Source organism: Kitasatospora sp. NPDC024654, assembly GCF_055559155.1.
Genome location: NZ_JBVHLF010000025.1, coordinates 57,672 through 100,107 on the forward strand (window position 1 = coordinate 57,672; position 42,436 = coordinate 100,107).

A 42,436-nucleotide genomic window follows, 5' to 3' on the forward strand; every position below is an offset into this window, starting at 1 on the left:
GCCGTTGCCGTTGCCGTTGACGCCGCCGCCGTTGCCGTTGCCGTTGACGCCGCCGCCGGCGCCGCCGCCGTTGACGCCGCCGCCGGCGCCGCCGCCGTTGACGCCGCCGCCGGCGACGCCGTTGCCGTTGACGCCGTTGCCGTTGACGCCGTTGCCGTTGACGCCGCCGCCGTTGACGCCGCCGCCGGTGTAGCCCTTGCCGTCGTCGTTGCCGTTGCCAACGCCGTTGGGGTTCTTGCCGTCGCCGTTGCCGCTGTCGCGGACCGTCAAGGCGCCGGCGGCCTGGCCCTTGCCGCCGTCGAGGAGCGAGATCCGGCCGCCCGGGGCGAGCGAGTCGGGTTGGACGACGACCAGGCCGGCCGCCGTTGCGGGGCCGGCCGCACCGAGGGCTGCGGCCACGGTGAGGATGCCCCCGGCGACGAAGTGACGAGCGCGCATGCTGGTCCTCCCGGGACCCGGTCACGGGGTATCCCCGTGGACGAACCGCGTCCTGCTGCTCCAGGGGTACGCGGTGGGCGGCCGGGCCGCATGCCGAGCGGGCGCCGGACGGGCCGGGAAACCCTGGTCCACCTGGGGTGATGGCCTGCCGCTCGGAGTGACGCCGATCGGGTTAATCGCCCGGTGTGCGCGGGCGCGGGGAGTCCAGGCCCTAGTGGCCGGCGAGGAACTTCGACCAGCCGACCGCCGGGGCCTCGCCGGGGCCCAGGCTCTGCAGCTTGCGCAGCACCGCCGGGTCCTGCGCCTCCAGCCAGGCGATCAGCTGGCGGAACGAGACCAGGCGGACGTCCGGCTTGCCGGCGATGGTCTTGAGCACCTCCTCCACGGCGTTCATGTAGATCCCGCCGTTCCACTCCTCGAAGTGGTTGCCGATGTACATCGGCGCCCGGTTGCTCCGGTAGGCGCGCTCGAAGCCGGCCAGGTAGGAATCCCGGGCCTGGAGCTGGAAGGCCGCGTACTTGGCGGGATCGGCCTTGGTGTTCTCGCCGGACTGGTTGAACATGATGTTGTAGTCCATCGAGAGCACCTGGAAGGTGTGCCCGGGGAACGGGATGGACTGCAGCGGGAAGTCCCAGAGGGCGCCGCCCTGGATCTTCTGCGGCCAGACCTGGACCCCGCCCGAGCCGCTGGCGTCGTACTTCCAGCCGCGCGCCACCGCGGTGGGCAGCAGGTTGCGCTGGCCCTCCAGGCACGGGGTGCGGCCGCCGATCAGCTCCTTGGCGTAGTCGAACGGCAGTGCGGGCTGGTCGGTGAAGCCGCCGTTGCTCTTCCAGTGCGTGACGAAGCTGATGGCCTGTTCGATCTCGCTGTCCCACTCCTCGGGCGACCACTGGCCGACCCCGGTGGGGCCGCAGAAGTGGCCGTTGAAGTGGGTGCCGATCTCGTGGCCGTCCAGCCAGGCGGCGCGGACCTGGGTGAGGGTGTCCAGGATGTGCTGGTCGCTCAGGTAGCCGATCTCGGAGGCGCCGACCGGGTGCTGCGGCGGGTGGTAGAGGTCCTTCTTCGACTCGGGCAGCACGTAGAGCCCGCTGAGGAAGAAGGTCATCCCGGCGTTGTGGTCCTTGGCGAGCTTGCGGAACCGGGAGAACAGCCTGTTGTCCAGCTCGCCCGCGCCGTCCCAGGAGAAGACGACGAACTGGGGCGGCTGTTGGCCCGGTTCGAGTGGCTCGGGGACCGGTTGGTTGGGTTGCGGGCCGGTGTCGGAGGTCGAGCCGTCGCCGATCAGGGTGGTCTCGGGCTTGACGGGGACGGCGCCGGGTGGCGCGCCCGAGGCGCCGCCGTGGCCGTGGTGCGGAACCGAGGCCGGGTCGATGGCGTCGGACCTGGCGGGGGTGCCGGGGCGCGCGCACCCGGTGGCGACCGTGGCGGCGCCGGCGGCACCGGCCGCCAGCAGAGTCCGGCGGGAGAGAGCATCCATGATCCCTCGACCTTCCTGATATTCCTGTTGACCGATTGTCTGCTGATTATCCGTTATGACTGATTTGTCCCACAGCATGGCACGAGAGCCAACAAGTGAGGGGGAGGGATCGGCCGGATCAACCGTCCGGCGCAGGCTGCTCGCGCGTCGGGTCGCGCACCCTGGTGAGCAGGCGTCAGATGGAGCGATGGCCGTGGCCCGGGGCCGTGGCGGGAGGGGACGGGACCGATGGCGGAGTCGCTGCGGGTCAGCTTCCAGGACCGGATCGTGGCCTCGGGGCGGGAACCGCTCCTCCTCCTGCTGCTCGGCCTGATCGCGTCCTTCCTCTTCATCCGGTTCAGCGTGCGGATGATCCGGCGCGGGACCCCGTGGTGGCCGGGCAACGTGACGCCCGGCGGCCTGCACATCCACCACGTCGTCTTCGGGCAGGCGCTGATGCTGGTCGCCGGCGTCGGCGCGTTCACCGTGCGCAGCGAGGCCGGGGTGCCGCGCGACGTGCTGGCGGTCGCCTTCGGGGTCGGCTGCGGCCTGGTGCTGGACGAGTTCGCGCTGGTGCTGCACCTGGAGGACGTCTACTGGAGTGAGCAGGGCCGCAAGTCGGTGGACGCGGTGATCCTCGCGGTGGCGATGATCGGACTGCTGCTGGTCGGGGCGCCGCCGCTGGGCGGGCTGACCGGACGGCCATCGGCCGGTCAGCTGGTCGGCGCGGCACTGCTGCTGATCCTGGTGACGATCAGTCTGCTCAAGGGCAAGCTGTGGACCGGCCTGCTCGGCGTGATGGTGGCGCCGCTTGCGGTGGTCGGGGCGATCCGGCTGGCCCGGCCGCAGAGCCCGTGGGCGCGCTGGCGCTACCGCAGCCGTCCCAAGCGGCTGGCCCGGGCCGAACGGCGGGAGGCCCGGGTGCACCAGCGGCTGATGGTGGCCAAGGCCGCCGCCTACAACCTGCTGGCCGGGGCGCCGGACGTGGTCGTGCCGGCGGAGACCGGGCCGGTGGCGGTGCCGGCCGGGGCGCGGGTCGAGGAGCGGGCCCCGGAGCCTGTCGCGGCGCCGGCCGAGGTGCGGGAGCGCGCCCGTTCGCTGCCGGGCTGGCGGCTGCGCTGTGCGACCGCGGCCGAGTGGTACCTGCGGATCGCCGCGCTGGTCAACCTGGTTGCCGGGCTGGTCGCGCCGTTCCGGCAGCGGGTGGACCAGATCAACAGCGGGCAGTTCTTCACCCCGGTGCTGGTCACCGCCGGGTTCACCGCGGCGCTCTTCGCCGCGCTGCTGGCGGTGATGCTGCGCCGGCGCAAGCGGGCGGCCTGGATCGTGGCCACCCTGGTGGTCGCGGCCTACGCGGCGCTCTTCCTGCTCGCCCTGGCCACCCTGCCGGCGGACCGGCGGCACCCGTTCAACTGGGTCTCCGCCGTCCTCACCGCGCTGGTGCTGGCCTTCCTGCTGGCGAGCCGCCCGGCCTTCCACGCCCGCGGTGAGCGCGGCAACATCCTGCTGGGGATCGCCGTGCTGCTGCTCGGCGGGGCCCTGGTCGCCTCGATCGGCGCGCTGCTGATCCACGTCACCGCCACCGCGCCGCAGGTCGGTTGGGGCGAGTGCTTCCGGTACGCGCTGCTGCGGCTGTTCACCGTCTCCGGCTTCGGCGAGGAGGTGCCGCAGGTCACCGTGGACCGCTGGGCCGACCTGAGCATCAACGTGCTGGGGGCGGCGCTCTTCCTGCTCGTGCTGCGGGTCTTCTTCCGCTCGCCGCGCGGCCGGGTGCACCTCGGGCCGGCGGACGAGCAGCGGCTGCGGGCGCTGCTGGAACGGCACGGCGGGCGCGACTCGCTCGGCTACTTCGCGCTGCGCCGCGACAAGTCGGTCTGCTGGTCGCCCTCCGGCAAGGCGGCGGTGCTCTACCGGGTGGTCAACGGTGTCGCGCTCGCCTCCGGCGACCCGATCGGCGACCCGGAGGCCTGGCCGCAGGCGATCGAGGCCTGGCGGGCCACCGCGCGGGCCAACGCCTGGATCCCGGCCGTCACCGGCGCCGGCGAGCAGGCCGGCACCGCGTACCAGCGCACCGGGCTGAAGGCGCTGGAGTTCGGCGACGAGGCCGTCGTGGAGACCGAGGGGTTCAGCCTGCACGGCCGCAGCATGCGGACCCTGCGGCAGACCCGTGGACGGGTCGGCCGGGCCGGCTACCACGTCCTGATCCGCCGGCACCGGGACGTGCCGGCGGAGGAGCTGGCCCGGCTGCGCCACCTCGCCGACGCCTGGCGGCACGGGCGGACCGAGCGCGGCTTCAGCATGGCGCTGGGCCGGCTCGGCGACCCGGCGGACGGCGACTGCCTGCTGGTCGAGTGCCGTGACGAGCACGAGCGCACCTGCGCGCTGCTCAGCTTCGTCCCGTGGGGCGCGCACGGCCTCTCGCTCGACCTGATGCGGCGGGACCGCGAGTCGGACAACGGGCTCGTCGAGTTCATGATCACCGAGCTGCTGCTGGCGGCGGCTGCCGGGAGGATCCAGGTGACCCGGATCTCGCTCAACTTCGCGATGTTCCGGTACGTCTTCGAGGCCGGCGCCAAGCTGGGGGCCGGGCCGGTGCTGCGGCTGTCACGGACCGTGCTGCGGTTCCTCTCCCGGTGGTGGCAGCTGGAGTCGCTGTACCGGGCCAACGCCAAGTACCAGCCGGAGTGGCAGCCGCGGTTCCTGCTCTACGACAAGTCGTCCGAGCTGCTGAGCGTCGCGGTCGCCAACGGGCTCGCGGAGGGGTTCCTGACCAGGCCGCGGCTGCCCGGTACGCGGCCTCACCCGTCCGGCGGCGCAGCCGGTGCGGCCGGCGCGGGGGAGGGTTTGGCTGGTCAGCGGGGCTGATGGGGGTCGGGCCGAACCGATGGGAGTGCGCGTGAGCGGACAGAGCGGTCGCCGGCTGGGCACACCGGCGCTGGCCGCGGCGCTGGTGCTGGGCGCCTGGCTGGTGCACGACGGCAGCACGGGCGGCCTGCCGCCCACCCCGTCCGTCGCCGAGGCCCTGGGTGCCGGGCCGTCCCGGCACGCGCTGACCGGCATCCCGATGAAGGCCTCCGCCCCGACCCGGATCCGGATCCCGGCACTCGACGTGGACGCCCCGGTGACCGGCGTCGGTCTGGACACCGGGGGGCACCTGGCCACCCCGCCGGACGACCAGCGCAACCTGGCCGGCTGGTACCGGGACGGCGTGACACCCGGGCAGACCGGTACCGCGCTGCTGGTCGGGCACGTGGACATCGCGAGCGGACCGGCCGTCTTCTACGGGTTGGGCGCCCTGCACCGCGGCGACCGGATCGACGTGGCCCGGCGGGACGGCAGCACCGCGTACTTCCTCGCCGACGCCATCGAGGTGTACCCCAAGACCGCCTTCCCCGACCGGCAGGTCTTCGGGCAGGCCCGCGACCCCGAGCTGCGCCTGATCACCTGCGGCGGCGGCTACACCGAGGGCGAGGGCTACCGGGGCAACGTGGTGGTCTACGCCCACCTGACCGGCAGCCGACGGTCGTAGCGGGAGCGCATCCGCGCTCGCCCCCCCGGCCCGAGGAGTCCTCAGCGCAGCAGTTCCGCGAGGGCGCGGTCGGGGTCGAGGTGCTGGTGCTCCCGGCCCTCGGGGACGGCCAGGTGGCTGCGCCACAGGAAGCGCCGCAGTTCCAGCGCGCCGAACCGGAGCAGCGCCACCCCCTCGGGGGCGTGCAACTCGATCAGGACGTGCCGCCCGTGCGAGGGCCGGAGCCGTACGTCGCCGAGCCCGGACGGCAGCTCCAGCCCGGCCGCCAGCAGCTGCCGGGCGAAGACCCACTCGACGCCTTCCGGCCCGTCCGCCCCGACCGGTCCGGTCGGCTCGTCCAGCGAGTACTCGGCGGGGAAGAGCAGCCGGACCGCCAGCGGATCCGCCGCCCGGTAGCGCAGCGTCACCCGCAGCTCGGCCGAGGCGCGGGTGGAGAGGATCAGACTGGCGGGCACGACCTGCTCGACGACGGCGCTGGGCACGGGGCCTCCTCGGCTGGGAACGGCGGTGGGGCTTTCGGGGGAGGAGAGCGCGCGGGGGGCGGACTCTTACGCCGGTCGCGCGTGGCGCGGGAGTGATCCCGGTCACGTCGTCCCGAAGCGGCCGGGCGGCCCGTGTCGGGCCTCGGGGGAGAGGGCGGCCCGGTAGGCTAGGCGGGTTGTCCGACCGCCGTCCGCCTGCCGGGTGGGTCGATGTTACGGCCCTGACCTGCGACGATCCCTCTGGGAGACCGTGAGTACTGCCGCCTCTTCCGCCATGTCGCCGCTCTTCTCGGATGCCGCCGAGCCGCAGGCGCCGGTGCGCGCCACCGCCGGCCCGGCCGGCTCCCACCACCTCTCCCCGGCCTTCCCCGGCCGTGCCCCGTGGGGAACCGCGGGCAAGCTGCGGGCCTGGCAGCAGGGGGCGCTGGACAAGTACATCGAGAAGCAGCCGCGGGACTTCCTGGCCGTCGCGACCCCCGGCGCCGGGAAGACCACCTTCGCCCTCACCCTGGCCTCGTACCTGCTGCACAACCACCTGGTGCAGCAGGTCACCGTGGTCGCGCCGACCGAGCACCTGAAGAAGCAGTGGGCCGAGGCCGCGGCCCGGATAGGCATCCGGCTGGACCCGGCCTACTCGTCGGGTCCGCTGTCCCGGGACTACCACGGCATCGTGGTGACCTACGCGGGCGTCGGGGTCAACCCGATGCTGCACCGCAACCGCACCGAGGCCCGCAAGACCCTGGTGATCATGGACGAGATCCACCACGCCGGTGACTCGAAGTCCTGGGGCGAGGCCTGCTTCGAGGCGTTCGAGCCGGCCACCCGGCGGCTCGCGCTGACCGGGACGCCGTTCCGCTCGGACACCAACCCGATCCCGTTCGTCCAGTACGCCGAGGACACCGACGGGCTGCGGAAGTCGGTCGCCGACTACACCTACGGCTACGGCCACGCGCTCGCCGACCACGTCGTCCGCCCGGTGATCTTCCTCTCCTACAGCGGCAACATGCGCTGGCGCACCAAGTCCGGCGACGAGCTGGAGGCACGGCTCGGCGAGCCGATGACCAAGGACCTGATCGCCCAGGCCTGGCGCACCGCGCTGGCCCCGCAGGGCGAGTGGATCCCGAACGTGCTGCGCGCCGCCGACAAGCGGCTCACCGAGGTCCGCAAGGCGATCCCGGACGCCGGCGGCCTGGTGATCGCCAGCGACCAGACCGCCGCCCGGGCCTACGCCAAGCAGATCCGCGAGATCACCGGGCACAAGGCGACCCTGGTGCTCTCCGACGAGACCGAGGCGTCCCAGCGGATCTCCGACTTCTCGGCCGGTGACGACCGCTGGATGGTCGCGGTCCGGATGGTGTCCGAGGGCGTCGACGTCCCGCGCCTGGCCGTCGGCGTCTACGCCACCTCGATCTCCACCCCGCTCTTCTTCGCGCAGGCGGTCGGCCGCTTCGTGCGGGCCCGCAAGCGCGGTGAGACGGCGTCGGTCTTCCTGCCCTCGGTGCCGATGCTGCTCGGCTTCGCCAACGAGATGGAGCTGCAGCGCGACCACGTGCTGGACCGCCCGAAGAAGGAGGGCGAGGAGGGCCTCTTCGACGAGGAGGACCGGCTGCTCGCCGAGGCCGAGCAGGCCAACGACGGCCCGGACGGCGCCGGCGGCGAGGAGTTCAGCTACGAGGCGCTGGGCTCGGACGCGGTCTTCGACCGGGTGCTCTACAACGCCATGGAATTCGGCATGCAGGCGCACCCGGGCAGCGAGGAGGAGGAGGACTACCTCGGCATCCCGGGCCTGCTGGAGCCGGACCAGGTGCACATGCTGCTGCAGAAGCGCCAGCACCGGCAGATCCAGCGCTCCAAGACCAGGCCGGCCGAGGAGGCCGACCTGCTCGAACTCCCCGCCGACCAGCGCCCGGTGGTGACCCACCAGGAGCTGCGCGAGCTGCGCAAGGAGCTGAACACGCTGGTCGCGGCCTGGCACCACCGCACCAACCAGCCGCACGGGACCATCCACAACGAGCTGCGCCGGGAGTGTGGCGGCCCGCTGACCGCGCAGGCCACCGCCAACCAGTTGAAGGCCCGGATCGCCCGGGTCAAGGAGTGGGCCGCCCGTTGAGCCGTGGCGCCCGGCGGCGGTTGTCCGAACTCCGGACGGCCGCCGCCGCCGCGGCCGTCCGGCCGCCGTGGGAATAGTGGCTATTGCCGGAATTCGTCCGAATCGGAGATACCGATCATGACCGAATTTTGGACAACCACTTCCGCCCGGGCGAATCAGTTACTACTTTTCCCCCACGCGCTCTCGAAGGCACGACCTCCGAACGGAGTGCTGAGGGGCCGCGTGTGCCAATGACGACGCAGCCGGTCCTCCCGCGTCCATCACCCCTGCGCGCGACACTCCGCCAAGGCCCCGGCAGCCCGCCGGCGCCGATGGTCGCCGCGGAAAGGAATGCGTGTCGTGACCGCCGAGACCTCCCAGACCCTTGACCGCGGCGTGCGGGTGCTCAAGCTGCTCGCCGACTCCGAGCGCGGCCTGACGGTGACCGAGCTGGCCGCCCGGCTCGCCGTCAACCGCACCGTCGTCTACCGGCTGCTGGCCACCCTGGAACAGCACGGCCTGGTCCGGCGCGACACAGGCGGCCGGGCCCGGGTGGGCCTCGGCGTGCTGCGGCTCGCGCACCGGGTGCACCCGCTGCTCCGGGAGGCCGCGCTGCCCGCGCTGCGCAGCCTGGCCGAGGACCTCGGCGCGACCGCGCACCTGACCCTGGTGGACGGCAGCGAGGCGCTGGCGGTCGCGGTGGTCGAGCCGAGCTGGACCGACTTCCACGTCGCGTACCGGACCGGGCTGCGCCACCCGCTGGACGAGAGCGCGGCCGGCCGGGCCATCCTGGAGGCCCGCAACTTCCCCAACCAGCGCCGCCCCGAACAGGGGTTCGTGATCACTCGGGCGGAGGAGCAGTCCGGCGCCAGCGGGGCCGCCGCCGCGCTGCTCGGGCTGAGCGGGATCGAGGGCAGCGTCGGCGTGGTGATGCTCAACGGGTTGGTGCCCGAGCGGGTCGGACCGCGGGTGGTGGAGGCGGCCACCGAGGTGGCGGACGCCCTGCGCTGATCCGGTCCGCGCTGGTCCGCGCTGGTCCGCGCGCGGCGCGGGTGTGTGCCGGTGTGTTTGGATGCCCTTGTGTCTGTCGCCTCGAAGCCCGAAGCCGCCGCCGAGCCGCCGGCCGCCCGGAAGCCGTCCGTGTTCACCCCCAGGCGCCGGGCGTTGGCGCTGTGCGCCGTCGTGCTGGCCGGGTTCCTCGCGGTGTCGACGGCCGTCGCGCTGCCCTACACCCGCACCTGGCCGGGCGACACCGCCAACGCGCTCGGCAGCTACGAGGGCGCCCGGGTGCTCAGCATCACCGGGGCGCCGGTGCGGCAGACCACCGGGGCGCTGCGGGTGGTGACGATCAGGGCGGACGGGCCGACGGTGTCGATCAGCCTGGAGCAGGCGCTGGCCGCCTGGCTGAACCCGAAGGTGGCCGTGCTGCCGCGGGAGGCGGTCTACCCGCAGACCAACGCGACCCAGGCGAACCAGGTCAGCGCCCAGCAGATGACCCAGGCACAGGACAGCGCGATCACGGCGGCGCTGAACTACCTGCACCTCTCGCCGGACCAGGTCAAGGTCTCGGTGGACCTGGGCGACATCGGCGGGCCCAGTGGCGGTCAGATGATGAGCCTGGCGATCATCGACAAGCTGGTCGGCGACGGCAGGGGCGGGGACCTGACCGGCGGCCGCAACATCGCGGGCACCGGCACCATCGACGACAACGGTTCCATCGGCGCGGTCGGCGGGGTCGCGCTGAAGACCTGGGCGGCGGCCCGGGACGGCGCCACGGTGTTCCTGGTGCCGCGTGCCGAGTGCTCGGACGCCAAGGTGAACACCCCGCCCGGGCTGCGGCTGGTCCCGGTGAACACGTTGGGCGACTCGCTGAGCGCGCTCGGGGAGCTGGAGCACGGCGGGACCGTCCCGAGCTGCTGAGGCCGGTCAGGGCTCGGCCGTCGCCGCGCCCTCGGCGGCCGCCTGGGCGACCAGCGGCAGCACCCGGTACGGCACCGGGTTCTCCAGCGCGATCGCGGTGGACGCCCGGACGATCCCGTCGAAGCCGACCACCCGGTCGATCACCCGTTGCAGGTCGGCGTTGGACCGGGCGACGATCCGGCAGAGCATGTCGCCCTGGCCGGTGATGGTGTGCAGCTCCAGCACCTCGGGGACGCCCGCCAGGTGCGTGCGGACGTCCGCGCCCTGCCCCTGCGAGATCTCCAGGGTGGCGAACGCGGTGACCGGGTAGCCCAGCGCGGCCGGCTCCACCTCGGGCCCGAAGCCGCCGATCACCCCGCGGGCCTGCAGCCGGTCCAGCCGGGCCTGCACGGTGCCGCGGGCCACCTGGAGCCGGCGCGAGCACTCCAGCACGCCGATCCTCGGCTCCTCGGCCAGCAGCGCGATCAGCCGGCCGTCCAGCGGGTCGATGGGGGAGCGTGTCGGGGTGGTCATCCTGGCCTCGCTCTCACTGGGCAACGCGCGCGGGTCCGCGCACTGGGCGATGCACCGGGCGGATCGCTGGGCAATGTGTACAGCACGCCCCGGTATTGTCCGGCCGGACGGCACAGCTTGACCAGAGCAATCCGGAACAGTTGCGCAACGAGGTGATCGGGCCGACGCTCTCCCCACAGCAACCCCGTGGGCCGGGCCCCACACCGAGCCGCGGGGTCAACGCCCCACACCCGGGGGCGCGTCGAGGTCCCACGCCCTACAGGGAGGCCGTCATGACCGATACCGCCGCTCAGTCCGTCCCCGCGCACGCGGGCAAGGCCGATCCCTTCCCGGTGAAGGGGATGGACGCGGTCGAGTTCGCCGTGGGCAACGCCAAGCAGGCCGCGCACTACTACTCCACCGCCTTCGGGATGCGCTGCGTCGCGTACGCCGGCCCGGAGACCGGCTCCCGCGAGCTGGCCTCGTACGTCCTGGAGTCGGGCGGCGCCCGGTTCGTCTTCACCTCCGTGGTCAAGGCGAGCAGCGAGCGCGGCCGGTTCCTGGACCAGCACGTCGCCGAGCACGGTGACGGTGTGGTCGACCTCGCCATCGAAGTGCCGGACGTCTACGCCGCGTACGAGTACGCGGTCGCCCACGGTGCGACCGGCCTGGCCGCGCCGCACGAGGTGAAGGACGAGCACGGCACCGTGGTGCTGGCCGCGATCGCCACCTACGGGCAGACCCGGCACACCCTGGTGGACCGCTCCGGCTACGCTGGCCCCTACCTGCCCGGCTACGTGGCCCGCGAGCCGATCGTCGAGCCGGTGAAGAAGCGCAACTTCCAGGCCATCGACCACTGCGTGGGCAACGTCGAGCTCGGCAGGATGAACGAGTGGGTCGAGTTCTACAACCGGGTCATGGGCTTCACCAACATGAAGGAGTTCGTCGGCGACGACATCGCCACCGAGTACTCCGCACTGATGTCCAAGGTGGTCGCCGACGGCACCCGCAAGGTGAAGTTCCCGCTCAACGAGCCGGCCATCGCCAAGAAGAAGTCGCAGATCGACGAGTACCTGGAGTTCTACGGCGGCCCGGGCGTCCAGCACATCGCGCTGGCCACCAACGACATCGTGCACACGGTGCGGCAGATGCGGGCGGCGGGCGTGGAGTTCCTGGACACCCCGGACAGCTACTACGACACGCTCGGCGAGTGGGTCGGCGACACCCGGGTGCCGATCGAGGAGCTGCGCGAGCTGAAGATCCTGGCCGACCGCGACGAGGACGGCTACCTGCTGCAGATCTTCACCAAGCCGGTGCAGGACCGGCCGACCGTCTTCTTCGAGATGATCGAGCGGCACGGCTCGATGGGCTTCGGCAAGGGCAACTTCAAGGCGCTCTTCGAGGCGATCGAGCGCGAGCAGGAGAGGCGCGGCAACCTGTAACGGCTGCCCGCCACGCCGCGGCCCCGGGTCCCGTCCGACCCGGGGCCGCGTGCGGTCCGGGGCCTCGGGGCCTGTCTGGGGGATCCTTCCGGGCCGCGAGGAGAGCCGCCGGACAGGCCCTAACGGACCACGGTCTGCACGGCCGGCGGGTGGCCGTTCCAGGTCACGTAGACCGAGTCGGCGTCGTCGCCACGGGAGAAGTCGATCCGGAGCCACTCGTCGCCGTGCCAGACCTGCATCTGCCAGCCGCCGTCGGGCGCGGCCGAGACCAGGTCGGCGGAGTCCGTGCCCATGTCCAGGGCCACCCGGCCGCCGGGCACCAGGTAGCTGTGCACCGCGGTCGGGTCGGGCGACTGACCGTCCGGGATGCCCGGGTCGTCCGGATCCCCGGGATCGCCGGGGAAGAACGGATCGTCGGGGCCGTCGGGATCGTCCGGGGTGGCGGTGCCGGTGGCACCGGGGACCGGGGACTGACTGACGGTCGGGCTCGGGGACTCCGTCGGGCCCGGCGGCCGGCCGCCGGTGGCGGACGGGCCGGGCGCCGGCGGGCTCGGGGCGGCGGGGTGGCCGACACCGTCGGCCGGCCGCCCCGGCTCCGGGCCGGCACCGCGCCGGGCGGGCGGGGAGGACGGCTTGGCCGGAGTCGGCCCACCGGCCGTCGCCGACACCGCGACGCCCAGGCTCTGCACCGCCACGGAGGGCAGCGGTAGCGTCCGGGCCGGCCCGAACGCGGAGTCGGAGAGCACGCTGCTGACGCCCAGCCAGGACAGCAGCACCGCGGCGCCGGTGGCCGCGGCCCAGGCGCCCGTCTGAACCAGTCCGCTTCGCATCGTCCACCCATCCTGCCGCATCGTCGAAGCGTCAGGACGGGCACCCCGGGGGGCCGGGACGGGCTTCCTGGGAAAATCCTGGATGCCGTAGCGTGCAGGGCCATGGCAACTGTGCTCGTCGTCGAGGACGACCCGCTCGTACGCTCCGCCCTGATCCGGCACCTGGCCGAGTCCGGTCACGCGGTCCGCAGCGTCGGCACGGCGCTGGAGGCGCTGCGCGAGGTCGCCCAGGTCGGCTGCGACCTGGTGATCCTCGACCTCGGACTGCCCGACCTGGACGGCGGCGAGGCGCTGAAGATGATCCGCGGGGTCACCAACGTCCCGGTGATCGTCTCCACCGCGCGGGACGACGAGGCCGAGATCGTCCGGCTGCTCAACGACGGCGCGGACGACTACCTGGTCAAGCCGTTCTCCGGGGAGCACCTGACGGCCCGGATGGCCGCGGTGCTGCGCCGGCTCGGCGCCGCCGGCCCGGTCGCTCCCACGCCACTGCTGCGGGTCGGCGGGCTGGCGATCGACGTCCAACGGCGGGAGGCCGAACTGGACGGAAAGCCGCTCGACCTGACCCGCCGCGAGTTCGACCTGCTGGCCTTCCTGGCCGCCCGGCCCGGCGTGGTGGTGCCGCGCCGGGAGATCCTGGCCGAGGTCTGGCGGCAGACCTACGGCGGTGACCAGACCATCGACGTGCACCTCTCCTGGCTGCGCCGCAAGCTCGGCGAGACCGCCTCCAACCCGCGCTACCTCTACACCGTGCGCGGCGTCGGCGTCCGGCTGGAGCCGCCGGCCCCGGCCGGCCTGGAGCCGCGGCCGTGAGAGCGGCCGGTGAGCCGGCCCGGGGCGGCGAGTCGCTGCGCTGGGCGCTGGTCAAGGCGGCGGTGGCCGGCACCACCATGGTGGCGCTGGCCTTCCTCATCCCGCTCGGGCTGATGGTGCAGAAGACCGCCCGCGAGCGGTCCTTCATGCAGGCCGACCGGCAGGCCGCCGCGCTCGGCCCGGCGCTGGCGATCACCACCGACCAGGGTGCGCTGGCCCGGGCGGTGGCCAGCACGGACGCGGGTGCCCGGGGGCGGATCGCGGTCCACCTGCCGGCGCCGAAGGCCGCCGGGCCGCTGGTGGCGAGTACGGCGGGCGGCCCGGGCACCCCGGCCCCGGCCGCCGGGCCGGCCGCGCCCGGACCGGTGATCGGCCAGGCCCGGGCGGCCGGCCCGGAGGTCGCCCGGGCGAGCGGCGAGGGGCGTTCGCTGACCGTCCGGGTGCCGGGCGGCTACGCCCTGCTGCAGCCGGTGGCGGTGGACACCACCCGGACCGCCGTGGTCGAGGTGTACGTCGCCGACGGCGACCTGACCCGCGGCGTGCGGACCGCCTGGCTGGTGCTCTCGCTGGTCGCGCTCGGCCTGGTGGCGATCGCGGTGCTGGTGGCCGACCGGATGGGCGCCCGGCTGGTCGCCTCGGCCCGCCGGCTGGCCGCCGCCGCCCGCTCGCTGGGCGCCGGCGACCTGGCCGTCCGGCTCCCGGTGGACGGGCCGCGGGCCGAGGGCAGCCCGGCCGAGCTGCGGGAGGCCGCGGCGGCGTTCAACGCGATGGCCGACCGGGTGGTGCACCTGCTGGCCGCCGAGCGTGAGCTGGCCGCCGACCTGTCGCACCGGCTGCGCACCCCGCTCACCGTGCTGCGGCTGAACGCCGCCTCGCTCGGCGAGGGCGACGCCGCCGAGGCGACCCGGCACGCGGTCTCCCAGCTGGAGCGCGAGGTGGACCAGATCATCCGCTCGGCCCGCCGGGCGCCGGCCGTGGGCCCCGCGGTCGCGGTGCGCTGCGACGCCGCCGAGGTGATCCGGGACCGGGTCGCCTTCTGGTCCGCGTTGGCCGAGGACGAGGACCGGGCCTGGCAGCTCTCCGGGGCCCGGGCACCGACTCCGGTCCCGGTCCCGCGAGCCGACCTGGCCGCCGCGCTGGACGCGCTGCTCGGCAACGTCTTCCGGCACACCGCGATGGGCACCGCGTTCTCGGTGGACGTGCTCGCCACCGAGAACGCGGTGACCGTGCTGGTCGGCGACGCCGGACCGGGATTCGCCGACCCGGCGGCGGCGCTGCGGCGCGGCGGCGGCGAGGGCGGCCCGGGCTCGACCGGGCTCGGCCTGGACATCGCCCGCAAGCTCGCCGAGGCCACCGGCGGTGACCTGGCGCTCGGCCGCTCGGAGGGGCTCGGCGGAGCGGAGATCCGACTGCGGCTGGGCACCGGAGGCGGCGCCCCGCCGGCCCCGGCCCGCCGGCTGGGCCGCGGCCGTGGGCGGAACGTGACGGGCGGTAGGGGACGGTGATCGGTCCTGCGCGGCGGGGGCCGGTTGAGGAGCACTCCGGTATGGTCGATTGCTGGTCGACCGACCGGCGGACGGAGCAGGCAGTGACAACGGTGCAACAGGACCGGCGGACGGCGCAGGCCGAACCGGCCCGCGTTCCCCCGACGGAGCCGGCCTGGCGCCGACCCGTGACGGACGCGGTCCGCGCGGTCCGCGAGGCCCCCCGCCGGCAGCTGCGGATCGCCTGCCTGGTGGCGGGCGTCTCGCTGCTGCTCTACGCGGTGGTGCGGCACTTCATCGGCACCTCGATGGTCGACATGATGGTCTACCGGGCCGAGGGCGCCGCGGTGGCCAACGGCCACGACCTCTACGCCCTGCGGGTCACCCAGTGGAACCTGCCGGCCACCTACCCGCCGTTCGCGGCGATGCTCTTCCTGCCCTCCAGCTGGTTCCCGGTGGGCTTCCTGCGGGTGGCGATCACCGCCGGCAACGTGCTGCTGCTCGGGCTGACCGCGCTGCTGTCGTTCCGGCTGGTCGACTGGCCGCGCCGGGAGGTCCGGCCGGTGGGCGTGGTGCTGGTGGCCGGGCTGGGCGTCTGGCTGGAGCCGGTCTTCACCACGCTGCGCTACGGCCAGATCAACCTCGCGCTGCTCTGCCTGGTGCTCTGGGACCTCACCCGGCAGGACGGCCACCGGTGGAAGGGCGTCGGGATCGGGATCGCCGCCGGGATCAAGCTCACGCCCGGCCTGTTCGCGGTCTACCTGCTGCTCACCGGACGGGTCCGGGCGGCCCTGGTGGCCGGCTTCACCTTCCTGGCCACCTTCGCCCTGGGCGCGGTCGCGCTGCCCAGCGCGACCTGGGGCTTCTGGACCAAGTACCTCTACGACTCCTCGCGGGTCGGCAAGACCGAGATCGTCGACAACCAGTCGCTGCGCGGCGTCGCCGCCCGGTTCCTGCACCACGCCAACCCGGGCCTGCCGGCCGTCGTCGCCGCCGCGCTGGTCGCGGTGGCGGGGCTGGCGGTGGCGGCCTGGGCCCACCGCAGCGGGCGCTGGCTGCCGCGCGCGGAGGCCTGGGGGGTCTGCTGCGCCGCGGTCACCGCGCTGCTGATCTCGCCGATCAGCTGGACCCACCACTGGGTGTGGTGCGTGCCGATCCTGGTGCTGCTGGCGGCGGAGGCCTCGTACGAGCGTTCGCGGCCGGCGATGTCCCGGCGGCGGCGCTGGCGGGTGATCCTGGGCCTGACGCTGGTCGGCTTCTGCTCCTTCTCGATGTGGCTGGTGCCGCACAAGGGCATCACCAACCTGCAGATGAACCTGCTGAAGCAGATCCCGGCCGGGATGTACCCGTGGATCGGGCTCTGCTTCCTCGCCGTCGCCGCGCTGCGGATCCGGGCCCGCCGGCGGGCCGCGGGCGAGCCGCTGGTGCGGCTGCCCGGGCAGCGGCTGCCGGTCGAGGACGGGCGGCCCGTCCCCGTCCCGCGCTGACGGCCCGCCGCCGCTCTCACGCCAGCAGCTCGGCGAGCGAGCCGTCGAGGTCCAGCACGCCCAGCTCGCCGCCGGGCGGCACCAGCCGGTGGGTCTGCTCCAGCCAGCCGGCCACGGCCGGCAGCGGCGCCTCCAGCAGCGCGTCGCCGGCCGGCGAGGCGAGCGCCAGGCAGAGCACGCCGCGCCGGCCGGCCCTGGTCGGCCAGATCCGCACGTCGCCCTGCCCGCACGGCCGGAACGTTCCCTCGACCAGCAGCTCGCGGGAGAACACCCAGGTCACCGGGGTGCCGGTGTCCAGGTGGAAGGTGATGTGCACGGCGTAGGGATCGTGCGTCCCGTACGAGAGCCGGGCCGGGACCGGCACGCTGTGCTCGGGGGAGACCACCAGGTTGAGGTCGAGTTCGTGCTCGACCACGCTTGGCCGACGGTCCATGATCGGTTCCTCTCTGCTCTGCTCGGCTGCCTTTCACCCGTGGAGAGACCGTTGCCGGGCGGCTCTTACACACCTTTTCGGGGCCGGGCGGGAGCCGGACGGGAATCGGTGTGCACGGGCGGCGGCGGGGCGTGCGGGCGGCGTCGCGCGCGCTCGGGGTGCGCGCCGGTGGACGCGGGCCGGGCGGCGGGGGCGGGCGGCCGGACGTGGGCAGCCGTCGACGGACAGCCAACCGGCCCGGGGTGCCGGCTGTCCCGGGAATCGGCAAGTGCCGCCCGGGCGGGCGCGAAGGTACTACCCTTTGTGACTGCCTGGCGACGTGGCGTGTGGCCCGCCGGAGGCCCACAGGAGAGTTGATCTGAATGTCGGACCAGCCGTCGGCCGGCAGCGTGGAGACCGCCGTCGTTCCCGCGCCCGGCTACTACCCGGACCCGTCGGTGCCGGGCTTCGTCCGCTACTGGAACGGCGCCGGCTGGGTGCCCGGGACCAGCCGGCCCGCCCCGGCTGACGGGCAGGTGCTGGAGCCGCCGCGGTTCGCCACCCGGCCGGGCCCGCGCCCGAACGCGCGGTACATCCCGCCGCCCGTGGTGCCGGTGGCCGAGGCGGAACCGGAGACGGGCGAGACCGGACCGGTGTTCCTGGACCAGACCGTGGCGGGCGCGGTCTTCACCCGCGGGCCGGAGACCGAGGGCGGCGGGTCGTCGGCCTGGCAGGCGGACCCGCGCGAGCAGCGGGGGCTGCTGGAGACCGGGAACGCGCCGCGCTGGGTCTCCTGGGGGTCCCTGCCCGCGGCGCCGCGCGAGGAGGAGCCGGCGCCCGCACCTGCCGCTGCCCTCACACCTGCTCCCACTCCCACTCCCGTACCTGCTCCCACTCCCACTCCCGTACCTGCTCCCACTCCCACTCCCGTACCTGCTCCCGCACCCGTACCTGCTCCCGCACCCGCACCTGGTCCCGCACCGGCGCCCGTCCTGGCCGCGCCACCGGCCCCGACCGCGCCCCGGAAGTCGCCCCCGCCGACTTCCCCCGTCCCGGTGGTCCGGCGGCGGACGCCCGTGCCCGCCGCCCCGCCGGTGGCCGGCCTCGGTCGACGGCTGGCGGCCCGGGCGCTGGACGGCGCGGTCTTCGCCGCCGTGGCCGCCGGCGTGGCGCTGCCGCTGCTGCCGGCCGTGGTCGCGGACGTCCAGGCCAAGCTGGACCAGGCCCGCACGGTGAGCCGGCTGACCGGCCGTGAGGTGCAGGTCTGGGTGCTCGACGGCGCGGTGCTCGGCCGGCTCGGGCTGCTGCTCGGGGTGCTGCTGGTGACGGGCTTCCTCTACGAGGTGCTGCCGACCGCGCGGACCGGTCGCACCCTCGGCAAGCGGCTGACCGGTCTGCGGGTGGTCGGCCCGGACGGCCGGCGCGCTCCGGCACTGGGCCGGGCGCTGGCCCGCGGGCTGGTCGGTGTGCTGACCGTGCTGACCCTGGTGGGTCTGCTCGCACCGCTCTTCGACCGCCGGCTCCGGCGCGGCTGGCCGGACCGGGCGGCCCGGACGAAGGTGGTCGCGGGCTGAGGGTTTCGTGCCATCGGCAGAACGGCCCAAATATCGGCACATCACATCAGATCGGGTGATCTACTCACAGCATGACCAGTCATGACCCGTCAAGCCCCGAGCCGGAGGAGGGCGGCCAGCCCTTGTTCGACAAGCAGCAGCCGCCGGAGGGGCCTCCGCCGTCGGAGGCCGCGCCGCCCCGGCCGGAACCGTACGGCGGTGGCGGGCCGTACGGCACGGGCGCGCCGCCGCCGTACGACGTGTGCCCGGGTAGCCCGTACGACTCGACGCGGCAGCAGCCGGGCCACGGTGCGCCGGCCGGCGCACCACCGGCCGGGATGCCGCCGCTCGGCAGCTGGCCGAACCGGATCCTGGCCCGGGTGATCGACTACGTGATCATCCAGGTCATCGCCTTCGTGGTGGTCCTGCCGTTCACCGGTTTCCGCAACTCCGACGGCTACACCGACGGCGTCTGGGTCTTCTACGGGCTCTACCTGGTCTACGAGGGCCTGATGCTCTCCCGGGACGGCCAGACGCTGGGCAAGAAGGCGATGAAGGTCCGGGTCGCGATGCTCGCCGACGGCAGCAGCCCCGGCAACACGGCCGGTTGGACCCGGGCCGCCGTCTACACCCTGCCCGCGGTGATCTGCTGCGGGCTCTGGTGGCTGGTGAACGGGCTGTTCGGGGTCTTCGACAAGCCGTACCGGCAGTGCGTGCACGACAAGGCCGCCAGGACCGTGGTGGTCTCAGTGACCTGACCGCGCGTAGTCCCCCCGGGGGACGCCCGGCCGCGGCTCGGGGGTGAGTGGCCGGCGGCGGCCGGGCAGGGCGGCGACCAGCGTGCCGGCGACCACCGCGAGCAGGGTCAGCAGCGCTACCTCCGGGAACCCGGTGGCGCCGGAGAGCGCGAGCAGCACCAGGGCGGTGACCACCACGGTGCAGGTGCCCGCGCAGACCCGGGCGGCGAGTGAGTGCGGCATGGCGGTCCGTCCTTCGCGCGTCGGGGGGCTGTCGCGATCGGGGGTGCGTGGGATCAGCGCGCTGGTTCCGCTCTGCTCCTACCCCGGAGAACCGTTCGGTAAGTGCAGCCTAAGCGGGCATATGCCGGGGCACGGAGGGGCGCACGGGCTCATGCCCCGCGCAGTCCGCCCCGGGGCTACCGTGGCCTGCGACAGCCGTACCGTCCGCCGTGAGTCCGCCCTGGGGGAGCCGTGCCCGACCGACGTCCGTGGATCAGCCCTGTCGACCTGGCCGGTTGGCCGCGCACCGAGCGGGAGGCCGTCGCCGAACAGCAGCGGCTGCGGGCCCTGGTCGAGCCGACCGGCCCGGGCCCGGCCGGTGCGGCGCTGGTCGCGGGGGTGGACGTGGCGTACGACGACGAACGGGACGTGGTGGCCGCGGCCGCCGTGCTGCTCGACCTGGCCACCCTGGAGGTGGTCGAGGAGTCCACCGCGGTCGGCCGGATCGCCTTCCCCTACCTGCCCGGGCTGCTGGCCTTCCGGGAACTCCCGGCGGTGGTCGACGCCTTGGCCGGCCTGGGCCGCCGCCCGGACCTGGTGGTCTGCGACGGCTACGGGCTGGCCCACCCGCGCCGGCTCGGCCTGGCCAGCCACCTCGGGGTGCTCACCGGTCTGCGCACGCTGGGCGTCGCCAAGACCCCCTTCAGCTTCGACCACCGGCCGCCGGCCCCCGAGCGGGGCGCCTGGACCCCGCTGCTGGACCGGGAGGACGGGACCGAGGTGGGCCGCGCGCTGCGTACCCGGACCGGGGTGAAGCCGGTCTTCGTCTCGGTCGGCCACCGGATCGGCCTGGCCGAGGCGGTCGACTGCGTGCTCGCGCTGACCCCCGCCTACCGGCTGCCGGAGACCACCCGCCGGGCCGACTCGCTCTGCCGCCGCGCCCTGGTCACGGCGTCGGCGACCGCGGGATCGGCCGAGCCGACGTCCGCGGTCGCCGGACACCCGGACAGCGGGGCTCGTGGTCGCTAGAGTCGCGATCATGAGCATAGGAGACGACTTCTTCGCGGGCCTCCACCACGTCCAACTCGCCATCCCACCCGGGGCCGAGCCGCAGTGCCGGGAGTTCTGGGGCGAGGTGCTGGGCATGACCGAACTGCCCAAGCCGCCCGTGCTGGCCGCCCGCGGCGGCTGCTGGTTCCGCGGCGGCGGCCTCGAGGTGCACCTCGGGGTGGAGGCGGACTTCGTCCCGGCCCGCAAGGCGCACCCGGGAATCCTGGTGCGCGGGCTGCGCGAGCTGGCCGCACGGTTGGAGGGGCACGGGCACCCGGTGCAGTGGGACGACGAGTTCCCCGGCCACGACCGGTTCTACGCGTTCGACAAGCTCGGCAACCGGCTGGAGTTCCTGGAACCCAGGACTGACGGGTAGTCAGCTGGCCAGCGGTGCGCCGGTCAGTTCGCGTGCCTCCAGGTAGGTCTGGGCGGCGGCCATCCCGTACACCGGCTGGATCAGCTGCTGGCCCTTGAAGAACGGTCTGGCGGGCGCGAATCCGGCGGCCACCACCAGCTCCCGGATCTCCGCTATCTCCGCCTCGCTGCGGGCGGTGAAGCGGACCTCCCACCCCTTCTTGTACGTCGAGCCCCGCTCGCCGGCGCGGCGGGCGGGGTCCGGTCGCCGGACGTAGCCCGGCAGGCGGCCCAGGCGCAACTGCGCCGCGCTCAGACCTAATGTCTCGTCATATGGCATGACTCGATGGTAGGCAATCGGTGCGGCGCGAAAGACCCGGAGGCAGTGTTAGGGAGGCGTGGCCCGGGTCACACCGCGGTGCCGGCCTTGGCCAGCGCACGCAGCGCGGTCCGCTGGGTGAGGGCCAGCAGGCCGACGGTGATCGCCCCCATCGCGACCGCGAAGGCCAGGTGCCCCACGGTGGAGGTGACGTTGAGGCCGACCGCGGCGAGCGCGAAGTGGCTGCCGAGGCGCAGCACCACCAGGCCGATGGCGACCTTGCGGGTCTCCTTGCCGCGCCACATCGCCCGGGCCAGCCGGATCCGCTTGCGCAGCAGGGTGAGCGAGAGCGTGATGTTGACCGCGACCAGGAGCAGCAGCACCGGCCAGACCGCCGGGAAGGCCTTGAGCAGGTCGTAGGCGGAGGCGAAGACGGCCTCGAAGCCGAAGAACCAGGCCGGCAGCTTCATCTCGTCCAGGTTGATCGGCGCGGCGGCCGGCTGCTCGAGCTCGGTGGCCCGGTCGCTCCCGACGGTGTCGGACGTGCTGCTCATGGTGGTTCCCCCCGTGGCGTCTCCCCGGTCGCGGGCCCAGTGCCCCGCCGGTGAGCACGAGTCTGCCAGGGGGCCGGGCACGGCCGGCAGGGCGGGCGGTCATCGGTCCCGGATGACGGATGTCACGGGTTCCCCGCTGAATCGACTGAGCATTTCCGCAAGTGCTTTGCTCCTCATTACTCCGTTCGGGTGAGGGTATGGCGACTTTAGTGCGGAGCTGTCCCGGTTTGACGACGGTTGTGTAACGGTGCGTCAGGTTGCGCGTGCGGCAAGCGGGTGATTGGGGAGGGTTGTCGCATGAGCTACCAGATCCCCTCGGCCACCCCCTCGCTGGAGGAGCTGGCCCGCCGTCAGCAGAACGTGGTGACCGCAAGCCAGTTGCGCGCCCGGGGAGTTCCGCCCCGGGTGGTCAGTGGACACTGTCGCAGCGGAGGCCCCTGGCAGCGCCTGCTGCCCCGGGTCTACCTGCTCCAGGAGGGTCTGCCCACGCCCGAGCAGCGGATGTGGGCGGCGCTGCTCTACGCGGAACAGAACGGCCGCGAGGCGGACCGCCGGGAGGGCGCGGTGATCACCGGCGCCGCCGCGCTGGCGCTGTACGGCTTCTCGGCGGTGCCCCGGCTGCCGGCGGTCACCGGGGTGGAGGTGCTGGTCCCCCGGCAGCGCCGGCTGCGCGACGTCGGCGAGGTCCGGATCCGGCGCACCGCGAGGGAGCTGGAGGCCCGCGAGGTGCACGGGCTGGCCTGCGCGCCGATCGCCCGGGCGGTGGCCGACGCGCTGCGCGACTGGACGGAGTCCGGTGTGCTGGAGTCCGGGCTGCTCGGCCCGCGACTGCTGCGCTCGGTGCTCGGTGAGGCGGTCACCGCGCCCGCCGGCGCCGAGCGGCCGGTCTGCACGGTGGGCGAGCTGATCACCGAGCTGCGCGAGGCGGGCCTGGTCGGGATGCCCAGGATCCGTGCCGCGCTGGACGAACTACTCGCCGCCGAACGGGAGTCGGTGCTCTCCCGGCTTGGCGAGCTGGTGGACGAGTGGCTGCTGCCGGTCCCGCTGGCCGCCCCGGAGCTGCGGATGCGCGGCGGCACCTTCGTCGCCGTCCCGGACCTCTACTGGCCGCAGGTCGGCGTCGCGGTGGAGGTCGACTCCGCGCTGCGCTGCGTGAGCGAGGGCGAGGCCGCCTGGGTGCGCACCGGCCAGCACCGGATGGAGTACCTCGGGGTCCGGGTGGTCTACGTGACCGGCGCCCGGGTGGCCGCCGAGCCGGACGCGGTCGGCGAGGAGCTGCGGCAGGCCTTCCTGGCCGGCGGGACGGACGTGGTCCAGCTGCTGGTGACCGAGGGCTGAGGCGCTAGCTGCCGAGCACCGGGCTCCCGGTCAGCTCCACGCCGGCCGCCCTCAGCTCCGCCAGCGCGTCCCGGGTGGTCTCGGGCATGACCCCCGCGGTGAGGTCGAGCAGCACCCGGGTGCTGAAGCCCTCCCGCACGGCGTCCAGCGCGGTGGCCCGCACGCAGTGGTCGGTGGCGATCCCGACCAGGTCGACGGCGTCGACCGAGCGGGCCCGCAGCCAGCCGGCGAGCGTGTTCCCGTTCTCGTCGAAACCCTCGAAGCCGCTGTAGGCGCCGGAGTGGGCGCCCTTGTCGAAGACCGCCTCGATCGCGCCGGAGATCACGGCGGGGGCGAAGTTGGGGTGGAAGCCCACGCCCTCGGTGCCGGCCACGCAGTGCGGCGGCCAGGAGGTCCGGAAGTCGGGCTCGGCGGAGAAGTGCGGGCCCGGGTCGACGTGGTGGTCGCGGGTGGCCACGATGTGCGCGTACTCGTCCGCCGCGGTCGCGACCAGCTCGGTGATCGCGGCCGCCACCTCGGCCCCGCCGGCGACGGGGAGGCTGCCGCCCTCGCAGAAGTCGTTCTGCACATCGATGACGATCAGGGCCCGGTGCATGGCTTGCTTCCTCGCTGGCGGTCGGTTCGGAGTCACGGCAGTCATAGGGAGTGGAGAGTGGCCACTCTAGGGAGTGCGGGGGAGGGACGAAAGGGGAGGGACGGCCCGGGCCCGTGGCGGTCCGGGCCGTCCGGGCGGGTTCAGCCCAGCACCAGCTCGGTGGGGATCACCGGCTCGCCCTTGGAGAGCTGGGTGGCCGAGAGCGGCAGGGTGGCCCGGGCGCGCAGGTGGCGTTCCCGCGCGGCGGCCAGCGGCTCGCGCCCGACCACCTCGCCGCCGCTCACCAGCGGCACGTGCAGGGCGTGCGCCGCCAGCTCGGCCGGCACCGGCCCGGTGCCGACCACCTCGGCCTCGGCCACCCCGTCCCGGTCCGGGCGCCGGGCGGCCCACTTGCGTCCGCCCAGGCTGCTCTTGGCCCCCGCCGAGCGCTTGGCCACCGGAACCAGCGGCGCGTCCGGGTCGGCCGAGCCGGCCCGGGCGACCAGCTTGTAGACCATCGCGCAGGTCGGGTGGCCGCTGCCGGTGACCAGGCTGGTGCCGACCCCGTAGCCGTCCACCGGCGCGGCGGCCAGCGCGGCGATCGCGTACTCGTCGAGGTCGGAGGTGACGATGATCCGGGTCTTGTGGGCGTCCAGCTCGTCCAGCTGGCGGCGTACCCGGTGGGCCAGCAGGGTCAGGTCGCCGGAGTCGATCCGGACCGCGCCCAGCTCGGGGCCGGCCACCTCGACGGCGGTGCGCACCGCCTCGGCCAGGTCGTAGGTGTCCACCAGCAGGGTGGTGCCGGTGCCCATCGAGGCCAGCTGGGCGGTGAAGGCGTCGCGCTCGCTGTCGTGCAGCAGGGTGAAGGCGTGCGCGGCGGTACCGGTGGTCGGGATGCCGTGGGTGAAACCGGCGGCGAGGTCCGAGGTGGCGGCGAAGCCGGCCAGGTAGGCGGCCCGGGCGGCGGCCACCGCGGCGCCCTCGTGCGCCCGCCGGGCGCCCATCTCGATGCACGGACGGTCACCGGCGGCGGCGGTCATCCGGGAGGCGGCGGCGGCGATCGCGGAGTCGAAGTTGAGGATGGAGAGGATCACCGTCTCCAGGATCACCGCCTCGGCGAAGCTGCCCTCGACGGTCAGCAGCGGGGAGCCTGGGAAGTAGACCTCGCCCTCGGGGTAGCCGTGGATGTCACCGGTGAAGCGGTAGTCGGCCAGCCAGCGCAGGGTTTCGTCGTCCACCACCTTCTGGTCGGCGAGCCAGTCCAGCCGGGTGGTGTCGAAGCGGAAGTTCTCCACCGCGTCCAGCACCCGCCCGGTGCCCGCCAGCACGCCGTACCGGCGGCCGTCCGGCAGCCGCCGGGTGAAGACCTCGAAGACCGAGCGGCGGTGGGCGGCTCCACTGCGCAGGGCGGCCTGCAGCATGGTCAGCTCGTAACGGTCGGTGAGCAGCGCGGTCGAACCGGCTGCCGGCGCAGTGGGGATGGCCGACTGCGCCGCGGGTGACGTGGCGTCCATGAGGATGATGTTACTACCACTTAACGTCAGTCTGACGATTTCTGGCCGGGAAGTCGGGCCGGAATCGCTCCCCGCTCCCCCGGATGGCAGCATGGGAGGTCAGAGGAGCCTTACCGTCCCCGACGCATGCCCCAGCGAGGAGAGACAGCCGTGAGTGTCGCGCCGGCCGAGATCGAACGCCCCGAGGCTGAGAGCCTCCCGGTCGTGGACCCGGACACTCCGTGGGTGACGATCGTCCACAACGATCCGGTGAACCTGATGAGCTATGTCCTCTACGTCTTCCAGGCCTACTTCGGCTACCCGAAGGAGAAGGCCCGCAAGCTGATGATGGACGTTCACACCCGCGGCCGGGCGGTGGTCTCCAGCGGCTCCCGCGAGGAGATGGAACGCGATGTCCAGGCGATGCACGGCTACGGCCTCTGGGCCACCCTGCAGCACGACTGACCGACCCCACCGCACCACGCACCGCACGAGACCGCTTACCGAAACGGGTTACTGACTGATGGCTGGGTTGTTCGAGGGGACCGGCGACGGCGGCGCGGCGATCGCGCTGGAGGAGGTGGAGGCCGCGATCCTCCGCTCGCTGGAAGTGCAGATGCTGGAACTGATCGGGCCCGGCCCGGGCGGTGCGGGGGACGACCCGCTGGCCGCGCTCTTCGCGGAGGGCCCCACCGAGGCCCCCGCCGACCCGGCGCTGGCCCGGCTCTTCCCCGACGCCTACGGCGAGCCAGGCGCCCCCGCGGATCCGACGACCAAGGCCGCGGCCGGCGAGTTCCGCCGCTACACCGAGCCCGACCTGCGCACCCGCAAGCGGGAGGACGCCCTGCTGGTGGTCCGGGCGCTGGACGGTCTGGGTGGCGAGGGCGGGGTGATCCGTCCGGCCGCCGCCGACTGCCCGCGCTGGCTCGGCGCGCTCAACGACCTGCGGCTCACCCTGGGCGCCCGGCTGGAGATCACCGAGGAGGACGAGCAGCGCCTCTACGACCTGCCGGACAGCGACCCCCGCAAGCCGCTGGTGATGGCCTACCTCTGGCTCGGCGCGATGCAGGAGTCGCTGCTGGAGGCGATGACCGGCTGAACCCCTCGGTCGTCGCCGGGGCGGTCGACGGCACGTCCGCTGAGCGGTCCAATCTGCACCGCTCCCCGGGTGACGCCGTGGTACGACTGCCTGACCTGCATCCCGGCGACGCGAGGACGGTGGCCGATGGCCCAGCCGACCGGCTACGACGAAGTGACGGACCCCCAGCCGGACGAGGAGGGGTACGAGCGCGGGCTGGGCAGCCGGCAGATCCAGATGATCGCGATCGGCGGCGCCATCGGCACCGGGCTCTTCCTGGGCGCGGGCAGCGCGATCGCCCAGGCCGGCCCGAGCCTCGTCCTGGCGTACGCGCTGGCCGGCGTGGTGATCTTCGTGATCATGCGGGCGCTGGGCGAACTGCTCACCTACCGCCCGGTCTCCGGCAGCTTCTCCGAGTACGCCCGGGAGTTCCTCGGCCCGTTCGCCGGCTTCGTCACCGGCTGGACGTACTGGCTGTTCTGGGTGGTCACCGGGATGGCCGAGACCACCGCCGCCGCGGTGTACGTCAGGTTCTGGGACCCCGACGTCCCGCAGTGGAGCAGTGCGCTCTGCTTCCTGGTGCTGCTCTACGCCGCCAACCTGATCTCGGTGAAGCTCTTCGGCGAGATCGAGTTCTGGTTCTCGATGGTCAAGGTGACCGCGATCGTCGCGATGATCCTGATCGGCCTCGGGGTGCTGATCTTCGGCTTCAGCAGGGCCGGTGACACCGCGTCGGTCACCCTGCTGTGGCGGCAGGGCGGTTTCTTCCCGCGCGGGGTCGGGAGGACCCTGCTCACCCTGCAGATCGTCATGTTCGCCTACCTCGGCGTCGAGCTGGTCGGCGTCACCGCCGGCGAGAGCCAGGACCCGGCGCGGACCTTGCCCCGGGCGATCAACACCCTGCCGCTGCGGATCGTGCTCTTCTACGTGCTGTCGCTCGCGGTGATCCTCTCGCTGGTGCCGTGGACCGACTTCCACCCCGGGATCAGCCCGTTCGTGGCCGCCTTCGGCAAGGTCGGCATCCCGGCGGCGGCCGGGATCATCAACTTCGTGGTGCTCACCGCCGCACTCTCCTCCTGCAACTCCGGGATGTACTCCACCGGTCGGATGCTGCGCGACCTCTCGCTGCGCGGCCAGGCACCGAGCCGTGTGGCGGACCTGAACCGGCGTCGCACCCCGGCCCCGGCGATCACCGTCTCCGCGCTGCTGATGGGCCTGGGCGTGGTGCTCAACGCGATCGCCCCGGGTCGGGCCTTCGACTACATCACCGCGGTCGCCACCGTCTGCGGCCTGTGGACCTGGGGGATCATCCTGCTCTGCCAGCTGCGCTACCGGGCCTCCTGGCAGGGCGGCCACCTGCCGCCGCCGACCTTCCGGGCACCGGCCGGGCGGTGGAGCAGCTGGGCGGCGCTCGCGTTCCTGGTGCTGGTGCTGGTGCTGATCGGCTTCGACCGGGAGAGCCGGATCTCGCTCTACGTCTTCCCGGTCTGGGGGGTGCTGCTGGTGATCGGCTATCAGGTGCTCCGGCGGATCCGTCCGGAGGCGGTGCAGGGCCGGCCGCACGACCACCTGCACGTCAAGGTCGGTCCGCCGGCCTGACTATCCTGGCCGCATGCTGACCATCACCCGAGAGCTGCACGACGCGATCGTGGCCCACGCCCGCGCCGACCACCCGGACGAGGCCTGCGGCGTGGTCGCCGGCCCGGCCGGCAGCGGGCGGCCCGAGCGGTTCGTTCCGATGCTCAACGCGGCCCGCTCGCCCACCTTCTACGAGTTCGACTCGGCCGACCTGCTGAAGCTCTACCGCGAGATGGACGACCGGGACGAGGAGCCGGTGATCGTCTACCACTCGCACACCGCGACCGAGGCCTACCCCTCGCGCACCGACGTCAGCTACGCCTCCGAACCGAACGCGCACTACGTGCTGGTCTCCACGGCCGAGGGGAACGGGCCGGGCGACCCGTTCGAGTTCCGTTCGTTCCGCATCGTGGACGGTGTGATCACAGAGGAAGACGTCGAGGTCGTCGGCGCCCCCCTGGCCTGAGCCGCGCGGCCCGCCGCCGGCTGGCGGCGGGCCGGTGTCGTCTCATTTCCCGACACGGAACCATCCAGTCAGCGAGACGGACATGACGGAACCGGGCCGGGAATCGATACGATGAGCCCATGCGTTCCGTCGATGTGAGCACCCAGGCCCCGGGCATCCGCCTCGTGGCGCGCCTGCACATCGACCTGTGCCGGCACGCCGCGGCGATCTGTCCCGAAGCCTGAGCCGCCCAGGCCGGCCCCGGCCGGCGCGCGGCAGCACCGACGCCCCAGAAGTCTCCGCCCCGGCCGCGCCCCGCGGCCCCACCCACATCTGCACAGGAGCGCAGTCATGGCCATCGAGGTCCGCATCCCGACCATCCTCCGCACGTACACCGACGGCGCCAAGGCCGTCGAGGGCAACGGCGCCACCCTTCGGGAGCTCTTCGCCGACCTCGACTCCCGCCACCCGGGCATCGCCGAGCGCCTGCTGGACTCCGGTGAGCTGCGCCGCTTCGTCAACGTCTACCTGAACGACGAGGACGTCCGCTTCCTGGACGGCGTCGCCACCGAGGTGGCCGACGGTGACAGCGTCACCATCCTCCCGGCCGTGGCCGGCGGCGCCCGGTAATGCGTTACGACAGCCCGCTCGCCGCCGTCGGCAACACGCCCCTGGTGCGGTTGCCGAGGCTCTCCGCGGCCGTTCCCGGCAACGGGGACGGGCTGGTCACCCTCTGGGCCAAGCTGGAGGACCGCAACCCGACCGGTTCGATCAAGGACCGGCCGGCCCTGCACATGATCGAGCGGGCCGAGGCCGCCGGCCGGCTCACCCCCGGCTGCACCATCCTGGAGCCGACCAGCGGCAACACCGGCATCTCGCTCGCCATGGCGGCCAAGCTCAAGGGCTACCGGATGATCTGCGTGATGCCGGAGAACACCAGCGAGGAGCGGCGCGAGCTGCTGCGGATGTGGGGCGCCGAGGTGATCGCCTCGCCGGCCGCGGGCGGTTCCAACACCGCGGTGCGGGTGGCCAAGGAGCTGGCCGCCGAGCACCCCGACTGGGTGATGCTCTACCAGTACGGCAACCCGGACAACGCGGGCGCGCACTACGCCACCACCGGCCCGGAGATCCTCGCCGACCTGCCCACGGTCACCCACTTCGTGGCCGGGCTGGGCACCACCGGCACCCTGATGGGCGTCGGCCGTTTCCTGCGCGAGAAGGTCCCGGGCGTGCAGATCGTCGCCGCCGAGCCGCGCTACGACGACCTGGTCTACGGGTTGCGCAACCTCGACGAGGGCTTCGTGCCGGAGCTGTACGACGCCGAGGTGCTCACCACCCGGTACAGCGTCGGCTCGGCCGACGCGGTCCGCCGCACCCGCGAACTCCTCACCGAGGAGGGCATCTTCGCCGGCGTCTCGTCCGGTGCGATCCTGCACGCCGCGCTCGGCGCCGGTCGCCGGGCGGCGCAGGCCGGGGAGCGGGCGGACATCGTCTTCGTGGTCGCCGACGGCGGCTGGAAGTACCTGTCCACCGGGATCTACACCGCCGAGACGACCGAGGCCGCGGTCGAGGCGCTGCAGGGCCAGCTCTGGGCCTGAGTCCCCGGGTGCCGGCGCCCGGGGGCCGGTCAGCGCAGGGCGCGTTGGGCGCGGGCCCAGGTCCGTTCGTCCAGCGGCCCGACCCGGCGTCGGAAGGCACCGAGCGGGACCTCGCGCAGCTCGTCGGTCTCCAGCCAGCTGGCCCGCTGCTGCCGGTCGCCGACCGCGCCCGGTGGCAGTGCCAGCACGCCCGGACGCTCGGCGTGGTGCCTACTGGTGATCTTGACGACGGTCGCCGTCCGCCCGTGCACCCGCAGCACCAGGCACGGGCGGTCCTTGGAGCCCGGGCCGTCCTCGAACGGGACGTCGGCCCACCAGATCTCCCGCGCGGCGACCTCGCCGGCCGCCCGCGGTCGGGGCGCGGACGGCCGGGGCCGCTCGGGGACCGGCCGCCGCCCCGGCCGCCGCAGCCGGTCGGCCAGCCAGACCAGCGCCGCCACCACGGCCGCCGCCAGGATCCACACGAGGTCCAGGTGTTTCATGCGATGACCGTACCGGCTGTGACAGTTGAGACTTAATCCGTCTGCTGCTGCCGGTCTGTCACGGAACCATGACGGGCCCGGTCGGGCGCCCGCCGGCCTCCGCCGCGCCGGAAAGGCTGATCGCGCACCGGGACCCGGCCGACGGACCGTCAACCCTGCCCCGGTCCGGCCCCTGCCCGCGTGCCTCGCGAGCCCGAGACCCGGAGGTGGCACGAGATGAGCCCGCGCAACGCCGAGGTGTGGTCCTATCCCGAGATCGCCCGCCACATCGGCGTCCAGGTGGACACCGTTCGCAACTACCGCCGGCACGGCCTGCTGCCCGAGCCCGACTTCGTCGACAAGGCGGGCCACCCGTGCTGGTACGCGGAGACCGTCCGGGCCTGGGCCCGCCGGCGGCCGGGGCACCGTTGACCGGCCGGGGCGCTCTCTCCCGCCCCGTTCTGGTGATTCCAGCCACAGCGCGGCACGGGGACGGGGGCAAAGTGCCCCGCCGCCCTTACTCTCGACACGCGAACGCAGCGCCTACTTGCGGGTGTGACCCTCGGGTGAGAGAGGCTCGCACGCGCCCAGGGATCCGGCGGAGGGGCTCGGGATGAAACTGACTGTGGTGGGGTGCTCGGGCAGCTTCCCGTCCCCCGAATCGCCCTGCTCCAGCTACCTGGTCGAGGCCGACGGCTACCGTCTGGTGCTGGACCTCGGCAACGGCGCGCTCGGCGCCCTGCAGGCCCACACCAGCCTCTACGAGGTGGACGCGGTCGCACTCAGCCACCTGCACGCCGACCACTGCATCGACCTCTGCGCCTACTGGGTGGCCCGGAACTACCGCGAGGGCGGCCGTCCCGAGCCGCTGCCGGTGTACGGCCCGGCGGACACGCCCGGCCGGCTGGCCCGGGCCTACGACATGCCGGAGGACCCGGGGATGGGCGAGGTCTTCGACTTCCGCACGCTGACCGCCGGCAGCTACCGGCTCGGCCCGCTCTCGGTCACCGCCGTGCTGGTCAACCACCCGGTCGAGGCGTACGCCTTCCGGATCGAGCACGAGGGGCGCTCACTGGTCTACTCCGGCGACACCGGGGAGTCCGCGGCGCTGGTGGAGCTGGCCCGGGACGCCGACCTGTTCCTCTGCGAGGCGGCCTTCACGGACGGCAAGGAGACCTTCCGCGGCATCCACCTGAACGGCCGGGAGGCCGGCGAGCACGCGGCGGCGGCGGGCGTCCGGCGGCTGGTGCTCACCCACATCCCGCCGTGGACCGACCCGGAGCGCAACCTGCGGGACGCCGAGGCCGCCTACGCCGGTCCCGTCGAGGTGGCCAAGGCCGGCGCGGTCTACGAGGTCTGAGCGGCGCCGGACAGCGGCACGGACGAACGGACGGGAGGCGCCGACCCCCCCCGTGGGCCGGCGCCTCCCGTCCGTTCGTGCGGACCTGGATCAGGCCTTGGTGGTGTCCTCGATCTCGTCGTCGTCCTCGCGACCCGGGGTCTTGAGGTCGAACTTGGTGATCGCGAAGCGGAAGAGCACGTAGTAGACCGCCGCGAAGACCACGCCGATCGGCAGGACCATCCACTGGTTGTGGCCGTGGCTCCAGCCGAGCACCAGGTCGATCAGGCCGGCCGAGAAGGTGAAGCCGAGGTGCACGCCGAGCGCCCAGGTCACGGCCATCGAGACCGCGGTCAGCACGACGTGGATGACGTAGAGGATCGGCGCGATGAAGACGAAGGAGAACTCGATCGGCTCGGTGACACCGGTCACGAAGGAGGTCAGCGCCAGCGAGAGCATCATGCCGGTGACGGCCTTGCGGCGCTCCGGCTTGGCGCAGTGCGCGATGGCCAGTGCGGCGGCGGGCAGTGCGAACATCATGATCGGGAAGAAGCCCGACATGAACTGGCCGGCGTGCGGGTCACCGGCCAGGTAGCGGGTGAGGTCGCCGTGCACGACCGTGCCGTCCGGCTTGGTGTAGTCACCGGCCTGGAACCAGGCGTAGGAGTTCACGAACTGGTGCATGCCGATCGGCAGCAGGCCACGGTTGACCAGGCCGAACGCCCCGGCGCCGAGCGCACCCGCGCCGATCAGGGTGTTGTTGAGGTGGCCGATGGCGTTGCCGACCGGGCCCCAGAACTCGGCGAAGAGCACGCCGACCGCGGTGCCGACGAAGGCCATGATGATCGGGACCAGCCGGCGGCCGTTGAAGAAGCCGAGCCAGTCGACCAGCTTGGTGCGGTGGAAGCGCTGCCAGAGCACCGCGCCGAGCAGGCCGATCACGATGCCGCCGAGGACGCCCGGGTTCTGGTAGGTCGCCTCGACCACCTTGCCGTCGGCCACGTGCGCCGGGGAGATCGGGAAGGCCTGCAGCACCTTGCTGTAGACCAGGAAGCCGACCACGGTGGCGAGCGCGGTGGAGCCGTCCGCCTTCTTCGCGAAGCCGATCGCGATGCCGATGGCGAACAGCAGCGGCAGGCCGAAGCTGGTGTCCAGCAGCGAGCCGCCGGCCATGCTGAAGACCGAGGCAACCTTGTCCCAGCCGAGGCCGTCCTTGCCGAAGACGTCGTCCTGGCCGAGCCGGAGCAGGATGCCCGCGGCCGGCAGCACGGCGATCGGCAGCTGGAGGCTGCGGCCCATCTTCTGCAGGCCCTGCAGGGTGTTCTGGCCGAGCTGCTTCAACGGGGACGGGCCCGGCGACGTGGCGGGCGCCGATGCCTGCGCAGTCGTACTCATGGGGTGGTTCCTTACGGCAGGGCGGGTCGGGCGGGGTGCGCTCCGGGGCCGACGCGCGAACTGGTCTACACCACTAGTGGTGTAGACCAGTTTTCTAACACGGCCCGGGAGGGGGTTGGAACCCCTGGCGGTCCCGTGGATGGGAAGTGCTATGAAATCGAAATCTTGCTGTGGATTAATGATCTTCGCAGCCTATTGGTCTACACCAGGGTATTAAGTCCCCTCCTCCGTCAGTCCTTGGTGACGTCCTCCCGCACCTCCTCCGGCTCGCGGCCCGGGGTGAGCAGGTCGAGCCGGGTGATCAGGAACCGGAAGAGCGCGTAGTAGACGGCCGCGAAACAGGCCCCGATCGGAATGATCAGCCAGGGCTTGGTGGCCAGGCTCCAGTTGATCAGGTAGTCGATCAGGCCGGCCGAGAAGCTGAAGCCGTCGTGCACGCCGAGCGCCCAGGTGACCGCCATGGACAGACCGGTGAGCAGCGCGTGGATCACGTACAGCACCGGCGCGACGTAGAGGAAGGAGTACTCGACCGGCTCGGTGACCCCGGTCACGAAGGAGGTCAGCGCGACCGAGGTCATCAGGCCCGTGATCTCCTTGCGCCGGCGCGGCTCGGCGCAGTGGGCCATGGCCAGTGCGGCGGCCGGCAGCGCGAACATCATGATCGGGAAGAACCCGGAGGTGAACTGCCCGGCCGTCGGGTCGCCGGCCAGGAACCGGTTGACGTCGCCGTTGACCACCGTGCCGTCCGGCTTGGTGTAGCTGCCGTACTGGAAGAAGAGGAACGTGTTGAGGAACTGGTGCATGCCGACCACCAGCAGGCCCCGGTTGGTCACGCCGAAGATTCCCGATCCGGTCGGGCCCAGGTCGGTCAGCCACCGGCTGAAGTCGGTCAGCCCGCGCCCGACCGGCGGCCAGACGAAGAGGCAGAGCACGGCGAAGACGGTGCCCACGAAGGCCATGATCATCGGGACCAGCCGGCGGCCGTTGAAGAAGCCGAGCCAGTCGACCAGCTTGGTCCGGTGGAACCGCACCCAGCAGCGGGCGGCCAGCAGGCCGATCACGATGCCGCCGAACACCCCGGGGTTCTGGTAGCTCGGGGACGTGCCGGCCGACCGCACCGGGAACTGGTGCAGGACGTTGTAGTAGACCAGGAAGCCGGCCACCGCGGCGAGCGCGGTCGAGCCGTCCGCCTTCCTGGCCATCCCGATCGCCACCCCGACGCAGAACAGCAGCGGCAGCCCGAGCGAGGAGTCCAGCAGCGCGCCGCCGGCCCCGGCCAGCACCTTGGCGACATCGGGCCAGTCGGCGATCCGGCCGCCCGGCCCGAAGATGTCCGGCTGGCCGAGCCGGTTGAGGATGCCGGCCGCGGGTAGCACGGCGACCGGCAGCTGCAGGCTCCGGCCCATCTTCTGCAGCCCGCCGTAGAAGCTCTGCCACCACTGCTTCTCCGGACGGCCCCGCGCCCCAGGCGCGGCACCCGCCGAACCCGTCATCGTGCCTCCGCTGCCTCTCGGGGCGGTCGGGGAACTACCGGCGGCCGGCCGCGCGTTTGGGGAGTGCAGTCGCGGTGGTGTAGACCAGTGGTGTAGACCGGCTGCGGACAGCCGCGCGTGCGCACGAGGACCCGAATCCCACTCACCGTCATCCTGGGAGGAGGAGCCGGTGCCCGCTCGTGGAACTGCGCCAATCGTGGTCTAGCGTGGCGGATCGGAGCGAACCGGGCGATGCTGGTCGCGCCGGTGCACGACCGGGCGGCTGAGCCCGTGTCACCCCCCCACGCGCCGCCACGCGGCACCGCGCCACACGGCACCGCGCCACACGGCACCGCGCCACACGGCACCGCGCCACACGGCACCGCGCCACACGGCACAGAGGCAGGACGGCCTCCGGCAGAGCAGCCGGTGCGCCGGGACAGAGGGAGAAAGACATGGCCAGCAAGGCTGAGAAGATCGTCGCCGGTCTCGGCGGCATCGACAACATCGAAGAGGTCGAGGGCTGCATCACCCGCCTGCGGACCGAGGTCAGGGACGCCTCCCTCATCGACGAAGCCGCGCTGAAGGCCGCGGGCGCCCACGGCGTCGTCAAGATGGGCACCGCGATCCAGGTCGTCATCGGCACCGACGCCGACCCGATCGCGGGCGAGATCGAGGACATGATGTGACCGTGGGTGTGAACTGACCCACACCGGCTGATCCACACCGGCGACGGCCCGTCACCGCAGCGGCGGTGGCGGGCCGTCGCCGCCGCGGGCTCCGGCGATCCCGGTGGGCGGTACGTCCGGTACGGCCGGAACGGCTACGCTCAGGCGCTATGTCACGCATCGACGGCCGCACCCCCGACCAGCTCCGCCCGATCAGCATCGAGCGCGGCTGGAGCAAGCACGCCGAGGGCTCCGTCCTCGTCTCCTACGGCGACACCAAGGTCCTCTGCACCGCCAGCGTCACCGAGGGCGTCCCTCGCTGGCGCAAGGGCAGCGGTGAGGGCTGGGTCACCGCCGAGTACGCCATGCTCCCGCGCGCCACCAACACCCGCGGCGACCGCGAGTCGGTCCGCGGCAAGATCGGCGGGCGCACCCACGAGATCAGCCGCCTGGTCGGGCGCTCGCTGCGCGCCGTGGTCGACCACCGCGCGCTGGCCGAGAACACCATCGTGCTCGACTGCGACGTCCTGCAGGCCGACGGCGGCACCCGGACCGCCGCGATCACCGGCGCCTACGTCGCCCTGGTCGACGCGGTGTCCTGGGCCCGCGAGAAGAAGCTGCTGCGCGCCAAGGGCCAGCCGATCACCGGCGGCGTCAGCGCGGTCAGCGTCGGCATCATCGACGGCGTCCCGATGCTCGACCTCCAGTACGAGGAGGACGTCCGGGCCGAGACCGACATGAACATCGTCTGCACCTCCGACGGCCGCTTCGTCGAGGTCCAGGGCACCGCCGAGGGCGCGCCGTTCGACCGTGCCCTGCTCGACCAGCTGCTCGACCTCGGCACCCTCGGCTGCGCCGAGCTCGACGAGATCCAGCGCAAGGCCCTGGAGGGCTGATCCCGCACGTGGTTCGCGGCGGCGCACGGGTGCCGCCGCAACCGGCGCACGGTCAGTTGCGCGCCGCCGTCCGGACTGTACAGGTCCGCGAACCGTCCCGTAGGTTGGCCGGGAACAGGCCCGTACGGGAACCGCCGGCCGTGGTGCGGGTGTCGTCCCTGACGGACCGTTCCGCCGCCTTCCCCGGAGGACCCGATGCCGGCCAGCGTCACCCGTCCCGCCACCCTCGCCGTGGCCGCGCTGCTCGTCGTTCTCCCGCTCAGCGCCGTCAGTTGCTCCGCCACCCAGAAGGCCATCGACTGTGGCAGCACCGCGGTGCGGATCGGCGGCGACATCGGCCAGCTCGGCAGCGCCTACAACAAGGCCGACCAGGACCCGGCGGCGGCCGGCAAGGCGATGCAGAACCTCAGGAACGACATCGACGAGCTCGACAGGAAGGCCAGCAGCTCCGACGTCACCAACGCCGTCAACGACCTGCAGAAGCAGGTCGACCTGGTGCAGCAGGCGATCGACCAGAACAAGGCGCCCGACCTGGGTCCGCTCAGCTCCGCCGCCGGCAACCTGACCAAGGTCTGCGCCGGCTGACCCGGGGCGCCGCCGGCTTGGGATACTGGGGAACCATGAGCACCCCCCGACGCCTCGTCCTCGCCACCCGCAACCGGCACAAGGTCGCCGAGCTGCACGCCATCCTCGGCGCGGCCGGCCTCGACTTCGAACTCGTCGGTGCCGACGCCTATCCGGAGATCCCGGACGTGCCCGAGACCGGGGTCACCTTCGCCGAGAACGCCCTGCTCAAGGCGCACGCGCTGGCCCGCGCCACCGGCCTGCCGGCGGTCGCCGACGACTCCGGCCTCTGCGTCGACGTGCTGGGCGGCGCCCCCGGCGTCTTCTCCGCCCGCTGGGCCGGTAAGCACGGTGACGACCGCGCCAACCTGGAGCTGCTGCTCGCCCAGCTCTCCGACATCGCGCCCCCGCACCGCACCGCCCACTTCGCCTGCGCGGCCGCCCTCGCCCTCCCCGACGGCACCGAGCGCGTCGTCGAGGGCCGCCTGCTCGGCGAACTCCGCACCGCCCCGGCCGGCGACGGCGGCTTCGGCTACGACCCGATCCTCCAGCCCCTCGGCGAGAGCCGCACCTGTGCCGAACTGACCGCCGCGGAGAAGAACGCCATCAGCCACCGTGGCCAGGCCTTCCGCGCGCTCGCCCCGATCGTCCGCGAACTGCTGGGCTGACACTCGAACCGAAGAACGAAGAACGAAGAACGAGGAAGGCTGCCCGGAGCGTGTGTTGCTCCGGGCAGCCTTCGTTCGCTGTGCTGGTGCGGCCTGAGGGACTCGAACCCTCACGAGGTTTCCCTCACTGGCACCTAAAGCCAGGGCGTCTGCCAATTCCGCCAAGACCGCGCATCCACCGACCCCGTCATGCTACTGGCCCGTCGGTTGCTTCGTCACCACAGTTCCGGTGGGCCACCAGGGGCCTGTCGGCTCGGCGGATCCACCACCGCGACCGTCTTGTCGGTGTACATCGGACAACGGTTCTGTCGCGACCTGTGCGGATGTGTGCGGAAACTCTTGACGGGAGGGGAGTCTGAGGGTGTCATATCCCACGATGCGTTCGATCATGTTTAGTTCTGATTGATTGTGAGCTGAAGGAGCGTCCGCCTTATGAGCACCTCGCACAACCGTCGTCGTCGGGCGGCCGCTGCTGTCGGCCTGTTGGCCGTGCTGGGGCTGGCAGCCTGTTCGAGTGGGCAGGAGAGCACCGGCGCGTCCGCCTCGGACGACGTGGCCAAGGTGACCGGGAAGATATCGATCACGTACCTGCAGAAACAGGGGGACCAGGAGTACTTCGTCGGCGAGGCGGCCGGGGCGAAGGCGAAGGCGGCTCAGCTGGGGGTCAGCCTCAACGTGGTCAACCTGGGGACGGACGCCAACCAGACGGTCAGCGCCGAGCAGTCGGCCATCGCGCAGAAGACCAACGGGCTGATCGTGGTGGTGCCGGATCCGTCCGTCGGGCCGCAGGTGGTGCAGACCGCCAAGGACGCCAAGGTCGCGCTGCTCACCTCGGACGACCAGGTCTGCGCGACCGGTCCCGACCCGTCGAAGTGCCCGGCGTCCGCGCTGGTGCCGCGGATCGGGTTCAGCGGGACCCAGATGGGCACCCAGGTGGGCCAGCGGGCGGCCGAGGAGTACAAGGACGCCGGTTGGGCGGCTGCCGACACCCGGACCATCTCGGCCTGGCAGCAGGACGTGACGGTCTGCGGCGACCGGGTGAACGCAGCCAAGGCCGCGTTCGCCGCCGGGGGCGGCGCCGGCGTGCAGAACATCGACGTGGCCACCGACAACACCCCGACCGGCGCCCAGGACAAGGTCGCCGCGACCATCACCGCGAACCCGGGCGTCAAGCACTGGGTGGTCTGGGGCTGCAACGACGAGAACGTGCAGGGCGGCATCACCGCGCTGCAGAACGCCGGGGTGACCCCCGACAACGTGATCGGCATCGGTCTCGGCGCCTACCTGGCCTGCAAGGACTGGGGGAGCGGCAAGCCGTCCGGGATGAAGGCGGCGCTCTTCATCAACGGCAGTGACGTGGGCGCGCTGGCCGTGCAGACCATGGTGGACCGGCTGAGGAACGGCAAGCCGTTCCCGCAGGAGTTGGACGCGCCCACCGCGATGGTGGATCCGTCCGACTGGCAGGCGTCCGGCCTGCAGTGCAGCTGAGGCCGGGATGACGGCGACAGAGGTGAACACGGGTGCCGCCGTGCGCGGCCTCGGCAAGCGGTTCGGCGCGGTGCGGGCGCTGGACGGGGTGAGCCTGGAGTTCCCGGCCGGCCAGGTCACGGCGTTGATGGGGGAGAACGGCGCGGGCAAGTCCACACTGCTGAAGATCCTGACGGGAGACCACCAGCCGAGCGAGGGAACGGTGTCGCTCGACGGCGTCGAGCTGGCGCTGCCGACTCCCGCCCACGCACGGGCGGCCGGCATCCGGATCATCCCGCAGGAGCCGGAGATCATCCCGCACGTCTCGGTCGCCGAGAACGTCTACGCCGGTGCGCTGCCCCACCGTTCGGGCCGCCGGCTGGACCGGGCCGAGCTGCGCCGCCGGATCGCCGCCGACCTGGACCGGCTCGGCTTCGACCGGGTGCTCGACCCGGACCTGCTGGGTTCCCAGTTGACCCCGGCCCAACGCCAACTGGTCGAGATCATGCGGGCGTTGACCGGTGAGGCGAGGGTGATCGCGTTCGATGAGCCGACCTCCTCGCTCTCCGAGCAGGAGGTGGCGGCGCTCTTCGCGCTGATCCGTCGGCTGCGCGCGGACGGCGTGGCGGTGGTCTACGTCTCGCACCGGATGCAGGAGATCTTCCAACTGGCCGACCGGATAGCGGTGTTGCGGGACGGATCGGTGGCCGGGGTGCTGGCCGCGGCGGAGGCGGACGAGGCGGATCTGGTCCGGCTGATGGTGGGCCGCGACCTGTCGGCGATGTTCGTCCGCCAACAGGTCGCCACCGACCGGGTGGTGTTGGACGTGCGGGACGTGAGCACGGACGACGTGACCGGGGTGAGCCTGCGGATCCGGGCCGGCGAGGTGGTGGGCCTGGCCGGGCTGATCGGGGCGGGCCGGTCCGAGCTGGCGCTCGCGCTGGCCGGCGACCGCCCGATCCGCAGCGGCGAAGTCCTCCTGGAGGGAGAGGCGTTGGGTCACGGTGGCCCCGGGGCGGCGATCCGGGCGGGACTCGGCCTGGCGCCTGAGGAGCGCAAGGCGCAGGCGCTCTTCCTGCACCGCTCGATCCGCGAGAACACCTCACTGGTGGTGCTGGACCGGCTGCGCCGCCGACGGTTCGTCCGGCGGTCGGCGGAAAGGGAGTTGGCGCAGGAGTACGCGGACCGGCTGCGGGTGCGGGCGCCGTCGATCGAGCACGAGGTGCGCAAGCTGTCCGGCGGGAACCAGCAGAAGGTGGTGCTGGCACGCTGGTTGGCCCGCCGGCCGAAGGTGCTGATCCTGGACGAGCCGACCCGCGGGATCGACGTCGGGGCCAAGGCGGAGATCTACCAGATCATCGCCGACCTGGCCAAGGAGGGCGTCGCGCTGCTGGTGATCTCCTCCGAGCTGCCCGAGGTGCTGGGGCTGTCGGACCGGGTGGTGGTGATGCAGAACGGCCGGATCACCGGCGAGTTGAGCCGCGCCGAGGCGACCGAGGAGCGGATCCTCGCGCTCGCGATGGCCGACGACCTGGTGTCGGGTGTGCCGACCGGGTCGCGTGACGAAGGAAGGACGGCATGAGTACCACGACCGTGTCCGAGAAGGCCGTGCCGGTGCGTCGCGGCGGGCGGGCCGGCGGCCTGCTCGCCGCCGTCGGCGGGCAGAACCTCAGTCTGATCGGCGCGTTGGCGGTGATGCTGGCGCTCTTCGGCTCGCTGAACGACAACTACCTGAGCTGGACCAACATCCAGGTGATCGCCGAGGCGGTGACGATCAGCGGCGTGCTGGCCGTGGTGCAGACCGTCGTGATCATCTGCGGCGGCCTGGACATCTCGGTGGGCTCGCAGGCCGGCCTGTACTCGGTGGTCAGCGCGATGGTCTTCACCTCGACCGGCTCCAGCGCCGTGCTGGGCATCGCGGTGGCGCTCGTGATGGGCGCGGCGGTCGGGGTGCTGAACGGGGTGATCATCGTCTACGGGCGGGTGAACGCGACGATCGCCACGCTGGCCGGCCTCGCCGCGTACAAGGGTGTGGCCCAGCTGCTCTCGAACGGCGCGGCCCAGGGATACGTGCTGAACAACAGCGTCTTCGTCTTCCTCAGTCGGGGGAAGATCGCCGCGCTGCCGGTGATGGTGTGGATACTGATCGTGGTCGCGCTGGCGGTGCACGTGATGCTGAAGTACACGGACATCGGCCGCAACCTCTACGCGATCGGCGGCAACGACACGGCCGCCCGACTGGCCGGCATCGCCATCAACAAGTACCTGATCGCGGTGTACAGCCTGCTGGGCGTGGTCGCGGCGGTGGCCGGGATCCTGCTGACCGCGCGGACCGGCTCCGGGCAGCCGACCTCGGGCAGCGAGGGGCTGGAGCTGCAGTCGATCACGGCGGCGGCGCTCGGCGGCTGCGCTCTCAAGGGCGGCAAGGGCGGGGTCGGCGGCACGCTGCTGGCGGTGGCGCTGCTGGGCGCGCTGGAGAACGGGCTGACGGTGGAGGGGATCAACGCGTTCTGGCAGAACGTCGCGCAGGGCGCGCTGCTGGTGGTGGCGGTGGTGATCCAGCAGCGCCGCAGCGGGGAGCGGGCGGTCGGGCTGCCGGGGTGAGCGCGGTGCGGCCCCGGCGGGTGCCGGGGCCCCGCGGCGTCCTTGGTCAGGCCGTCTCGACCTTGAGGTCGCGCAGCAGCTTGGCGACGTGGCCGGTGGCCTTCACGTTGTAGAGGGCGCGCTCGACCTTGCCCTCCTCGTCGACGATCACGGTCGAGCGGATCACGCCGACCACGGTCTTGCCGTACAGGCTCTTCTCGCCGTACGCGCCGTACGCCGCCAGGACCTGCTTGTCCTCGTCGGCCAGCAGGGTGACCTCGAGGTTCTCGGCCTCGCGGAACTTGCCGAGCTTGGCGGGCTTGTCCGGCGAGATGCCGATGACCTCGTAGCCGGCGCCGGCGAAGACCTCCAGGTTGTCGGTGAAGTCGCAGGCCTGGGTGGTGCAGCCGGGGGTGAGGGCGGCCGGGTAGAAGTAGACGATCACCTTGCGGCCGAGGTAGTCGGCGAGGGACACCTGCTTGCCGTCGGCGTCGGGCAGGGTGAAGGCGGGGGCGGTGTCCCCGGGCTGGAGGCGCTCGCTCACGGTGACTCTCTCCTCGTGCTGGATCTGGTGGCCGTGCCACCGCAAACCTACCTCTGATGGTGGGTGGGACTGCGCGGCTCGGCACCGGAGCTGACAGACTGATCCGGAAGCAGACCGTGACGAGAGGCGAGTGAGGTGGCCCGGGTGGGCGAGGGTAGGACGAAGGACGGTGCGGTGCGGACCACCGCCGAGATCGAGGCGGACATCACCCGCACCCGCGCCCAGCTGGCGGAGACCCTGGACGAGCTGGCCATGCGGGTGCACCCGACCACGGTGGCCGCGCAGGTCCGGGCGCGGACGCTGGCCTCGGTGGAGCAGAAGCTCGGCCGGGCGTACGCCGACGCCAGCCGGGGGCTGGAGCGGATCAAGGCGGAGTTCGTCGACGAGAAGGGCGCGCCGCGCAGGGAGCGGATCGTGCCGGTCGCGCTGGTCGGCGTGGGCGTGGTCCTGCTGGTCGCCTCGGCCCGCAAGCGGAAGCGCTGACGGTACCGGCGGCGGCGGCCCGTCTTCCGGGGCGGCGCCCCACCTAGCGGTCGCGCCAGGTGCAGTCGGGGGGTGGGGGTGGACGAAAAGGAGAACAAACCGCGGGAGCGGCACTAGTCGACCCCCCCT

At 72.9% G+C, this 42,436-nt stretch carries 46 protein-coding genes and 1 tRNA gene (1 of these 47 running past the window's edge); 31 read left to right on the top strand and 16 right to left on the bottom strand.

Going from position 1 to position 42,436, the window contains the following annotated elements:
• Positions 1-438: the 5' portion of a hypothetical protein gene (locus ACZ38L_RS17240; protein ID WP_465693982.1), read on the bottom strand. It extends 300 nt beyond the left edge of the window; only the first 438 of its 738 coding nucleotides appear in the window; the start codon lies at positions 436-438; its stop codon lies off the left edge, out of view.
• A 211-nt stretch (positions 439-649) separates the two neighbouring features.
• Positions 650-1,915, bottom strand: a complete 1,266-nt coding sequence (locus tag ACZ38L_RS17245; protein WP_465693983.1) for a polysaccharide deacetylase family protein — start codon at positions 1,913-1,915, stop codon at positions 650-652.
• 228 nt (positions 1,916-2,143) lie between these two features.
• Between ACZ38L_RS17245 and ACZ38L_RS17250 the strand changes: the two genes are divergently transcribed.
• Together ACZ38L_RS17250 and ACZ38L_RS17255 are read left to right on the top strand one after the other, a co-directional pair.
• Positions 2,144-4,759 (top strand): phosphatidylglycerol lysyltransferase domain-containing protein, encoded by a 2,616-nt coding sequence (locus tag ACZ38L_RS17250; RefSeq protein WP_465693984.1) that lies wholly within the window; start codon positions 2,144-2,146, stop codon positions 4,757-4,759.
• Between the two features lie 19 nt (positions 4,760-4,778).
• Complete coding sequence (locus tag ACZ38L_RS17255) at positions 4,779-5,423, top strand: class F sortase (protein WP_465693985.1); 645 nt, start codon at positions 4,779-4,781, stop codon at positions 5,421-5,423.
• 41 nt (positions 5,424-5,464) lie between these two features.
• Here the strand turns inward: ACZ38L_RS17255 and ACZ38L_RS17260 are convergent, their stop codons facing one another.
• Positions 5,465-5,905, bottom strand: a complete 441-nt coding sequence (locus ACZ38L_RS17260) for an SsgA family sporulation/cell division regulator (protein ID WP_465693986.1) — start codon at positions 5,903-5,905, stop codon at positions 5,465-5,467.
• A gap of 274 nt (positions 5,906-6,179) precedes the next feature.
• Here ACZ38L_RS17260 and ACZ38L_RS17265 point away from each other — a divergent pair, with 274 nt between their 5' ends.
• From ACZ38L_RS17265 to ACZ38L_RS17275, 3 genes are all read left to right on the top strand, one after another.
• Positions 6,180-8,015, top strand: a complete 1,836-nt coding sequence (locus ACZ38L_RS17265) for a DEAD/DEAH box helicase (RefSeq protein WP_465694019.1) — start codon at positions 6,180-6,182, stop codon at positions 8,013-8,015.
• A gap of 339 nt (positions 8,016-8,354) precedes the next feature.
• Positions 8,355-9,005: an IclR family transcriptional regulator gene (locus tag ACZ38L_RS17270; RefSeq protein ID WP_465693987.1), complete on the top strand. Its 651-nt coding sequence runs from the start codon at positions 8,355-8,357 to the stop codon at positions 9,003-9,005.
• A gap of 69 nt (positions 9,006-9,074) precedes the next feature.
• Positions 9,075-9,914 (top strand): S16 family serine protease, encoded by an 840-nt coding sequence (locus tag ACZ38L_RS17275; RefSeq protein ID WP_465693988.1) that lies wholly within the window; start codon positions 9,075-9,077, stop codon positions 9,912-9,914.
• A gap of 6 nt (positions 9,915-9,920) precedes the next feature.
• Here the strand turns inward: ACZ38L_RS17275 and ACZ38L_RS17280 are convergent, their stop codons facing one another.
• Entirely contained in the window at positions 9,921-10,427 is a 507-nt protein-coding gene (locus ACZ38L_RS17280; protein ID WP_465693989.1) for an Lrp/AsnC family transcriptional regulator, read from the bottom strand.
• Positions 10,428-10,699: 272 nt separating this feature from the next.
• Here ACZ38L_RS17280 and hppD point away from each other — a divergent pair, with 272 nt between their 5' ends.
• Positions 10,700-11,848 carry a 4-hydroxyphenylpyruvate dioxygenase gene (gene hppD / locus ACZ38L_RS17285; protein ID WP_465693990.1) on the top strand — a complete coding sequence of 383 codons (1,149 nt, stop codon included), beginning with the start codon at positions 10,700-10,702 and terminating at the stop codon, positions 11,846-11,848.
• Between the two features lie 119 nt (positions 11,849-11,967).
• Here the strand turns inward: hppD and ACZ38L_RS17290 are convergent, their stop codons facing one another.
• The gene (locus tag ACZ38L_RS17290) at positions 11,968-12,678 is read right to left on the bottom strand and encodes a hypothetical protein (protein ID WP_465693991.1); all 711 of its coding nucleotides are present in this window, start codon (positions 12,676-12,678) and stop codon (positions 11,968-11,970) included.
• Positions 12,679-12,780: 102 nt separating this feature from the next.
• Here ACZ38L_RS17290 and ACZ38L_RS17295 point away from each other — a divergent pair, with 102 nt between their 5' ends.
• The 3 genes from ACZ38L_RS17295 to ACZ38L_RS17305 all read left to right on the top strand — a co-directional run bounded on the left by ACZ38L_RS17295 (position 12,781) and on the right by ACZ38L_RS17305 (position 16,462).
• Positions 12,781-13,491: a response regulator transcription factor gene (locus ACZ38L_RS17295; RefSeq protein WP_465693992.1), complete on the top strand. Its 711-nt coding sequence runs from the start codon at positions 12,781-12,783 to the stop codon at positions 13,489-13,491.
• A gap of 35 nt (positions 13,492-13,526) precedes the next feature.
• Positions 13,527-14,996 (top strand): sensor histidine kinase, encoded by a 1,470-nt coding sequence (locus ACZ38L_RS17300; protein ID WP_465694020.1) that lies wholly within the window; start codon positions 13,527-13,529, stop codon positions 14,994-14,996.
• 83 nt (positions 14,997-15,079) lie between these two features.
• Positions 15,080-16,462, top strand: coding sequence for a glycosyltransferase 87 family protein (locus tag ACZ38L_RS17305; RefSeq protein ID WP_465693993.1), 1,383 nt, complete (start codon positions 15,080-15,082; stop codon positions 16,460-16,462).
• Positions 16,463-16,478: 16 nt separating this feature from the next.
• On the opposite strand, the gene ACZ38L_RS17310 is transcribed toward ACZ38L_RS17305, so the two are convergent.
• Positions 16,479-16,895, bottom strand: coding sequence for an SsgA family sporulation/cell division regulator (locus ACZ38L_RS17310; protein ID WP_465693994.1), 417 nt, complete (start codon positions 16,893-16,895; stop codon positions 16,479-16,481).
• Between the two features lie 362 nt (positions 16,896-17,257).
• Between ACZ38L_RS17310 and ACZ38L_RS17315 the strand changes: the two genes are divergently transcribed.
• Both ACZ38L_RS17315 and ACZ38L_RS17320 read left to right on the top strand, forming a co-directional pair.
• The gene (locus ACZ38L_RS17315) at positions 17,258-18,448 is read left to right on the top strand and encodes an RDD family protein (RefSeq protein WP_465693995.1); all 1,191 of its coding nucleotides are present in this window, start codon (positions 17,258-17,260) and stop codon (positions 18,446-18,448) included.
• Between the two features lie 71 nt (positions 18,449-18,519).
• Complete coding sequence (locus ACZ38L_RS17320) at positions 18,520-19,185, top strand: RDD family protein (RefSeq protein ID WP_465693996.1); 666 nt, start codon at positions 18,520-18,522, stop codon at positions 19,183-19,185.
• On the opposite strand, the gene ACZ38L_RS17325 is transcribed toward ACZ38L_RS17320, so the two are convergent.
• Positions 19,174-19,407 carry a hypothetical protein gene (locus tag ACZ38L_RS17325; RefSeq protein ID WP_465693997.1) on the bottom strand — a complete coding sequence of 78 codons (234 nt, stop codon included), beginning with the start codon at positions 19,405-19,407 and terminating at the stop codon, positions 19,174-19,176. The two genes, ACZ38L_RS17320 and ACZ38L_RS17325, sit on opposite strands and share 12 nt — an antisense overlap.
• Before the next feature lie 231 nt (positions 19,408-19,638).
• Here ACZ38L_RS17325 and ACZ38L_RS17330 point away from each other — a divergent pair, with 231 nt between their 5' ends.
• Together ACZ38L_RS17330 and ACZ38L_RS17335 are read left to right on the top strand one after the other, a co-directional pair.
• Entirely contained in the window at positions 19,639-20,415 is a 777-nt protein-coding gene (locus ACZ38L_RS17330; RefSeq protein ID WP_465693998.1) for an endonuclease V, read from the top strand.
• 10 nt (positions 20,416-20,425) lie between these two features.
• Positions 20,426-20,812, top strand: a complete 387-nt coding sequence (locus tag ACZ38L_RS17335) for a VOC family protein (RefSeq protein WP_465693999.1) — start codon at positions 20,426-20,428, stop codon at positions 20,810-20,812.
• Here the strand turns inward: ACZ38L_RS17335 and ACZ38L_RS17340 are convergent, their stop codons facing one another.
• Together ACZ38L_RS17340 and ACZ38L_RS17345 are read right to left on the bottom strand one after the other, a co-directional pair.
• A complete protein-coding gene (locus tag ACZ38L_RS17340) occupies positions 20,813-21,130 on the bottom strand; it encodes a hypothetical protein (RefSeq protein WP_396563862.1) in 318 nt (105 codons plus the stop codon).
• Positions 21,131-21,198: 68 nt separating this feature from the next.
• Positions 21,199-21,663, bottom strand: coding sequence for a hypothetical protein (locus ACZ38L_RS17345; RefSeq protein ID WP_465694000.1), 465 nt, complete (start codon positions 21,661-21,663; stop codon positions 21,199-21,201).
• Positions 21,664-21,960: 297 nt separating this feature from the next.
• Between ACZ38L_RS17345 and ACZ38L_RS17350 the strand changes: the two genes are divergently transcribed.
• The gene (locus ACZ38L_RS17350; protein ID WP_465694001.1) at positions 21,961-23,001 is read left to right on the top strand and encodes a hypothetical protein; all 1,041 of its coding nucleotides are present in this window, start codon (positions 21,961-21,963) and stop codon (positions 22,999-23,001) included.
• 4 nt (positions 23,002-23,005) lie between these two features.
• On the opposite strand, the gene ACZ38L_RS17355 is transcribed toward ACZ38L_RS17350, so the two are convergent.
• A complete protein-coding gene (locus ACZ38L_RS17355) occupies positions 23,006-23,596 on the bottom strand; it encodes an isochorismatase family protein (protein WP_465694002.1) in 591 nt (196 codons plus the stop codon).
• A 140-nt stretch (positions 23,597-23,736) separates the two neighbouring features.
• Positions 23,737-25,089 (bottom strand): nicotinate phosphoribosyltransferase, encoded by a 1,353-nt coding sequence (locus ACZ38L_RS17360; RefSeq protein WP_465694003.1) that lies wholly within the window; start codon positions 25,087-25,089, stop codon positions 23,737-23,739.
• Positions 25,090-25,239: 150 nt separating this feature from the next.
• Here ACZ38L_RS17360 and clpS point away from each other — a divergent pair, with 150 nt between their 5' ends.
• The 7 genes from clpS to ACZ38L_RS17395 all read left to right on the top strand — a co-directional run bounded on the left by clpS (position 25,240) and on the right by ACZ38L_RS17395 (position 29,767).
• A complete protein-coding gene (gene clpS / locus ACZ38L_RS17365) occupies positions 25,240-25,533 on the top strand; it encodes an ATP-dependent Clp protease adapter ClpS (RefSeq protein ID WP_396563872.1) in 294 nt (97 codons plus the stop codon).
• 58 nt (positions 25,534-25,591) lie between these two features.
• The gene (locus ACZ38L_RS17370) at positions 25,592-26,167 is read left to right on the top strand and encodes a DUF2017 domain-containing protein (RefSeq protein WP_396563874.1); all 576 of its coding nucleotides are present in this window, start codon (positions 25,592-25,594) and stop codon (positions 26,165-26,167) included.
• A gap of 126 nt (positions 26,168-26,293) precedes the next feature.
• Positions 26,294-27,745 (top strand): amino acid permease, encoded by a 1,452-nt coding sequence (locus tag ACZ38L_RS17375; protein WP_465694004.1) that lies wholly within the window; start codon positions 26,294-26,296, stop codon positions 27,743-27,745.
• A gap of 13 nt (positions 27,746-27,758) precedes the next feature.
• The gene (locus tag ACZ38L_RS17380; protein ID WP_396563878.1) at positions 27,759-28,190 is read left to right on the top strand and encodes a M67 family metallopeptidase; all 432 of its coding nucleotides are present in this window, start codon (positions 27,759-27,761) and stop codon (positions 28,188-28,190) included.
• 119 nt (positions 28,191-28,309) lie between these two features.
• Complete coding sequence (locus ACZ38L_RS17385) at positions 28,310-28,414, top strand: putative leader peptide (RefSeq protein WP_396563879.1); 105 nt, start codon at positions 28,310-28,312, stop codon at positions 28,412-28,414.
• Positions 28,415-28,520: 106 nt separating this feature from the next.
• Entirely contained in the window at positions 28,521-28,799 is a 279-nt protein-coding gene (locus ACZ38L_RS17390) for a MoaD/ThiS family protein (protein WP_465694005.1), read from the top strand.
• A complete protein-coding gene (locus ACZ38L_RS17395; RefSeq protein ID WP_465694006.1) occupies positions 28,799-29,767 on the top strand; it encodes a PLP-dependent cysteine synthase family protein in 969 nt (322 codons plus the stop codon). The genes ACZ38L_RS17390 and ACZ38L_RS17395 overlap by 1 nt, the downstream gene beginning before the upstream one ends.
• Positions 29,768-29,796: 29 nt before the next feature.
• Here the strand turns inward: ACZ38L_RS17395 and ACZ38L_RS17400 are convergent, their stop codons facing one another.
• The gene (locus ACZ38L_RS17400; RefSeq protein WP_465694021.1) at positions 29,797-30,240 is read right to left on the bottom strand and encodes a type II toxin-antitoxin system PemK/MazF family toxin; all 444 of its coding nucleotides are present in this window, start codon (positions 30,238-30,240) and stop codon (positions 29,797-29,799) included.
• Positions 30,241-30,465: 225 nt separating this feature from the next.
• On the opposite strand from ACZ38L_RS17400, the gene ACZ38L_RS17405 reads away from it, so the two are divergent.
• Positions 30,466-30,660 (top strand): MarR family transcriptional regulator, encoded by a 195-nt coding sequence (locus ACZ38L_RS17405; RefSeq protein WP_465694007.1) that lies wholly within the window; start codon positions 30,466-30,468, stop codon positions 30,658-30,660.
• Between the two features lie 181 nt (positions 30,661-30,841).
• A complete protein-coding gene (locus tag ACZ38L_RS17410; RefSeq protein WP_465694008.1) occupies positions 30,842-31,588 on the top strand; it encodes an MBL fold metallo-hydrolase in 747 nt (248 codons plus the stop codon).
• Between the two features lie 90 nt (positions 31,589-31,678).
• Here the strand turns inward: ACZ38L_RS17410 and ACZ38L_RS17415 are convergent, their stop codons facing one another.
• Both ACZ38L_RS17415 and ACZ38L_RS17420 read right to left on the bottom strand, forming a co-directional pair.
• On the bottom strand, positions 31,679-32,962 hold the full coding sequence (locus ACZ38L_RS17415; protein WP_465694009.1) for a PTS transporter subunit EIIC: 1,284 nt from the start codon (positions 32,960-32,962) through the stop codon (positions 31,679-31,681).
• A gap of 230 nt (positions 32,963-33,192) precedes the next feature.
• The gene (locus ACZ38L_RS17420; protein ID WP_465694010.1) at positions 33,193-34,455 is read right to left on the bottom strand and encodes a PTS transporter subunit EIIC; all 1,263 of its coding nucleotides are present in this window, start codon (positions 34,453-34,455) and stop codon (positions 33,193-33,195) included.
• Positions 34,456-34,889: 434 nt separating this feature from the next.
• On the opposite strand from ACZ38L_RS17420, the gene ACZ38L_RS17425 reads away from it, so the two are divergent.
• From ACZ38L_RS17425 to rdgB, 4 genes are all read left to right on the top strand, one after another.
• Positions 34,890-35,123, top strand: a complete 234-nt coding sequence (locus ACZ38L_RS17425; protein ID WP_396563893.1) for a glucose PTS transporter subunit EIIB — start codon at positions 34,890-34,892, stop codon at positions 35,121-35,123.
• Positions 35,124-35,272: 149 nt separating this feature from the next.
• Complete coding sequence (rph, locus tag ACZ38L_RS17430; RefSeq protein ID WP_465694011.1) at positions 35,273-35,998, top strand: ribonuclease PH; 726 nt, start codon at positions 35,273-35,275, stop codon at positions 35,996-35,998.
• A gap of 195 nt (positions 35,999-36,193) precedes the next feature.
• Positions 36,194-36,583 (top strand): hypothetical protein, encoded by a 390-nt coding sequence (locus tag ACZ38L_RS17435; protein WP_465694012.1) that lies wholly within the window; start codon positions 36,194-36,196, stop codon positions 36,581-36,583.
• A gap of 35 nt (positions 36,584-36,618) precedes the next feature.
• Positions 36,619-37,230: an RdgB/HAM1 family non-canonical purine NTP pyrophosphatase gene (gene rdgB / locus ACZ38L_RS17440; protein WP_465694013.1), complete on the top strand. Its 612-nt coding sequence runs from the start codon at positions 36,619-36,621 to the stop codon at positions 37,228-37,230.
• An 84-nt stretch (positions 37,231-37,314) separates the two neighbouring features.
• On the opposite strand, the gene ACZ38L_RS17445 is transcribed toward rdgB, so the two are convergent.
• Positions 37,315-37,401, bottom strand: a tRNA-Leu gene (locus tag ACZ38L_RS17445).
• 261 nt (positions 37,402-37,662) lie between these two features.
• Here ACZ38L_RS17445 and ACZ38L_RS17450 point away from each other — a divergent pair.
• From ACZ38L_RS17450 to ACZ38L_RS17460, 3 genes are read left to right on the top strand one after another with little or no spacing between them, the layout of a single operon-like run.
• Positions 37,663-38,718 (top strand): substrate-binding domain-containing protein, encoded by a 1,056-nt coding sequence (locus ACZ38L_RS17450; protein ID WP_396563901.1) that lies wholly within the window; start codon positions 37,663-37,665, stop codon positions 38,716-38,718.
• A gap of 7 nt (positions 38,719-38,725) precedes the next feature.
• The gene (locus ACZ38L_RS17455; protein WP_465694014.1) at positions 38,726-40,279 is read left to right on the top strand and encodes a sugar ABC transporter ATP-binding protein; all 1,554 of its coding nucleotides are present in this window, start codon (positions 38,726-38,728) and stop codon (positions 40,277-40,279) included.
• Positions 40,276-41,301, top strand: coding sequence for an ABC transporter permease (locus ACZ38L_RS17460; protein ID WP_465694015.1), 1,026 nt, complete (start codon positions 40,276-40,278; stop codon positions 41,299-41,301). Before ACZ38L_RS17455 ends, ACZ38L_RS17460 begins: the two co-directional genes overlap by 4 nt.
• A gap of 46 nt (positions 41,302-41,347) precedes the next feature.
• On the opposite strand, the gene bcp is transcribed toward ACZ38L_RS17460, so the two are convergent.
• Positions 41,348-41,824: a thioredoxin-dependent thiol peroxidase gene (gene bcp, locus ACZ38L_RS17465; RefSeq protein ID WP_465694016.1), complete on the bottom strand. Its 477-nt coding sequence runs from the start codon at positions 41,822-41,824 to the stop codon at positions 41,348-41,350.
• Between the two features lie 144 nt (positions 41,825-41,968).
• Between bcp and ACZ38L_RS17470 the strand changes: the two genes are divergently transcribed.
• Positions 41,969-42,307, top strand: a complete 339-nt coding sequence (locus ACZ38L_RS17470; protein ID WP_465694017.1) for a DUF3618 domain-containing protein — start codon at positions 41,969-41,971, stop codon at positions 42,305-42,307.
• The last annotated feature ends 129 nt before the right edge of the window (positions 42,308-42,436 follow it).

Bases quoted from the DNA above. Each gene is read 5' to 3' on its own strand.
- ACZ38L_RS17355 (WP_465694002.1), bottom strand. From the start codon at position 23,596: ATGCACCGGGCCCTGATCGTCATCGATGTGCAGAACGACTTCTGCGAG.
- ACZ38L_RS17290 (WP_465693991.1), bottom strand. From the start codon at position 12,678: ATGCGAAGCGGACTGGTTCAGACGGGCGCCTGGGCCGCGGCCACCGGC.
- ACZ38L_RS17405 (WP_465694007.1), top strand. From the start codon at position 30,466: ATGAGCCCGCGCAACGCCGAGGTGTGGTCCTATCCCGAGATCGCCCGC.
- ACZ38L_RS17385 (WP_396563879.1), top strand. From the start codon at position 28,310: ATGCGTTCCGTCGATGTGAGCACCCAGGCCCCGGGCATCCGCCTCGTG.
- ACZ38L_RS17340 (WP_396563862.1), bottom strand. From the start codon at position 21,130: ATGCCATATGACGAGACATTAGGTCTGAGCGCGGCGCAGTTGCGCCTG.
- ACZ38L_RS17325 (WP_465693997.1), bottom strand. From the start codon at position 19,407: ATGCCGCACTCACTCGCCGCCCGGGTCTGCGCGGGCACCTGCACCGTG.
- ACZ38L_RS17395 (WP_465694006.1), top strand. From the start codon at position 28,799: ATGCGTTACGACAGCCCGCTCGCCGCCGTCGGCAACACGCCCCTGGTG.
- ACZ38L_RS17435 (WP_465694012.1), top strand. From the start codon at position 36,194: ATGCCGGCCAGCGTCACCCGTCCCGCCACCCTCGCCGTGGCCGCGCTG.
- rph (WP_465694011.1), top strand. From the start codon at position 35,273: ATGTCACGCATCGACGGCCGCACCCCCGACCAGCTCCGCCCGATCAGC.
- ACZ38L_RS17415 (WP_465694009.1), bottom strand. From the start codon at position 32,962: ATGAGTACGACTGCGCAGGCATCGGCGCCCGCCACGTCGCCGGGCCCG.
- ACZ38L_RS17460 (WP_465694015.1), top strand. From the start codon at position 40,276: ATGAGTACCACGACCGTGTCCGAGAAGGCCGTGCCGGTGCGTCGCGGC.
- ACZ38L_RS17265 (WP_465694019.1), top strand. From the start codon at position 6,180: ATGTCGCCGCTCTTCTCGGATGCCGCCGAGCCGCAGGCGCCGGTGCGC.
- ACZ38L_RS17320 (WP_465693996.1), top strand. From the start codon at position 18,520: ATGACCAGTCATGACCCGTCAAGCCCCGAGCCGGAGGAGGGCGGCCAG.
- ACZ38L_RS17295 (WP_465693992.1), top strand. From the start codon at position 12,781: ATGGCAACTGTGCTCGTCGTCGAGGACGACCCGCTCGTACGCTCCGCC.
- ACZ38L_RS17250 (WP_465693984.1), top strand. From the start codon at position 2,144: ATGGCGGAGTCGCTGCGGGTCAGCTTCCAGGACCGGATCGTGGCCTCG.
- ACZ38L_RS17350 (WP_465694001.1), top strand. From the start codon at position 21,961: ATGAGCTACCAGATCCCCTCGGCCACCCCCTCGCTGGAGGAGCTGGCC.
- ACZ38L_RS17370 (WP_396563874.1), top strand. From the start codon at position 25,592: ATGGCTGGGTTGTTCGAGGGGACCGGCGACGGCGGCGCGGCGATCGCG.
- ACZ38L_RS17375 (WP_465694004.1), top strand. From the start codon at position 26,294: ATGGCCCAGCCGACCGGCTACGACGAAGTGACGGACCCCCAGCCGGAC.
- ACZ38L_RS17315 (WP_465693995.1), top strand. From the start codon at position 17,258: ATGTCGGACCAGCCGTCGGCCGGCAGCGTGGAGACCGCCGTCGTTCCC.
- ACZ38L_RS17310 (WP_465693994.1), bottom strand. From the start codon at position 16,895: ATGGACCGTCGGCCAAGCGTGGTCGAGCACGAACTCGACCTCAACCTG.
- ACZ38L_RS17450 (WP_396563901.1), top strand. From the start codon at position 37,663: ATGAGCACCTCGCACAACCGTCGTCGTCGGGCGGCCGCTGCTGTCGGC.
- rdgB (WP_465694013.1), top strand. From the start codon at position 36,619: ATGAGCACCCCCCGACGCCTCGTCCTCGCCACCCGCAACCGGCACAAG.
- ACZ38L_RS17455 (WP_465694014.1), top strand. From the start codon at position 38,726: ATGACGGCGACAGAGGTGAACACGGGTGCCGCCGTGCGCGGCCTCGGC.
- ACZ38L_RS17410 (WP_465694008.1), top strand. From the start codon at position 30,842: ATGAAACTGACTGTGGTGGGGTGCTCGGGCAGCTTCCCGTCCCCCGAA.
- ACZ38L_RS17380 (WP_396563878.1), top strand. From the start codon at position 27,759: ATGCTGACCATCACCCGAGAGCTGCACGACGCGATCGTGGCCCACGCC.
- ACZ38L_RS17280 (WP_465693989.1), bottom strand. From the start codon at position 10,427: ATGACCACCCCGACACGCTCCCCCATCGACCCGCTGGACGGCCGGCTG.
- ACZ38L_RS17420 (WP_465694010.1), bottom strand. From the start codon at position 34,455: ATGACGGGTTCGGCGGGTGCCGCGCCTGGGGCGCGGGGCCGTCCGGAG.
- ACZ38L_RS17345 (WP_465694000.1), bottom strand. From the start codon at position 21,663: ATGAGCAGCACGTCCGACACCGTCGGGAGCGACCGGGCCACCGAGCTC.
- ACZ38L_RS17390 (WP_465694005.1), top strand. From the start codon at position 28,521: ATGGCCATCGAGGTCCGCATCCCGACCATCCTCCGCACGTACACCGAC.
- hppD (WP_465693990.1), top strand. From the start codon at position 10,700: ATGACCGATACCGCCGCTCAGTCCGTCCCCGCGCACGCGGGCAAGGCC.
- ACZ38L_RS17360 (WP_465694003.1), bottom strand. From the start codon at position 25,089: ATGGACGCCACGTCACCCGCGGCGCAGTCGGCCATCCCCACTGCGCCG.
- ACZ38L_RS17335 (WP_465693999.1), top strand. From the start codon at position 20,426: ATGAGCATAGGAGACGACTTCTTCGCGGGCCTCCACCACGTCCAACTC.
- ACZ38L_RS17245 (WP_465693983.1), bottom strand. From the start codon at position 1,915: ATGGATGCTCTCTCCCGCCGGACTCTGCTGGCGGCCGGTGCCGCCGGC.
- ACZ38L_RS17255 (WP_465693985.1), top strand. From the start codon at position 4,779: ATGGGAGTGCGCGTGAGCGGACAGAGCGGTCGCCGGCTGGGCACACCG.
- ACZ38L_RS17425 (WP_396563893.1), top strand. From the start codon at position 34,890: ATGGCCAGCAAGGCTGAGAAGATCGTCGCCGGTCTCGGCGGCATCGAC.